This window comes from Streptomyces sp. NPDC051561 (genome assembly GCF_044454195.1).
Lineage (GTDB): Bacteria > Actinomycetota > Actinomycetes > Streptomycetales > Streptomycetaceae > Streptomyces.
This window is the reverse complement of sequence record NZ_JBITDM010000011.1, coordinates 229,429-273,604: the sequence shown is the minus strand read 5'-3', so window position 1 is coordinate 273,604 and position 44,176 is coordinate 229,429. Positions and strand designations below refer to the sequence as shown.

The 44,176-nt window shown below is 68.5% G+C and carries 34 protein-coding genes and 4 pseudogenes (1 of these 38 cut by a window edge); 21 read left to right on the top strand and 17 right to left on the bottom strand.

Annotated elements, in window-relative coordinates; translation table 11 throughout:
• Positions 1–484: 484 nt before the first annotated feature.
• Complete coding sequence (locus ACIA73_RS24730) at positions 485–1,090, bottom strand: hypothetical protein (RefSeq protein ID WP_399440844.1); 606 nt, start codon at positions 1,088–1,090, stop codon at positions 485–487.
• 8 nt (positions 1,091–1,098) lie between these two features.
• Complete coding sequence (locus tag ACIA73_RS24725; protein ID WP_399440858.1) at positions 1,099–5,100, bottom strand: polymorphic toxin-type HINT domain-containing protein; 4,002 nt, start codon at positions 5,098–5,100, stop codon at positions 1,099–1,101.
• 229 nt (positions 5,101–5,329) lie between these two features.
• Here ACIA73_RS24725 and ACIA73_RS24720 point away from each other — a divergent pair, with 229 nt between their 5' ends.
• Complete coding sequence (locus tag ACIA73_RS24720; RefSeq protein WP_399440843.1) at positions 5,330–5,941, top strand: hypothetical protein; 612 nt, start codon at positions 5,330–5,332, stop codon at positions 5,939–5,941.
• Positions 5,942–6,082: 141 nt separating this feature from the next.
• A complete protein-coding gene (locus tag ACIA73_RS24715) occupies positions 6,083–7,621 on the top strand; it encodes an FG-GAP-like repeat-containing protein (protein ID WP_399440842.1) in 1,539 nt (512 codons plus the stop codon).
• Between the two features lie 335 nt (positions 7,622–7,956).
• Here the strand turns inward: ACIA73_RS24715 and ACIA73_RS24710 are convergent, their stop codons facing one another.
• Positions 7,957–8,715, bottom strand: coding sequence for a transposase family protein (locus ACIA73_RS24710; protein ID WP_399440841.1), 759 nt, complete (start codon positions 8,713–8,715; stop codon positions 7,957–7,959).
• A gap of 299 nt (positions 8,716–9,014) precedes the next feature.
• On the opposite strand from ACIA73_RS24710, the gene ACIA73_RS24705 reads away from it, so the two are divergent.
• Positions 9,015–9,947, top strand: coding sequence for a transposase family protein (locus tag ACIA73_RS24705; protein WP_399440840.1), 933 nt, complete (start codon positions 9,015–9,017; stop codon positions 9,945–9,947).
• 118 nt (positions 9,948–10,065) lie between these two features.
• On the opposite strand, the gene ACIA73_RS24700 is transcribed toward ACIA73_RS24705, so the two are convergent.
• Together ACIA73_RS24700 and ACIA73_RS24695 are read right to left on the bottom strand one after the other, a co-directional pair.
• Positions 10,066–10,824 carry a transposase gene (locus tag ACIA73_RS24700; RefSeq protein WP_399440857.1) on the bottom strand — a complete coding sequence of 253 codons (759 nt, stop codon included), beginning with the start codon at positions 10,822–10,824 and terminating at the stop codon, positions 10,066–10,068.
• 66 nt (positions 10,825–10,890) lie between these two features.
• A pseudogene (locus tag ACIA73_RS24695) lies at positions 10,891–11,187 on the bottom strand (transposase domain-containing protein); the annotation flags it as partial.
• A gap of 68 nt (positions 11,188–11,255) precedes the next feature.
• On the opposite strand from ACIA73_RS24695, the pseudogene ACIA73_RS24690 reads away from it, so the two are divergent.
• Positions 11,256–11,519, top strand: a pseudogene (locus ACIA73_RS24690) (ISAzo13 family transposase); the annotation flags it as partial.
• Positions 11,520–12,329: 810 nt separating this feature from the next.
• On the opposite strand, the gene ACIA73_RS24685 reads toward ACIA73_RS24690, so the two are convergent.
• Positions 12,330–13,547 (bottom strand): acyltransferase family protein, encoded by a 1,218-nt coding sequence (locus ACIA73_RS24685; RefSeq protein ID WP_399440839.1) that lies wholly within the window; start codon positions 13,545–13,547, stop codon positions 12,330–12,332.
• Positions 13,548–14,094: 547 nt separating this feature from the next.
• Here ACIA73_RS24685 and ACIA73_RS24680 point away from each other — a divergent pair.
• A complete protein-coding gene (locus ACIA73_RS24680; RefSeq protein WP_399440838.1) occupies positions 14,095–14,523 on the top strand; it encodes a hypothetical protein in 429 nt (142 codons plus the stop codon).
• 177 nt (positions 14,524–14,700) lie between these two features.
• On the opposite strand, the pseudogene ACIA73_RS24675 reads toward ACIA73_RS24680, so the two are convergent.
• Positions 14,701–15,247, bottom strand: a pseudogene (locus tag ACIA73_RS24675) (ISL3 family transposase); the annotation flags it as partial.
• A gap of 110 nt (positions 15,248–15,357) precedes the next feature.
• Between ACIA73_RS24675 and ACIA73_RS24670 the strand changes: the two are divergent.
• The gene (locus tag ACIA73_RS24670; RefSeq protein ID WP_399440837.1) at positions 15,358–15,861 is read left to right on the top strand and encodes a hypothetical protein; all 504 of its coding nucleotides are present in this window, start codon (positions 15,358–15,360) and stop codon (positions 15,859–15,861) included.
• On the opposite strand, the gene ACIA73_RS24665 is transcribed toward ACIA73_RS24670, so the two are convergent.
• From ACIA73_RS24665 to ACIA73_RS24640, 6 genes and pseudogenes are all read right to left on the bottom strand, one after another.
• Complete coding sequence (locus tag ACIA73_RS24665; protein WP_399440856.1) at positions 15,803–16,390, bottom strand: IS5 family transposase; 588 nt, start codon at positions 16,388–16,390, stop codon at positions 15,803–15,805. The genes ACIA73_RS24670 and ACIA73_RS24665 overlap by 59 nt on opposite strands.
• 86 nt (positions 16,391–16,476) lie before the next feature.
• Positions 16,477–16,767: a hypothetical protein gene (locus tag ACIA73_RS24660; RefSeq protein ID WP_399440836.1), complete on the bottom strand. Its 291-nt coding sequence runs from the start codon at positions 16,765–16,767 to the stop codon at positions 16,477–16,479.
• 42 nt (positions 16,768–16,809) lie between these two features.
• Positions 16,810–17,934 (bottom strand): tyrosine-type recombinase/integrase, encoded by a 1,125-nt coding sequence (locus ACIA73_RS24655; RefSeq protein WP_399440835.1) that lies wholly within the window; start codon positions 17,932–17,934, stop codon positions 16,810–16,812.
• Positions 17,935–18,010: 76 nt separating this feature from the next.
• Complete coding sequence (locus ACIA73_RS24650; protein WP_399440834.1) at positions 18,011–18,856, bottom strand: IS5 family transposase; 846 nt, start codon at positions 18,854–18,856, stop codon at positions 18,011–18,013.
• Positions 18,857–19,100: 244 nt separating this feature from the next.
• A complete protein-coding gene (locus ACIA73_RS24645) occupies positions 19,101–19,499 on the bottom strand; it encodes a hypothetical protein (RefSeq protein WP_399440833.1) in 399 nt (132 codons plus the stop codon).
• Positions 19,496–20,351 (bottom strand): annotated as a pseudogene (locus ACIA73_RS24640) (IS5 family transposase). Before ACIA73_RS24640 ends, ACIA73_RS24645 begins: the two are co-directional and overlap by 4 nt.
• A 512-nt stretch (positions 20,352–20,863) precedes the next feature.
• Between ACIA73_RS24640 and ACIA73_RS24635 the strand changes: the two are divergent.
• The 12 genes from ACIA73_RS24635 to ACIA73_RS24580 all read left to right on the top strand — a co-directional run bounded on the left by ACIA73_RS24635 (position 20,864) and on the right by ACIA73_RS24580 (position 38,587).
• On the top strand, positions 20,864–21,505 hold the full coding sequence (locus ACIA73_RS24635) for a thymidine kinase (protein WP_399440832.1): 642 nt from the start codon (positions 20,864–20,866) through the stop codon (positions 21,503–21,505).
• A 347-nt stretch (positions 21,506–21,852) separates the two neighbouring features.
• Entirely contained in the window at positions 21,853–22,134 is a 282-nt protein-coding gene (locus ACIA73_RS24630) for a hypothetical protein (RefSeq protein WP_399440831.1), read from the top strand.
• Between the two features lie 9 nt (positions 22,135–22,143).
• Positions 22,144–23,922 (top strand): BTAD domain-containing putative transcriptional regulator, encoded by a 1,779-nt coding sequence (locus tag ACIA73_RS24625; RefSeq protein ID WP_399440830.1) that lies wholly within the window; start codon positions 22,144–22,146, stop codon positions 23,920–23,922.
• 5 nt (positions 23,923–23,927) lie between these two features.
• Entirely contained in the window at positions 23,928–26,273 is a 2,346-nt protein-coding gene (locus tag ACIA73_RS24620) for a TOMM precursor leader peptide-binding protein (protein ID WP_399440829.1), read from the top strand.
• Positions 26,260–28,221 carry a TOMM precursor leader peptide-binding protein gene (locus tag ACIA73_RS24615; protein WP_399440828.1) on the top strand — a complete coding sequence of 654 codons (1,962 nt, stop codon included), beginning with the start codon at positions 26,260–26,262 and terminating at the stop codon, positions 28,219–28,221. The genes ACIA73_RS24620 and ACIA73_RS24615 overlap by 14 nt, the downstream gene beginning before the upstream one ends.
• A gap of 44 nt (positions 28,222–28,265) precedes the next feature.
• Positions 28,266–29,846, top strand: a complete 1,581-nt coding sequence (locus ACIA73_RS24610; protein WP_399440827.1) for a nitroreductase family protein — start codon at positions 28,266–28,268, stop codon at positions 29,844–29,846.
• Between the two features lie 4 nt (positions 29,847–29,850).
• The gene (locus ACIA73_RS24605; RefSeq protein ID WP_399440826.1) at positions 29,851–32,562 is read left to right on the top strand and encodes a lantibiotic dehydratase; all 2,712 of its coding nucleotides are present in this window, start codon (positions 29,851–29,853) and stop codon (positions 32,560–32,562) included.
• Entirely contained in the window at positions 32,562–33,671 is a 1,110-nt protein-coding gene (locus ACIA73_RS24600; RefSeq protein ID WP_399440825.1) for a lantibiotic dehydratase C-terminal domain-containing protein, read from the top strand. Before ACIA73_RS24605 ends, ACIA73_RS24600 begins: the two co-directional genes overlap by 1 nt.
• Entirely contained in the window at positions 33,668–34,774 is a 1,107-nt protein-coding gene (locus ACIA73_RS24595; RefSeq protein ID WP_399440824.1) for a peptidase M50, read from the top strand. Before ACIA73_RS24600 ends, ACIA73_RS24595 begins: the two co-directional genes overlap by 4 nt.
• A gap of 23 nt (positions 34,775–34,797) precedes the next feature.
• Positions 34,798–35,730, top strand: a complete 933-nt coding sequence (locus tag ACIA73_RS24590) for an ABC transporter ATP-binding protein (RefSeq protein WP_399440823.1) — start codon at positions 34,798–34,800, stop codon at positions 35,728–35,730.
• 89 nt (positions 35,731–35,819) lie between these two features.
• Positions 35,820–36,575: an ABC transporter permease gene (locus ACIA73_RS24585; RefSeq protein WP_399440822.1), complete on the top strand. Its 756-nt coding sequence runs from the start codon at positions 35,820–35,822 to the stop codon at positions 36,573–36,575.
• Positions 36,572–38,587, top strand: coding sequence for a TOMM precursor leader peptide-binding protein (locus ACIA73_RS24580; protein ID WP_399440821.1), 2,016 nt, complete (start codon positions 36,572–36,574; stop codon positions 38,585–38,587). Before ACIA73_RS24585 ends, ACIA73_RS24580 begins: the two co-directional genes overlap by 4 nt.
• A gap of 233 nt (positions 38,588–38,820) precedes the next feature.
• Here the strand turns inward: ACIA73_RS24580 and ACIA73_RS24575 are convergent, their stop codons facing one another.
• Positions 38,821–38,997 (bottom strand): thiazolylpeptide-type bacteriocin, encoded by a 177-nt coding sequence (locus ACIA73_RS24575; protein ID WP_399440820.1) that lies wholly within the window; start codon positions 38,995–38,997, stop codon positions 38,821–38,823.
• Between the two features lie 222 nt (positions 38,998–39,219).
• Here ACIA73_RS24575 and ACIA73_RS24570 point away from each other — a divergent pair, with 222 nt between their 5' ends.
• Positions 39,220–40,470: an amidohydrolase gene (locus ACIA73_RS24570; protein ID WP_399440855.1), complete on the top strand. Its 1,251-nt coding sequence runs from the start codon at positions 39,220–39,222 to the stop codon at positions 40,468–40,470.
• Complete coding sequence (locus ACIA73_RS24565) at positions 40,467–40,763, top strand: hypothetical protein (RefSeq protein ID WP_399440819.1); 297 nt, start codon at positions 40,467–40,469, stop codon at positions 40,761–40,763. The genes ACIA73_RS24570 and ACIA73_RS24565 overlap by 4 nt, the downstream gene beginning before the upstream one ends.
• A gap of 64 nt (positions 40,764–40,827) precedes the next feature.
• Here the strand turns inward: ACIA73_RS24565 and ACIA73_RS24560 are convergent, their stop codons facing one another.
• Positions 40,828–41,826, bottom strand: a complete 999-nt coding sequence (locus ACIA73_RS24560; RefSeq protein WP_399440818.1) for a helix-turn-helix transcriptional regulator — start codon at positions 41,824–41,826, stop codon at positions 40,828–40,830.
• A 241-nt stretch (positions 41,827–42,067) separates the two neighbouring features.
• Positions 42,068–42,841 carry a VOC family protein gene (locus ACIA73_RS24555; protein WP_399440817.1) on the bottom strand — a complete coding sequence of 258 codons (774 nt, stop codon included), beginning with the start codon at positions 42,839–42,841 and terminating at the stop codon, positions 42,068–42,070.
• 218 nt (positions 42,842–43,059) lie between these two features.
• On the opposite strand from ACIA73_RS24555, the gene ACIA73_RS24550 reads away from it, so the two are divergent.
• On the top strand, positions 43,060–43,908 hold the full coding sequence (locus tag ACIA73_RS24550) for a sulfurtransferase (RefSeq protein WP_399440816.1): 849 nt from the start codon (positions 43,060–43,062) through the stop codon (positions 43,906–43,908).
• Between the two features lie 120 nt (positions 43,909–44,028).
• Here the strand turns inward: ACIA73_RS24550 and sepH are convergent, their stop codons facing one another.
• Positions 44,029–44,176, bottom strand: partial view of a septation protein SepH gene (gene sepH / locus ACIA73_RS24545; RefSeq protein WP_399440815.1) — the 3' portion only. The gene runs 980 nt beyond the window's last position; the window shows 148 of its 1,128 coding nt (coding positions 981–1,128); its start codon lies beyond the right edge, outside the window; its stop codon occupies positions 44,029–44,031.

Below are 44,176 nucleotides of genomic sequence, written 5' to 3'. Positions count from 1 at the left end.
GCCCGCCGCTACCTTCCCGTGGACAGCATGGACAAGGTCTATCCCCAGGACAAAGAACCGATCGACCCGGCTACACCACTACAAGGGACATGACCGCGAGCTGCGCGGGTGAGAGCCCAGGGCGTCCGTCGCGGGAGTACCAGGACCCGAAGCCCGCATCGGACCACAGTCCGTCGAGCCGGTCTCGCACCCACATCGCCGTGGTTCCCTGAGGGCTGCTGGCTCGCGCCACCCGCGCCGTTATCGGCGGAATCTGAGCTCCGGAAGAAGAATGCAGGGACATCGGACACCTCGACGGGAGCGGTGAGCAGAACCAGGCCCCTCCGAGCGTGCCCGGTGATCAGGTCACCCCGCCGAGGAACTCCAAGATCCCCGACAGAGTCGCTCAACGAGCCGCGGATTCCAGATGCCCCTACATTAACAAATGGAGCCCTCGCCGACGCTTGGCGAACGAGGGCCCCATTTCGCAGTTCAGTTAAGCGCTCTATCTACCCACGAGATGTTGCACCTTAGAGACTAGGAACTCCCCGTAGTAGAGTTCCGTGCCAATTCTTTCGAATGTTCTGTAGCGATTCTCAGAGATCGTGCTACCGCTGCACATGAGAGCGTGCAGGAGAATCCGAAATGCCAAATCCGGGGTACACAGGCGAGCGCATTCGGTGAGCCCCAATACGAGGTCGACACTGATTACATCGGTCATTTCTCTTATTTCATTCTGAATTTCTTCGGAATGATTAAACCCATGCTCTAGGTCCGCCTCCCTCAGGGAGGGGATACCTCCCTGGGGGAGCCATCTATCGCATTCCTGGATGATCATTTCCATCCAATCTCTACCGGATGGAAGGCGACGTCCAAAGAAATTTGGTACCTCCACGCCAGCTTCCCAGAGCTGTACGATGGATGTCTCTGATAGCTGGCTGGAAAGAAGATACGCATCGCGACGAAGCGAAACGACCTGCCTGGGGTCCAGATCTTCGTGCAGCACCGTTCTCAACGCTTCGGCCTCTGACTCGGCATAGTTGGACCAGTCGGCATGGAATGAGTTCATCAGCCATGTCAGACCGAAGTCATCTTCTGTGAATCGCCGCACGCTTCCACCTACCTGGGGTATGCCGTCAGTACAAAGTAGCCGCCTGGGTGGCCCCTTTTGCGCTGAAGAATCATTGTGTACTGGTTACTCGCCGGTGTGATCCTTCCATCGGCGTGAGCCACCCAGCCTAGGGGGTTTCTCGCACCGAAGGTTCCCTGAATCGGTAGCTGAGGGTCTGAACCCCTAAGCCAGTTCTTGATCCTTCTCACGTTGCCGGCGAGTGCGTAGTCAACCACTTGTTGGGCTGTTGGTGCATCATGGAAAACGCCGTTAGGCGCCCCCTTGCGAATTGCCAACCTGACGGCTTCCGCCTCATCGACGTCTACGTGCTCATCGAGAGTGTGAGCGATTCCTGGAAATCTCCCTGCGTCACCTGAAAGATCATTGCAGTTGTGAACCAGGATTGGGGTTGCGTTCGCCAGTACGTAATACGTATGGAGATCGCCGACACTGAAGTTGTAGGTCCGCGCATACTTGCCATACGCCTCGTTCTTCTGGACACGAACCTCTTCCCCTTCGTCTGTCTGGAGGGTCATCCCGGGGCGGAGATTGGAGGCCTCGATCCAGTCTTTCTGCTCCGGCGACCAGAAGGGGTGCTCATGGGTCGCAGTGAGCTTCGCACTTCCGCCCGGCGTCGTGATAGTCAACTCATTGAAGTGCTTATCATTTTGTGTAACCACGAGCTTCGTGACGCGACGTACAGCACTAACGCCCCTGGTGGGGTCGGTGGCTAGGACCTTATCACCGAGTTTTACTTCCTCGATGTTTTTCGTGGACCCGTCGCCCATAAGAACTTTCGTTCCCGCCAAGAAGCACTTTGTGCAGTCAACCCCTTTTCGCCTTTTTGCTTTGTCTATAAGCTTCTTCAGTCCCTTGCCGGCATACTTTGACAGTCTGCCCCATGGGGTGAGTCCAGCTGCGGCCAGTCCGCAATTGACTACGTCTGGGTTCTTGGCGCAGTCGAGTACACCGCCAATTCCGGAGCCTTCAAGGAACATTCCCCATCCGAGGCCGACTGCATCTCCAAAGGAAAAGCCATCGTCTTCTTCACCGGGGAGAATGTATGTGACCTTGTTGCATTCTTCTATGTTGGCTTGGCACCAACGTTCCTGCGCTGCCGACAGCGCATTACGATCCTGCTCGTCCTGCTCTTGGCGCTTCCGCAGGGCCTCCTCTTGCTCCGCTACAGCCTTTTCCAACGCAACCTGCTTGGCCCCCTGCGCTTCAAGTTCGGCAGCGTCGGCGTCCTTACCTGCCTGGATAGCTTTACTCCTGGCATTATCGGCCGCGATCCGAGCGTCCAAAGCGGACTTGCTCGCATACTCTGCGAAGAATTTTGCATCAGCCGCAGACTTATCTGCAGCTCGGGCAGCGATGTCAGCTGAATTTGCTGCGCTACGCGCATCTGCGGCGGACTTCCTAGCACGTTCGGCAGACGCCTCGGCGCTTCGGGCCGATGCATCGGCGTCCTGGGCAAACTTGCCGGCCAGGGTTGCAGACTTCGTTGCCTCAGCCGCCGCGTTACTGGCCTCGGCAGACGCGCCGACGGCTTCAGCTGCCACGCGTGCTGCCTGCCATGCATTCTTCTGCGCCGTTGCCGCGACTGAAGAGGTCTGGGCGATCAACTGCTGCATCTGGTTGGAATGTGTGGCAGCTAGCTGGTCCTGACGCTCGGCCATGTACTGGCCGGACTGGATGAAGCGGTGTGCTGCTTCCGGGGGGCCGGCAAGAGCTACCTTGGCCGCAGCCTCGACTTCAGGGCCCCCGGTGCTCGCCAGTGCAGTGCTGGCCAACCGTTCGTCAGCCGTTCGGGCGAGGAACTGACGGTTTGAGAGGAAGAGGGCAAGTGCTTTGGGAGAGTCGTCCTGAAGAGCGGCCATGGCCGCCTTCTTGACCTGCTCGCCACCGGTGCTCGCTACCTGGGTGACACGTAGGCGGTTGGGGACGGCGGCAGCCTCGTACTGACCATCGGTGTAGAACTTGTTGATCTCTTGAGGCGTGCTCTTCAATGCCCTTTGAGCAGCTATGCGAACTGCTTCATCGGGACTGGTGAGACTCAGCTTTTCCACGTTGTGTCGCACATCGTCCTGCGCTGCCGCCTTCCTGCCTGTGCGCAGGTACTGGACCACATCGTCGTCAGACCCGCTGAGAGCTGTGGCGGCAGCTTCCTTACTCCAGGAGCCGTGATTTGTCATGACCTTGAGTGCGTGCCGACGGCCCTTAACTGCCAATGCCTTGACGTCGACGTCCTGCTGGCCAGCCTGAGTTTCCAACTCGCTGGCTTCAGTATCGAGGGCTTGGTAGTCCTTCAGCGCATGGCCGACACCCACAGTGAAGTCGTCATGTGCGTTCTTAAGTTCTGTGGCCTCTTCGACCTTGTCGGCCGTGCGAGCAACAAGGTCCTCGGCCTCGGTTTCGCGGGCCACCTGATAGACCGCGTTGGCTGCCTTGACTGCGGCTGTTGCAATTTCCGCGGACTTCTTCGCGTTCGCAGCCTGCTTGGCTGCTTCCGCAGCGGCGCCAGCAGATTCGCCGGCATGCGCGATGGCGGCATCAGCGGCAATAGCGGCGTTTTTCGCATGCAGTGCTGCATCACCTGCAGCGTCGCGGGCTTCGAAGGCCGCCGCTGCCGCACGGTCGGCCAGATTGGCCGAAGCGTCGGCCGCTCGGTTCGCAGCGTTGGCGTGACGCCGTGTCTGTGCGGCGGCCTTGCGGGCCGCACCTGACTGCGCACCAGCCTCTACGGCGAGTCTGTCTGCCTCGTCGGCGGAATCTGCGGCGGAGAGAGCGTTTCCGGCTGCTCCCTTCGCGGCTCGGGCAGCGCGCCCGGCTTCTTCAGCGGCTCTGCCCGCGAAATCCGCAGCCACCTGCGAGTCACCTGCGTCTTTAGCAGCTTGGTGTGCCTTAACCGCCAGCTGTTTGGCTTCTGCAGCTAGACTGGCGTCCTTACCAACTCGGGCTGCTGCTTCGCTGGCAGCTGCCGCTGCATCTGAGGCGCCTGCCGCCGCGCTAGCCGCCTTGGCTGCTGCCGTAGCGGCTATGCGTGCCGCCTGGGTAGCCGCATTCGCGGCACTGATTGCTTGCCGGGCCGCGCTGGCCGCGGCCCTAGCCGATTCTGCTGCGCGGTTAGCCGCATTTGCTGCGCGCTTTGCATCCTTGCCTGCAGCTGCCGTCTCCTGGGCCGCTGTCTTGGCTGCTTCCTTGGCCATTTCGGAGGAAGTCACGGCTCGGCCGGAGGCAGCCGTGGCCAAGTCCGTGGCACGCTTGGCTTGCTGTCCTGCCTGTACTGCCTGTTTGGCCAGTTCCACGATGCTCATGCGCTCTTGGTCGCGAGCGCGGGCTACGTGCTGGCCGACGTCCAGGAACTCTCGGACGTCGGCAGGGGTGCCCTCCAGAGCCACCCTGCCGGCTGCTTTGAGGTTCGGGCCTCCAAGGCTCACGACCTGTACGGCCTGAACCCGGTGGTCCAATTCCTGTGCCAGGAACTGGCCTTCGTCGAGGAACTTGCGAATTTCGTCAGGCCCTGCGTTGAGGGCGGCAGCAGCCTGGGCCTTCACTCGGGGACCGCCGGTGCTGGCTACCTGCGTCGCTTGCAGCCGTTGATCCAGCTCCAATGGCGCTTCCCACCCTTCCATCAGGAAGAGCTGCAAGTCATCCGGAGTTCCGAGCAGAGCCTTCCTGGCGGCATCTCGGATCGTCGGGCCGCCCATGCTGGCCATCTGCACGGCGGCAAGACGGTCATCGTGGGCTTCCGTGAGGTCCCACTCAACGTCGAGGAACTTGCGAATGTCCTCATCTGAGCCCAGAAGTGCGGCCTCCGCGGCGGCTTTCACTGCTGGCCCGCTACGGGTCCACAGGTCCACCACCAGGCTGCGGTCAGAGAGGGGGCCGGACAGTGGGTCATCATCAAGCGCAGCAGCTGGGGTGGCGCTCAGCAGGCCAGCCAGCAGGGCAGCTGAAACTCCCCCCGCGAATATACGCCTGACCCGGTGCAGCGCCCTTGGAGCCATGTTCTGCGTCGGTGGAGAGGTAGAACTTGGGCTACGCAAACTACGGATCCTTCTCAAGGGAAACCTCATCTCACTAAGTACTGAGAACACGTAGGGGGAACGTAATGAAATGGTGCATCTAGGCATTTTTGGTAGACACCGGAAGGTGGCAACAATGCGGAAATGTCTATTTCGTGAACCCTGCCCACCTTGGTTCTTGCAGGTCAAGTGGGCTGCATGGCGGTTCGGCGTGACTCTACACGTCGATCACTTATGTGAAATTTATGGCAAGATTCAGTGCGTTACTTCATCGTTCGAGGGGAGAAGACTCATGGTTTCGTTTGCTCGCAAGGCGCTTATCGCCGGGTTTTCCAGCTGTGCTATTGGGCTGGCCGGGCTGACAACGTTTGCATTTGCACAAGAGGCTCCGACGTCAGAGGCGAAGCCTGTTCCTGTCGCGGCTGCGGAGGCGTCGATGCCGACTGCAGTGGAAGACTTCGCGTACCCCGATGCGGCTCAGGTCCTCACGGACCGCGGTATCACACTGAAGAAGGGCGACGGACATCTCACGCTCGTGGACTGCGCGGCAGCCCACGACATCCTGGTGGAATCCCTGGCAAACATCGCGGACGCCAAGTTTTGCTTCAAGGCCACCTCGACCAGCGGCTATTTGACGATGGAGGTGCCTGATGTCTTCGCCATCTATACCAAGACAGCACACTCCGTACGCGCCCAGCTGACAGCCGAGGGCGAAACGACCACCGTCAACGTTCCCAAGAACGACTGGGCTCAGGTCGGCGAGGGCGACAGCAGCACAGGAAACAAGCCCTCTGTACTCGTTGAGCTCCGCATCACCGGCTGATTGCCGCGCTGGCCGTAACTCGGCTCACTGGGCTGACGGCCCGGCAGACGACTTCGAATTGGACGCTCATGTGCGTCCCGCCCTGTTCATCCCAGATGTCACACCCTTGTGCCGTGACAGCCCGAATCTGCAAGGAAGAATGTGTACGGAATACGTAGTATCGCCAGCCGCATAGCTGGTGGCGTAGCAGTTGCCGTAGTCGGCGGCACGCTCGCCTGCACTTCGGCGACAGCCATGGAGGGCACGCCTGCTGGTGCAACAGCGTTCACCTTCGCCGCCCAGATCAATATCGGCGGCGGTCAGCAGGCGTGCACCGGTGCGCTCGTTGACCCGCAGTGGGTCATCACGGCCAGCACCTGTTTCGTCACCACCCCGGGCGGCGGCCTCGTGGATGGCAAGCCCTCCCTCAAGACCACGGTGCGGGTGGGTAGTTCGGACCTCGCCAGCAGTACTGTGCAGACCCGTGAGGTCAGTCACCTGGTGACGAGTGCGGACCGCAATGTGGTACTCGCCAAGCTCTCCACCCGGGTACAGGGCATCACCCCAGTGAAGCTCAGCTCCACCCCGCCGACGCCGGGCGAGACACTGCAGGCTGCCGGCTTCGGCCGCACTGCGACGAAGTGGGTGCCAGAAAACCTGCACACTGGCGACTTCACCGTGGACTACGCGGACGGCGTGGCGCTCGGCCTGAAGGGCGTCGGCAAGTCGGTGCTCTGCAAGGGCGACACCGGCGGTCCGACCTTCCGGGTCAAGGACGGCGCATCCGAGCTGGTGGGCGTGAACAGCCGCTCCTGGCAGGGCGGTTGCCTCGGAGCAGACAAGGCCGAGACACGCACCGACGCGGTTGCATCCCGTGCCGACGACCTCGGCGCATGGGTGAAGAAGACGACCTTCCGCGCCGACGGTGACCTCAACAACGACGGCAGCGCAGACCTGGCCGCCGTCTGGACCGACGGGTCCCTGCACGTATACAGCGGCGACAAGGCCAAGGGGCTGAGCGGAGTACGCACCCCGCAGCTCGGCGGTACGACCTGGCTGACCACAAAGCGGGTCGCCAAGGGAGACTTCACCGGTGACGGTGTCGCCGATCTGATGGCAGTCTGGACCGACGGCACCCTGCACCTCTACAAGGGTGACGGCGCCGGGAAGTTCCTGCCTGCCACGACCGTCTCCATGGGCGGCAGCACCTGGGGCACGGTGAAGAACCTGACCTCCGGCGACTTCACCGGTGACGGCATCGCCGACCTCATGTCGGTGTGGAATGACAACACTTTGCATTTGTACAAGGGCACGGGCAACGGCCAGCTCCAGGCTGCCACCTCGGTATGGGGCGGCGCCGGCTGGGGAGTGAAGGAAGGGGCCCTAACTGCCGGTGACTTCACCGGGGACGGCATTGCCGACCTTATGTCCATTTGGACCGACGGCACCCTCCACATGTACAAGGGCAACGGGGCTGGCGACGTCAACCCGAGCACCCCGGCTATGGGCGGCACCACCTGGCTCACCACTAAATTGGTGGCTGGAAGTGACTACACCGGCGACGGCATCGCCGATCTGATGGCCATCTGGAGCGACGGCACCATGCACATGTACAGGGGCAACGGTGCTGGCAACGTCCTGCCCGCCGTTGATGTTGCTGCCGGTGGCAGCACCTGGGGCACCATGAAGTTCATCGCCTGACGGCATTAACTGTGATGCGCCGCCGACCAGTTTCGGCGGCGCATCCGCGCAGGACAGGGGCAATTTGTATCCGGCCCGCACATCATGGCTGCTCAGCAGTACCGGCAGACCCTCCCCGGTGGCTCCGTACCCCTTTGGGAAGTGGCTCCAGAAGGTCCTCGGCCGCAGCGCCAACACCCAGGCCTGCGGCAAACGACGGAAGACGGTCAAGCCGGTGAACCCACCCCGGCTTCGGTAGACATCTCAGTTTGCGGTGATGACCTGGTGTTTTTCGAACCTAACGAGCTCGTGCACGGTTAGCGGTGAGACGTCGAAGGGCCGGGGGCCCTCGGTACTCACGTCTGCCGAGCCAGGATCAGGTCTGCGGTCTGTTGCTGGGACAGTAGGCCGGCGATGGCTTGGACGGTGTCGTCCATGTGCTCGCGGCGGCCGAGGTGGCGTGTCAGTGCCCGCCAGTTCTTCAGGTGGGCGATTCCGTGCTCGACCCTGATGCGTCGGGAGGAGTGTGCCTTTCGCTGGCGCTCGTGCATCTCCTCGTACCAGTCCGGGGCGTTCTTCTTGAACTTGCGGTGCGGTGGCGTCACGACGCGTCCGCCGGTCTGTGCTCCGAGTCCCTGGTAGCCGGCGTCGGCGAGGATCTCGACTGGTGGACCGTCGGCCAGGAGCTTGACCAGCCCTAACTCGCGGGCGTGGGTGATGTCCGCGCAGGTTCCGGGTCTGGTCGGGCTGCAGAACAGCAGCCGCCCGTCCCCGTCGGTGAACACCATGGCCTTCACGGCGTTCTGCTTGTTCTTGCCAGAGATGAATTTATCCCGGTCCTTGCGGCCGGCGGCCGGCCGTCGGACACGGATCTCGGTGCCGTCGATGATGCCAAGCTTCCCCGTCGCGCCGAGATGGTCAACGACCTCGGCCAGGGTTCGCAGCCGCACGTCAGGGCTGATGGTGCATCCTCGCTCGGCGAGCAATGGCCGCACCTCGCCGATCGCCCGGGTGACAGTCGACCGGTCCACGCCGAACCAGCAGGCCAGCACATCATGAGTCACCCCATGGCGAAGGTGCACCAGCGTGGCCAGGAGCCGGTCGACGAAGACCATGCGGTGCTTCGCACCGGCGCCCACGGCACGCTTCCGCGGCCGGGACGCAAGCCTGGCCCGGTGCCGTTCATGCCACAACGGTCCTACCTCAGCCACGAGTTCAGCGATCACAGCGGCTGACAGACCCGTGATCCTCCGGTCGCTGATGATCGCTGTGCGCGTCACGTTCCCCACCACGCAACCATGATCGACGATCCAGAGCTCGACGTCTCACCGCTAACCGTGCACGAGCTCGTAACGACCTCGTGCATGGTTGGCGGTGGCGCGTCGGTCCATGACCGTTGATCATGGTCTGTGTGGTGGGGAACCGGGCACGTGCAGCAGTCATCCGAAACCAGCGGATCACCGGGCTGACGCCTGACGTGATTGCCGAACTCATTGCCGAGATCGGCCCGTTGTGGCATGAGCGGCACCGGGACGGACTGATCTCGCGGCCCCGCCACCGGGCCGTGGGAGCGGGCGCGAAACACAAACTGGTCTTCATCGACCGGCTGTTGGCCACCTTGGTCAACCTCCGCCACGGTGCCACCCACGATGTGCTGGCCTGCTGGTTCGGCGTCGACCGCTCCACCATCACACGTGCAATCGGCGAAGTACGGCCCTTGCTTGCCGAGCGGGGCTGCACCGTTGCGCCCGATCTACGACTGCGCACCCTTGCCGAAGTCATCGACCACCTCGGCGCCGACGGACAGACCGGAATCATCGACGGCACCGAGATTCGGGTCCGGCGTCCAGCCGCCGGGAGCAAAGACCGGGACCAGTTCATCTCCGGCAAGAATAAGCAGAACGCCGTGAAGTCCATGGTCGTCACGGACGCAGTGGGACGGTTGCTGTTCTGCAGCCCGGCCGCACCGGGAAGCTGTGCGGACATCACTCATGCCCGGAAGTTGGGCCTGGTCAAGCTCTTGGCCGACGGTCCTGCCATGGAGATCCTGGCTGATGCCGGCTATCAGGGACTCGGCGCCCAGACCGGCGGGCGCGTGGTGACGCCGCCGCACCGCAAGTTCAAGAAGGACCCGCCCGAGTGGTACACGGAGATGCACGAGCGCCAGCGCAAAGCCCACTCCTCACGGCGCATCAGAGTGGAGCACGGCATCGGGCACCTGAAGAACTGGCGGGCCCTCGCCCGACACCACGGCCGCCGCGAGCACATGAGCGACATCATCCAAGCCGTCGCCGGACTCCTCTCGCAGCAACAGACCGCCACCCTGTCCACCGATCCGCGAATGTGAACACCGAGGGCGAACCAGCGGCTCTCGACGCGCCACCGCCAACCATGCACGAGGTCGTAAGGCTTGTCCCGCAATGATCTTCGGGTGATTGTCGGCTGGTCACGACGTGATGGCCGACCTATCTGGCGAGGTTGAGGTTGTGCAGGCGGGCGACGCCGAGCATGGCGTGATGAACGCCGTCACCCTTGAGACGGCAGTCGCGGAGGATCTTCCAGGTCTTCATGCGGGCGAAGGTGTGCTCGACGCGGGCGCGTACCTGCTTGTGGGAACGGTTGTGTTGCCGTTTCCAGTCGGGCAGTTCCTCGCCGGCCCGGCGGCGGTGCGGCATCACGAGTCCGGTGCCTGGATAGCCACCGTCGGCGATCGTCATGGTCTGGCCCATGATGGCTTTCGCTCCCGACTCCTCCCAAGCTCTGCAGTCGTTGCGGTTGCCCGGCAGAGGTCGGCCGACCACGACGACGCGGCGGGTGTCGGCATCGATGACAACTTGGTGGTTGGCGGAGTACCGGTAGTTCTTGGACTGCTCCGCGATCGCGTGGTCGCGGGTGGGCACCAGAGTGCCGTCCACGATGAGGACGGTGTTCTTCGCGAACCGCTGTCTGGGCCGAAGCGCGAGAAGCGGGCCGAGGTGGCCGATGATCCGGTCGGCCGCGGACTTCGAAATGCCGAACAGCGGGGCGAGCTGGCGCATCGTCAAGTTCGTGCACCAGTAAGCCGTCACGAGCAGCACCCGGTTCTCCAGTGACAGGCCCCACGGCCGGCCGCGCCGTACGGCCTCCGCACCCTCGCGCCGCAGCGCGGCCACCAACCTGCCGAAGGAGTGCGGGCTCAGCCCAGTGAAGGGAGTTGTCCAGGACGGCTCCGCCGCTACCCGCATCCCTCGCCAGTAAGCCCTGTACAGGCCGCTCGGAGCAACTGGCCCCGCCAGCTGGCGGAACAGCGCCTCCAGGGGCGGGGCACCCAGGCGCTGCCGGGCCCGGGTGAAAGAGGACTTGTTCGGGATCGCCTCGGACATCCCCTCGATCGCCCCGACCAGGTCCTCCGCGACGTCGTCATAAGAGTCCTGTTGGAAGAGTGCCAACGCGAGGGTGTAGTAGACGGTGAACCGCGCCGGGAGCGCCCCCGGCCGCTGGTCCCTCCGGCCGCAGTCGGCCAGCACTCGATCGACCAGGTCGGATGTCACCCACTCGGTGAGCACACTCAGTCGCACGTCATCGGACAGCCCGATCCACGGATGCATGCCCAGCATTGTCGTACTGCCCAACCGGCGGTGGAACGATAAGTGCTGCTATCAAGCAAGGGCATTGGCCCGGCACCTCGAAGTGGAACAAGATCGAGCACCGGCTGTTCTCCCACATCACCATGAACTGGCGAGGCAGACCCCTGACCAGCCACGAAGTCATGATCCAAACCATTGCCGCAACCACCAGCCGTACCGGCCTCACCGTCCAGGCCGAACTCGACAGCGGCGAGTATCCCACCGGCATCCGCATCAGCGACGACGAGATCGCCGCCCTGCCCATCACCCGCCATCGCTTCCACGGCGACTGGAACTACACCCTCCGCCCCCAGCCGATGGACGCGGCGACCACCGGCAGCACACCGGACGAGGCACTGGCGGACCGACCCTCGCACCTCACACGGTATGCACTCCAGAACCCGGAACTGACCGGAATGACCCGCCAGCAACTCAGCGACGTCATCGACGCGTTGTCTCCAGAGATGGACGTTCAGCGTAAGCAAGTACTCCGTGCGCGCCGAGGCCACGAGCGCCTGGTTGCCCCTGGGGCTGGCGCCAAAGCCAAGCTCACCTCAGCTGACCGGGTCCTGGCCACCGTGCTCCACCTGCGAAAACTCGCACCTATGCATCTTCTGGGCCAGCTCTTCAACACCACCGCCATGACCATCAGTCGCGCAGCGAAAGACGTCCGCCCGCTCCTGGAAGCCCATGGTGTTCACCTCGCCGCCTCAACGGCCCGTTTCCACACACCGGAAGACGTCGCCAGGTTCCTCGACACTAACGAAACCAAGATCAAACCGGCGTGTTGATTCCCGGCAAGCCCTAAGTCCCGTCGTGCCGTACGGCACGACGGGATGCTCTGCCCACTGCCGACGGGGGGGCAGTGCCCGAAGGGGAGGGGATCTGTCATGTCGCTCAAGGACATCAACTGGGTTGTCGCTGACGTCAAGTGGCGCCGGGTCTGTGATGCCCGAGGAGTACCGCTATCGAGCCGGACGACCGCTCCGCACGCCCGCTGACCCCGCCTGGTGGGGGACGCGGTACCTCCGCTGATCCCACCCCCACCCCCGCCCGCGGGCCGGCGTCAGTGGTGGCAGCTCTGCAGTCGAGAGCTGAAGCGGTTTCCGCGCAGGGGAGAGGTGTTACGAGGTCGCGTTCTCGTGGTGCGTGTGTCCAGAAGCGGGTGGCGGTGCGGAGGGCTGTGGTTGGGGGATGGTGGCCGCGATCGGCGGCAACACGGACGGTGTGCTGACAGGCTTGGTGAGTTTGCGGCGTTTTCCGCCGGCCGGGGTGTTCTTCCTTATGTCGTTGACCCCCTGCTTGAGGACCTTCTGGAACCACTTCCCGAATGGCTTCTCGATGAAGCGGTGGATGCCCCAAGCGGTGGCGAGCATCAGCAGGATCACGCCGGCGACCAGCGGCAGCGCCGGTACCCGGTTGCGGAAGTGGTGGATAATTGTCAGCCCGATGTGCATGTGGATCAGATACAGCGGATAGGTCAGCGCTCCCGCGCTCGAGAGCCACTTCCACTGCACCCTGTCGAAGTACCCAAGCGCGATGGCACCGACGAAGAGAAACCCAGCCAGGAGGACGGCCCGGGCGGGCCAGGTCGGCAGAGCCGCGGCCGCCGCTTTGCCGAGGTTGGCGGCCATCCTCTCGTCCACATACCGCTGGGCCAGGAGGAACTGCATCCCAAGCAGCGCCCAGAGCACCGGGTTGGGCCCGTAGCGGCGCATGAGGAAGAAGACGATGCCGGCGATGAAGAACGGGGCGTAGCGCTGCATCGTGAACGCGGTGAGGAAACCGCTGTCGAGCGTGGGGGCGAGCGCGGCGAGCACCGTCCACACCCCGCAGAACACCATCAGGTTGCGGTAGGTGACGCCGAACAGCATCACTACGCCGATCAGTACGTAGAACTTCAGCTCGACGAAGAGTGTCCAGTAGGCGTGGTCGACGTCCGGGGTTCCGTTCCCGGCCTGCAGCATCGTCATGTTGACGATGACGTCGTCCCACCCCTTTATCCGGAAAACCTCCGGCCATGTCTTCACCACCAGTGCGGTCAACGGCACCGCGACCCAGTAAGCAGGAAAGATCCGGCTCACCCGGGAGACCGCGAAGTCCCCCACGGTGCGCCCCCAGATGCTCATCGAGATGACGAACCCGCTGACCAGGAAGAAGATTTCCACCCCCAGCCAGCCGAACTGAGTGAACTGGTGCAAGGTCGGGAAGATCGTGTCCGTCTTGTGGCCCCAGGCCCGGGACAACGCCGTGTAGTGGTACAGCACCACCGCCAAGGCCACGCAGATCCGCAGCCCGTCCAGCGCGGGCAGCCTACTGTTCACCGTACGGCGCTCATTCATGGGGAAACCTTCACCGCGCCCCGGCAGAGCGCCGGGCGCTTCAAGAGAGAACGCCCGCGGGCTGAACCTGTAAAGAACCTGTGTCCGGATTATGTACTCGCCTGCCCGCGTAGGGCCAGCAAAATGAGGCGCAACCCCCTGCAAAGTGACACTGATCACAACAGTAATCGCAGGTCAGAGGAATATAGCGAAGCATTTCAGGACAGCGGCGCCTTGTTCTCGCGGATGGCTGAAGAAGATTGAGGGAGCGTTGACAATTGTCAGCGATCCAGAGCATCGCGGTGTCCCGCAGTCAACGCGCCCCGGCCGCCGACCCAGCAGGATCTCCAGCCCCCCTGTGCGCGGTGATCGTCTCCACGACCTAGGCGGCCTTGCTCATGTTCTTCGCCCAGTCCCCAGCAGTCTGGATGCGAAGGCAGTCACGGCCTCACTCGGTTGTCATCCAATACCGCAGCGACGTCATCGACGGACGCCTCGCCGCAAACGGACTCACCCTCACGACACCACGCCCGAAACCTCAGTAGCGGGCCGTGGCATGATTTACATCATGGTCAAGGGGTGGAGGGCCGCCGCGACGTTGACGTTCGCGGCCGTGTCCATATCAGGGGTGTCAGGGTGCGGCGGGCAAGCAGACGCCAGCACGAAGAAGCCGACTCAAACGGTCCAGCAGGCATGGGGCATCTTCGAAGCCGATCTCGACGAGCTCGAGACTGTCGGCTGCCCGCCCGACTGCGGGCCGGAGCTGGACGAAGTCGCCGAGAATGCCCGGGCACTCCGCAAGGCGATGACCGCGGATACGGCGAGGGCCTCGATGGTGGAACTGGAGGGGGCCTCGTTCTGGTCGGAGGCCTACGGGTACCTCGACAGCATCGAGGACGGCCACGCGTGGGGGGAAGCGAAGGTATACCACCCGATGGTCTTTGGGCCGGCCCGCGAGCTCAAGCGGTGGATGGCGGCCCACCCCCTCAATGCCTGACACTGACGCAGACCTGGGGTGAGCACCTTTCTGGGAAAGATCATCGAGCTGAACGAGCAGTTCATTCGAGGTTGCTGTGCCAGGGTTGAGCCCGATGGTCGGTCGCCGCGCCGGTCTGGGGCACGGTGGTGACCACCACCTTGAGAACGACCGGGTTCAGCCGGCGGGTGGGACGTTTTACCGCGTGATTCGCTGCGTCCTGGTGTTGACGCTCTCGTGGGGCCGTTGCTGTGGGAGTGTGAACGCGGCGTTCACGGCGGCGAGGTCGCGCTCCAAACCTTGTGTGAAGGCATGCAGGTGCGGCAGATCGACTGTGCGGACCTGGGTGATCCAGAGGTCGAGAGCGTCGGTATTCTCCGGCTGAGGCTCCAGGAGCCGAGGGAAGGCTCGGACAGAGAACGCTAGTTGAGACCTTTCGAGGCAGGCCGCGGTGAGGCGGTCCAGCAGCTGCTGTTGTTCGGCCTTGAGGTTGTCGGGTCTGGCTAACTGCATCCTGGCGAGCCTGCGAGCGGAGATGTGGCTGCGGTCGGCGTCCGCGCGGCCCTGGTTGATGTTCTTGTGCAGGAGACTGAGACAGCCGGTGAACCCTCGGCCTTTGATCTCTTCGAAGAGGTGCAAGATAGGGACGGCAGGGTCCTCGGCGCGGCTTTTGCGCAGATGCTCTCGGTATGGAAAGACTGGCACGGTATTTGGGGACGCGCAGCGTCCGTTCGGGCCGATTAGAGGCTGTTGTCTTTCCGTACTTAATCCCTGCGTTTCTGCTGGTCAGGTGTAGTCCGCTGGTTTCCGTGGCAGGCAGGGCACGTCGTGTTGATGCGGGCGTGGAGGTGCGGGATGCCGTCGGTGATCGGGCTGCTGGAAGAGCGTGAACGAGTCGCTTCTCAGCGGGTGGAGGTCCTGCGGGAGGAGGCGGACCGGGTTCTGGCGGAGTTGCGGGAGGCCGAGCGGGACTGGGAGAGGTTCGTCGTCGCGCGGGAGACCGTGGTCGAGGTCCTGGCCGGTCCGGGCGGGGAGGAGAAAGCTGAGGAGGTGGTGGCCGTGAACACGGCGTCGTCGCACGGGAGTTCGATGCTGCGGTCGGTGGTGTCGTGGAGGGAAGGGCTCGAAGCGTCGGTGCTGCCGCCGGAGTATCAGCGGCTGGTGACGGTGCTGGCCGCTGAGGGAAAGGTCCTGGCCTGCAAGGAGTTGGCGTCCCGTCTCGGGGTGGACACTGCGGTGAAGACGAAGGTGGAGGGGGTGCGGTCCAGGGCGAGGCGGCTGGCGGGCCGGGGCTGGCTGGTCAGGCAGCCGTCCGGGCACTTCGCCCTCGCGCCGGGCCTGCGAGACGGCGGATCATGAGCATCGTCATCGACCACCGGATCATGGCCTCGCCGCTGTCGGGCCGGCGCTCGTAGTCCCGGACGAGGCGGCGTGAGCGAAGCAGCCAGGCGAAAGAGCGTTCCACGCACCAGCGGCGGGGCAGAACAACGAAGCCGCTGGTGTCGCCGGAGCGCTTGATCACCGTGAGGACCAGGTGCAGGACGGCCAGTGCCCAGGTGATCAGGGTGCCGGTGTAGCCGCCGTCGGCCCATACCTTCGTGATCGTGGGGAAACGGCCGGCCAGCGCGGGCAGCATGTTGGTGGCCGCCTGCCGGTCGGTGACGTCGCCTGCGCTCACGTGGATCATCAGCAGCAGTCCGAGGGTGTCGCAGATCAGATGCCGACGCCTGCCGTTGATCTTCTTGCCGCCGTCGTAGCCCCGGCTTGAGGCGCCGACCACCGCGTCGGCCTTCACCGACTGCGAGTCGATGACGGCCGCGGTGGGTTCCGGATCCCGGCCTGCTGCCTCGCGGACCTTCCCGCGCAGCCGGTCGTGGAGCTCGGCGATCAGGCCGTGCTCCCGCCAGCGGCGGAAGAAGGCGTAGACACGGTCCCAGGGCGTTCTGTGGAATCAGATTCGTCAAGCCCAGCAGGTCAGTGAGCGTGGTCAGCGAGGCTGTCGAACAGCGGCAGAGACAGGAACTCCGTCCAGGGCCAGGGAGGTGTGTCTGGTGCTCGACGCCAGGTGAGATGAACCTGAGCGAAACGAGGCGAATCCCCTTCGATGCCGAACAGCACCTCGTCACATTGGTCACAGCGAGCAAGAGCATTGACGTGTGTGCCGAAAAGCGGATGTCCTTCGGCGACTTCGAGGCGAAGCTGCGCTTCCAACATCATCTTGGCCTTGGGAGTAGTGACCAGAGCCCATGGATTTGGCAAGGTCACGGTCTCGTCCTCAAAGAGTTGTTGTCGCTGGCTTCCATGGCCTCAGCATGGCCCACCGTCCTGGCAGGTCCGGCTGCGGGTGGCCAGATCAATGATCGGCAGCAACGTTGGGGTGGGGGGAACGCCGATCTGCCGTGGTGTCGACCCAGCCGGAGTCGGGACGTCGGTGAGTCGTTCGAGGAGCTGATCGAGGGCGGCCTGGCCGTCGTCGACGGCGCGTTCGTCATCGGTGAGCGGGATGCTGGCCAGCATCTTCTGCAGGTTCTCCTTCGCCTCCAGTAGTTGGCCCTTGCTGGAGTCCTTCGGCGTGTAGAAGTCGCAGCGTGCGCAGGCCATCCGGTGCTGGCACTGTTCGAAGAAGGTGTAGGTGCAGTGCCCGTGCCCCAGGTCGTAGTACTGCCAGGGCTCACCCGCCGCGGCAGCACCGGAGGTGATGGCGTCTCGGTCGACGAGCACTTCGATGGTGCGGACGTTGCGGGCGAAGTATCCGGCGTCGTTGTAGGCCCTGGCCAGGGTGTTCGGGGTGAGCTTCGCGTAGTGCGTGGTGGCTTCGGGCGTTCGGTGTCCGAGCCATTCCTGCAGTTCGAAGAGCGTCATGGGCTCCTTGGCGTTGTAGAGCTGGCTGGCGATGGTGGAGCGTGCTCGGTGGCTGGTGATGTTGCCGCGGACGTCGGCGGTGGGGACGTCGGCCTTGCGGCAGAGCATCGGGATGATCGCTGTGTTGATGTAGTGCTTGGCGACCCGGCGGGCCCGGTGGGCGAACAGGAAGTCGGCGTACTCATTGGTCTTGCGGTCGAGCATCTGCGGCTGCGGCTGCGTCGGCCTGACGGTCTGCCATGCCTCGATGGCTTGGCCCAAGAGCGGATCGACGGGCTTGGTGAACGCGGTGCCGGTCTTGTGCGTCGGCACGTCCAGCAGGCAGACGGCGTCGCGGACGAGGACCTCGCCGGAATCTCCGGGAATGGGCAGGCCGTCGTGCTGCCAGCGGATGCACCCCACCCGGAACCGGGCGATCTCGTCGCTGCGTTGACCGGCGAACAGCCAGGTCAGGGTGATGGCCCGGATCAGCTCGACCGGATAGGTGCGGCCATCCGCGGTCGGCAGATCGACGAGTTCGACATTCAGGCCCGCCCAGAGCAACTTGGCCCAGATGTCATCGGCGATCACCCTCGGGTCCGGCCCCATCAGGGCGCGAACGCTTCGCGGGGTTCTCAGAGGACGTTCTGGTTGAAAACTGGATAGTTCATGGGTTGTGCCATGTTATGGGTGTTTCACCGGTTGCTCGTTTCGCGAGGGTTGAGATCATCGCGAGGCGGATCATGCTCTCGGAGTGTGCGGGTTTGGTCTCGTAGTCGCGGGCGAGGCGGCGGTGCATCATGATCCACCCGAAACTCCGCTCCACGACCCAGCGCCTGGGGATCACCGAGAAGCCTTTAACGTGCTCGTTTCGTGGGACTACGTCGACGTCGATGCCGAGGGCGGCGCCGTGCTCGATGGCCTTGGTCTTGTAGCCGGTGTCGACCCATGCCTTGGTGATCGTGGGGTGGTCGGTGGCGAGTTGGTTGAGGAGTTGCTTGCCGGCCTCGTTGTCGGAGACGCTGGCGGCGGTCACGATGACCAGCAGTAACAGGCCGAGCGTGTCGACGACGATGCTGCGTTTGCGGCCCACGATCTTCTTCCCGGCATCCGTGCCCTGGGTGTCGATGGGCACGCTGGTCGCGGTCTTGACGCTCTGCGCATCGATCACGCAGGCGGTGGGCTCGGCGGTGCGTCCTGCCTGTTCACGGACCATCCGGTGCAGGTGAACGCCGAGTTTCTCGATGGTGCCGTCCGCGCTCCAGGTGCTGAAGTAGCCGAACACGGTGGTGTGCGGCGGGAAGTCGTGCGGCAGGTAGCGCCAGGGGGCGCCGGTCCGGTTGAGGAAGAGGATCGCGTTCATGACTTCTCGCAGGTCAGTGAGCTTGCCTCCGAGGTGGAGCGAGGTTTTCTGGCGCTCGGCCCGCCAGGCCGTCAAGGTCGGCTCCATCAACGCCCAGCGGGCGTCGGAGAGATCGCTCAGGTACGGTGCACGCTGCTGCGAAGAGGTCATGAGAACTACTCATGCACGGGTTCCCGACCGGGCATATCGCTCGATCGAGCGCGGCAAAAGCCACTTTCAGCAGGATCTTCAAACCGGACAGGAGCTATCGGCTGCAACTCGGGTGAAACGCCAGGCCACGCCTGCCGAAGCTGTGGTCGCAAATCGCCCGTTCTGCCTGTATGTAGCCATTCCAGGCACGACAGAACTACCTCAAACCATCACGTAAATGACGCGAACGCCCTTTCAGTGGACGTTAAGTCCGTTTCTGGTAGCGGCCTCGTCCGGGTTGGGTGAGGAAGCCTTGGCGGGTGAGGCGTCCGAGGCGGGCGCGGGTGACGTTCACGGATGCCTCGTCGGTGGGCATGTCGAGGAGTTCGTGCAGCTCACGGGCTCTGAATGCCTGTCCGGGGTGCTCGTTGAAGGCGTTCACGATGGCCTGGTAGGCAGTGCTCGTCTCGGTGGTTTCGGGTTCGTCCTGGGCCGGTGCGAGTTCTGCGATCACCTTCCGGGCGATGGCCAGGTCGGCGAGTCGCGCTTCGGTCTCGGCCAGACTGGCGGTCAAGTGCGATATCTGAGCGCGAAGTTCACCGGCCCGGGTGGTGGTCTCCTCGTGCTGGGCCTGGAAGCTGGCCAGGAGTTCGGTGATGTTCACACGGCCAGCTTGAGAGTGTCGCGCCAGGCCGGGCTCGGTGTGGTGAGACGGCGGGTCATGTTCGCGATGGAGGCCCGGTAGACGCGCGAGGTGGAGGTGTCGGGGCGGTGGTCGTACTCGCGGGCCAGGCGGCGGTGCAGCATCAGCGTGCCGTTGACCTGCTCCACGATCCACCGCTTGGGCTGGGGGACGAAGACTTTGCCCTGGTCGTCGGGGTTGCGGCGGACGACCTCGACATTGATGTCCAACAATGCGCCATGGATGACGACTTGATCCTTGAAGCCCTGGTCCACCAGGGCCTTCTCCAGCCGGTTCCCGCACCGCTCGGCGGCCTGGTCCAGCAGGGCCGTGCCGGCGGCGTTGTCGTGGGCGGAGGCCGCCAGCACGACGACACCGATGATCAGCCCCCAGGACGTCCACGGCCAGCCCCCGCTTGCGGCCCGAGACCTTCTTGTTGGCGTCCAGCCCCGTCGTGGTCCTGGGGACACCGGCAGCCGCGCGGACGGACTGGGTGTCGATGATCACGAGGGACGGGTCCTCTAACCGCCGGGCTCTCTCCCGCACCTGGCAGCGCAGGAGTTCCTGAATCCGCTGGTCAAGACCGTCCTCGCGCCACAGGCTGAAGTAGTAGAACACCGCCGACCAGGCCGGTAGATCGTGTGGCAGGTAGCGCCACTGGCAGCCCGTCCGGTTCTGATAGAAGATCGCGTTCACGACTTCCCGCAGGTCGCAGGAGCCCGGGGCGCCTGTCGCCGAACGGGCCACCCGGTCCTGTTTCCAGGCCGTGATCATCGGTTCGGTCAACGCCCACTGCTCGTCCGACAAGTCGCTGAGATAGGGCTCTCTCTTCATGCCCCGCATCTCAGCATGGACATGCCCAGTCGGCGGCCCGCACGGCGATCATTACCTCTATCGAGCGATCACGAACCGAGGAAGATCGGACTTAACGTCCACTGAGGCCCTCGGGTCCGCTCATGCTGAGCGCGATCCGCCACTGCTTGGCGGCTTCAGGGTTCATACCCTCCTCGCCGGTGCCGCCTATCGCGTTGAGTACCCCGCGTGGGGCAGTGAACCGTTCCCGTCGAACGAAGTCGCGTGATCCCCAACTCTGTTGGGATCCGCCGTCGTGCAGAGCCATTCCGCTCCTCGTGGCACGTGAGCCAGCTCTGTACTGAGCTGGCTCGCTTGGACCTTGCTTACGTATGGAGTCATCGAACCGGCACAAGTGCGCCCGGTCGTGGAAGTTTTTCGAGATCCTTTTGGTGGCAAGTTTTGTTCAGGCCAAGCACCGGAACGGTTCACCCGTTGGCCCGCGTCGGTGAGACCCATCGGGCAAACCGGCGGGGGTCCCACGTCTTGGTGGAGTGGAGCTACCCAGAAATGGCGAATGCCCCAGCAAAAGGACGTTGGCGCTCCAGATCGTCCACAACCGCTCCGCTCGCGGCCTTCAAGGGCTGATCTTCACTCGCGACGACCGGGCGGGCGAGGGCAAGCTGTCGTCGCGGCTGGGGCTGGCGACCGACGCGGTGGAGGCGGCGCCGGGGATGGACCTCTACGGGTATGTCGTGGAGCAGCTGTCGGGGGGCAGCCGGGTGGACTACGTGATCGCGGACGAGGCGCAGTTCCTGGCGCCGGAGCAGATCGACCAGCTGGCCCGGGTGGTGGACGACCTGGAGCTGGACGTTTTCGCGTTCGGGATCACCTCCGACTTCCGCACCCGGCTCTTCCCCGGCTCGCAGCGGCTGGTCGAGCTGGCGGACCGGCTGGAGACGCTCCAGGTCGAGGCCATGTGCTGGTGCGGGGCACGGGCAACTCACAACGCCCGTACGGTCGGTGGCGAGATGGTCGTGGAGGGTGAGCAGGTCGTGGTGGGGGATGTGGACCGGCCCGCGGTCGAGGTCGGCTACGAGGTACTGTGCCGGCGCCACCACCGCAGGCGGATGACGAGCGCCTCGGCGCAGGCGGGCGTGTTGTCGCCGGACGTGCTGCCGGTGGCTTCGGGCTGAGGCCTGCTTCAGGCCGAGTGCAGCTTCGGGCCGAGGCCTGCTTCAAGCCGGGCGTAGCTTCGGGTCGAGGCCTGCTTCAGGCCGAGTGCAGCTTCGGGCCGAGTGCTGTTTTGGGCTGAGTCCTTCCACGGGCTCAGCCCTTCTTTCGGTGTCGCACAGAGGGTCCCCGGTCGCAGGAGCGCACGAGTGATCCCGTGCGTCTCCAGGGCGATTGGCACATAGCTGAAGGCCCCCGTCAGGATCCTGTCACCGCTCCGCCCGTTCTGCTTCGTTCCCCCTGGCATCGTCGTTCTCGCCGGACACCACCGTCCCGGCGGACCAGCCAGCTCAGAGTTTCAGGGGGAACGATGAACGCCATCACGAAGTCGAGGAAGCCCGCCGGCCGGAGAAGTGCCGCCGTGGTACTGGCACTTGCTCTCGGTCTCACCGTGGCCTCCGCCGGAAGCGCGGCGGCCACGCCGTCCGCATCCGCCGCCGTGTCCGCTTCCGCTCAGGGCCACGCCGCCACCGCCGGGGTCCCGAACCAGGTGATCGAGAGGCTGTGTGCCGGCTGGGAAGCGGTGGCCGAGGCGCTGCCGGTGCCCGCCGCTCCCGCGAAGCTGTGCAAACTGGTCAACGGCTGGGACTAGGCAGCGGTGATGGGATTTCAGCTCCTCGGACCGCTGAGCATCACCGACGGCCCCGACGCCGTCGTCCTTCCCCCGTCCAAGCCGACCAGCCTGCTGGCCGCCCTGCTGCTGCACGCGAACGGTGTGGTCTCGGCCGACCACCTCCTGGAGGTCATCTGGGGGGAGGAGCAGCCGGTCACCGCGAAGGCGGCGCTCCAGACCTGTGTGATGCGACTGCGCCGGCTGTTCGCCAAGCACGGGGTCACCGACACTCCCATCGAGGCGGTGCCCGGCGGTTACCGGATCGTCGCGGGCCCGCGCACCCTTGACCTGATCGGCTTCCGCGAGCAGGTCAGGCGTGCGGCCGGACCCGAGTACGACGCCGAGGCGCAGCTCTACATGCTGCGCGACGCACTCTCGCTGTGGCGGGGCTCGCTGCTGGCCAACGTCCGCTCGGACGTACTGCACCGGGACGCGGTGCCCCGGCTGGCGGAGGAACGGCTGCGCACCGTGGAGCGCGTCTGCGACCTCCAACTCGCGCTGGGCCGCTGCGCGGACGCGCTGGCCGAGCTGTGGAGCGTCACCCGTGCGCACCCCGGCTACGAGCGGTTCCACGAGCAACTGATCGAGGCGCTCTACCGGTTGGGGCGGCAGGCCGAGGCACTGGCCGAGTACCGGCGGATCAAGGAGTACCTCCTCGACGAGCTGGGCGTGGACCCGTCCCCGGCGCTGCGCAGGCTGGAGCTGGCCATCCTCAGGGGCGACGACCTGGGGCCCCCGAACGGCGAGGGACAGCACGGGGTACGGGCGGGGAACCGGACGACCTCCGCCGTCGTAAGGGAGAAGTCGTCCCTGGTGGTGGAGGTGCCCATGGTGCCGTCCTTCACCGGCCGGGCGGGCGAGGTGTCCGCCATGGTGGCCCGGCTCACCGGGCCGCGCGACGAGGCGGTCACCGTCCTGGTGTCCGGGGCACCCGGAATCGGCAAGTCCGCGCTCGCCCACCACGTCGCCCATCTGGTGCAGGGCAGCTTCCCGGCCGGGCGGCTGCTGGTGCGGATGGCCGACGCGTACGGGGTGCCGCGCAGCGGGGCGGAGGCGGCCGCGGAGGTGGCGGCCGTGCTGCGCGAACGGGGGGCCGACGGACGGTCGTTGCTGCTCCTGGACGATGTGGTCGACGCCGAGCAGGTACGTCCGCTGCTGCCGGTCGGCCAGGGCGGCGCCGCCATCGTCACCAGCCGGATGGGGCTCGCGGAGCTGATCGCCACCCATGGGGGATGGGTGCACCGGCTCTCGGTCTTCGACCCCGACGAGTCCTACCAACTACTGCTCTCCGTACTCGGGCCGGAACGGGTGGAGAGCGAACCGGAGGCCGCGCGGAGGCTGGCCGAGCTCTGCGGTCACTTCCCGCTGGCGCTGCGCATCATGACGGCCAGGCTGCTGACCAGGCCCGCCCTGCTGCTGTCGGACGGGGCCGACTGGCTGGCAGGTGACCCGCTCGCCCGGCTGTCGCTGACCGGTTCGCCGGGGATGTCCGTCGACCGGATGCTCGACGGCGCGCTCGGCCGGCTCGACCCGAGGCTGGCCGACGCGTTCGTCCGCACGGGCACGCTGCCCCACCACGCCTTCCACGCCGAGGACGGCGCATCCCGGCTGGGGGTCGGTCCCGCGGAGGCGGACGACGTCCTGGAACGGCTGGTGGACGCCGGATTCCTGGAGGAGGGGCCGCCGGGCCCGTACCGGATCCACGACCTGCTGCGCAGATACGCACGACGCAACACCGAACGCAACCGACCCACAGAGAAGGTGTGACGAAGATGGCCGACAAGGCTGCAACGCTGGACGGGGCCACCACGGCCGAGGGCACCGCGACCGCGGACACCGCAGACACCGCGGACACCGCGCGTACGGCAGAATCCGCGAGCACCGCAGACGCCGCACGCGAGGTGTTCGACGCGCTGGCCGGCACGCGGCCGCGGATCCGGCGGGACGTGCTGTTCACCGAGACCCCGGGCGGGGTGCTCTTCCACAACGCCGACGGCGGCTTCCATCTGACCGGCCGTACCGCGTACCGCTTCGCCTCCCTCGTGGTCCCCCACCTGACCGGACTGCACACCCTCGGCGAGCTGTGCGCCGGCTTCGGCCCGGCCCAGCGGGCCATGGCCACCGAGCTGGTCAAGACGCTGTACGACCGTTCCTTCGCCCGGGACATACCCGAGGCGGACGCCCTCGCACAGGACGTCACCGGTCCCGAAGCGGCCGTGCACCGCACCTTCGCCGCGCAGCTTGCCTACGTCGACCACTACGCGGACGGCGCCGCCGAGCGGTTCGGCCGGTTCAGGAACACCGCGGTGGCGGTGCTCGGCGGTGACGAGGTCGCCCGCTGGTGTGCGCTCAGCCTGGTGCGCAACGGCTGTGCCCGGATCGGTGTCGGCGCCGCCTTCCGCGACGTGGGAGAGGAAGCCGCCGCACTGACGGAGGGCGGCGGTCCGGTCCAGCTCGACCAGGTCGCCGCCGACGCGGACTGGGCGGCGCTCGCCGAGTACGACGTCGTGGTCGTCACCGGGGCCGCGGCCGGTCCCCGCACACACCGGCTGCTTGCCGCCGGTGTCCCCGAGGGCCGCACCCTGATCCCCGCCTGGACCTTCGGTGACCGCGCCGTCACCGGCCCGCTGGCCACCGCCGTCTCCACCGGGTGCTGGTCCTGCGCCGTGCTGCGACTGGGCGGGAACGTCGACGCGGGAGCGGCCGCGGAGCTGTGGAGCGAGGTCGCCGCGGCTGCCGTGGCGACCGAACCGGCGGACGGCGGCCCGCTGTCGGGCCCGGTCGCCGCGATGTCCGGGAACCTGCTCGGCTACGAGGTCTTCCGTCTCACCACCGGCGCCCTGCCCGCCGAGACCGAGGGACAGGTCCTCGTCCAGGACCTGCGGTCGCTCGACGTCGTCGCGGAGCCGGTTCAGGCGCACCCGCGCTGCGGCCGCTGCGCCACCCTGACCGGAGAGGACAGGCCCGGACAGACCGTCCCCGCCTCGCCGGCCCTGCCCGAGACCCCGACCGTGGAGACCGCCCGTGAGGCCGAGGCACTGGTCGAGGACCTGAACCGGATCAGCACCGCGCTGGTGCGCCCGTACACCGGGATCTTCAGCCGTTACGACGACGAGGAGCTCACCCAGACCCCGCTGAAGATCAGCAGGGTGGAGGTGGCACTGGGCCACGGCGTCAGCCGGAAGATCGCCGCCTACGACGTGCACCACCTGGCGGGCGCCCGGATGCGGGCCCTGTACGCGGCGGCCGAGACCTACGTCGAGAAGGTGGTCCCGCTCACCGCCGAGGCCCTCCCGCAGGGGGCGCTCCCACTGCTGGGCCCGGACGCCCTGACCACGGGCGCCGGCTCCACCGCGGCCGTCACCGCCTGGGTCACCGCGACCTCGCTGCTGACCAAGGAACCGGTCGGTGTCCCGGCGGCCGCGGTACGCCCCTTCGGCCCGTACAACCGCGACCGGCTGCACCTGGCGACCACCGCCGGTGCGGGCGCCGGCGCCACGGCCCAGGAGGCGGCCGGGCGCGGCCTGCTCTCGGTGCTCGGGCACGACGCCCTGCTCAGGGCGGTACGGGGAACGACCTCCGTGGCCCCCGTCGCCCCGGACGGGAACGACCCCGAGCTGGTCTTCCTGACCAAGTCGGCGGGCAACCTGGGCATCGAGGCCGAACTGCTGGACCTGGGCGAGGAGGAGCGCTCCTCGGCGTCCGTGGTCCTCGCCCGCGAGACCGGCGACGGCGGTACGGGGCGCTGGGCGGTCGGCGCGGGCCTGACCCGCCGGGCGGCGGCCTGTGCGGCGCTGCGCGATCTGCTGGGCCAGGTGCAGTTGGCGGCGGAGGCCGGGACGGACGACGCCCACAACGCCGTCGACCAGGGGCTGCCGCTCGTCGGTGAGCTGGCCGCCGGAACGATCGCCGTGACCGCGGACGCGGTGGCCGCCGACGGGAACACCACCACGCTCGACGCCGTACTGGACCGGCTGCGCACGGCCGGACGGGACGTGCTGTACGTCGCGACCACCCCCGCCGACCTCCCGGCGGGCGGCATCAGCACGGCGCGGATCCTGCTCACCCGGGACGCGACCACCGAGGTCACCGAAGGCGGCACCGATGCCCGTCGCTGACCTCGCCCCCGCCGCCGCGGACCCCGCCCCCTGGGAGCACTCCGCCCGCGACCTCCAGGACCGCATCCACCGCACCCTGGCCGCCCACCACACCCCCGCCGGCCTGGACGTCGCCCCGCTGGGCGTCCAGGACGCCTTCCGCCCTGACCGCCGGGCGGCCGCCGGGGCCACCACCTCCGTCCCCGTCCGCTTCTACGGCCGGCAAGCGGTCGTCGGCCCCTTCCCCGGCACCGGCGCCGAACAGCCCCCCTGCGCGATCTGCCTGGAACGCCGCTGGCAGGCCGTCCGGTCCGTCGCCCTGCGCGAGGCCCTGGAGCTCGGCTCCGGCACCCGCACCGCCGGGGAGTCGCCGTACGTCACCCCCTTCGCCGCCGACGCCCTCGCCGGGCTGATCGCCGCCCGCCTCACCGGCCCCCAGCCCGACGGCGACGCCTTCCCCGCCGTACACCTGGTGGACCTCCACACCCTCCAGGTCCGCCACTACCCACTGGTCCCCGACCCGGAGTGCCCCGGCTGCGGCAGCACCGAACAGGACACCGCCGAGGGTGCGGTGCTCGATCTGCGGCCCGCGCCCAAGCTCCGCCCCGGCAGCTTCCGGGTCCGCGACATCGGCGACTACGAACTGCCCGTCGAGCCGTACGCCAACCCGGTCTGCGGCTCCCTCGGGGCCTCCGTGGTCCAGGACGTCTCGTCGACGTCCACCTCCGCGACCATCGGCTGCTTCTCGATGCGCTCCGGTGCATACCTGAGGGAGACCTTCTGGGGCGGCCACGCCGACACCTTCGCCCACAGCGTGCGGATCGGCGTACTGGAAGGCCTCGAAAGGTATGCGGGGATGCGGGCCCGGGCCAAGCGGGCCGGGGTGTCCGACTCCCTGGAGGGCCTGCGCGCCAAGGGCCGGGCGGCCCTCGACCCGCGGGTGTGCGGGCTGTACTCGCCGGAGTTCCACCGCGCCAACCCCCGTGTCACCCCCTTCACCGCCGACCGCGAGATCCCCTGGGTGTGGGGCTACTCGCTGCGCGACCGCTCGCCGGTCCTGGTCCCGGAAGTGCTCACGTACTACCACGCACCCGGCCTGGAGAACCGCTTCGTGCAGGAGTCCTCCAACGGCTGCGCATCGGGCGGAAGCCTGGAGGAGGCCGTCTACTTCGGTCTGATGGAGGTCGTCGAACGCGACGCCTTCCTGCTGTCCTGGTACGGAATGCAGGCGCTCCCCGAGATCGACCCGCGCACCAGCGCCCGCCGCGAGACCCGGGAGATGGTCGACCGGCTGGAGATGTACGGCTACGAGGCCCGCTTCTTCGACACCCGGATCAGCTTCCCGGTCCCCGTCGTCACGGGTGTGGCGGTACGTCCCGACGGCGGCCCCGGACGGATGTGCTTCGGCGCGGGCGCCGGCCTGGACCCCGAGGCCGCACTGGCCGGCGCGCTCTGCGAGATCGCCACCGACGCCGTCAACCTCCAGGGGCGCACCGAGCGCGACGAGGAGCGGCTGCGCGCGATGGCGTCCGACTTCCACAAGGTCGAGGCACTGCACGATCACCCGCTGTCCTACGGCATCCCGGAGATGGGGGACCACGCCCACTTCCTGATCGGCGCCCCGGGCACGCCCCGGCCGCCCAAGCGGTCCCTCGCCGAGCTGTACGGGAACGGTTCGGTGCTGCCCGTCTCCGACGACCTCCGTGACGACCTCGACGCCTGTGTCGGCGCGGTGACCGACGCCGGCTTCGACGTGATCGTCGTCGACCAGACCATGCCCGAGCAGCGACGACTGGGGCTCACCACGGTCAGCGTCCTGGTGCCCGGCCTGCTGCCGATCGACTTCGGCTGGACCCGGCAGCGCGCCCTGGGAATGCCCCGGCTGCGCACCGCACTGCGCGAGGCCGGCCTGCGCGAAAGGGACCTGGAACCCGCGGACTTCAACCCGGCGCCCCACCCCTTCCCATGACCCCGACCGCGCCCCCGCCCGTGACCACGACCAAGGAGTTCCCCATGGGGTACGCCCATGACTACGCAGCTGCGATCATGCAGCGCGGCCGGGTCCCGATGGCCCCCGCCGACTACGTGCCCAACTGGGCCGACAGCCCGCGCAAGACCAAGTTCTACCCCGGCGCCGACAGCATGCCGCTGCCGGACACCGACTATCCGGCCGACGCGAGCCTCGACCGGGGACTGGCCGAAGTCCCGGACGGTGGCGGCGAGTTCGACCTGGACGCACTGTCCGGAATGCTGCGCGACTCCTACGGGCTGACCGGCCGCCGCCTCGGCGTCCAGGCCAACACCGACCTGAGCGCACTGCCCTTCTACCCGCTCGCCAACTGGTCCCGCGGCACCGCCTCCGGCGGCGGCCTCTACCCGGTCAGCGTCTACTGGGTGTCCGGGCCGAGCGGCCCCGCGGTGCCCGGCGTGCACTACTACTCGACCCGCCACCACGCCCTGCAACGCCTGCTCACCGGCGATGTCTCGGGCGAGGTCCGCGAGGCACTGGGCGAGGGCGCGCCGGGGCCGGACACCGACCAGTACCTGGTCCTCGGCATCAAGTACTGGCAGAACGCCTTCAAGTACAACAGCTTCTCCTTCCACGCGGTGAGCATGGACGTCGGCACGATCCTGCAGACCTGGCGGATGTGGGCGGCGGCCCGCGGTCTGTCCGTGGAGCCCGCGATGTGGTTCGACGAGGAGCGCCTGGCCCGGCTGCTCGGAGTGCCCGTCGAGGACGAGGGCGTCTTCGCCGTGGTCCCGCTGCGCTGGGCGGGCGCCACCGCCCGCCCGGCACCCGCCGGGGAAGCGCCGGTCGCCGTACGCCGCAAGGACGTCGAGCGGTCCCGTACGGTGCTGACCTTCGAAGCGGTACGCAAGATGCAGGCCGCGACCGCACGGGGAGCCACCGAACGCCCGGACCCCGCCGCGCTGGCCCCGGCAGGCGCGCTGCCCGCCCGCCCCGACCGGACCGAGACCGTGCTGCCCGACGCGGCACCGATGGACATCGACGTCCGCGGCGCGCTGCGCGGCCGGCGCAGCAGCTTCGGCCGCTTCGAGTCCCAAAAGCCGGTCACCAAGGCGCAGTTGGCGGCCTGTCTGGCCGCCGCGTCGGCCGGTTCGATGCTCGGCGGTGACACCGGCGGGGTGCGGCTCGCGAAGCTCTACGCCTTCGTCAACCACGTCGAGGGGCTGGCCCCCGGCAGCTACGAGTACGACCCCGGGGCGCGCAGCCTGCGCCTGGTGAAGGAGGAACGGCCGGGCGCCTTCCTCCAGAAGAACTACTTCCTGTCCAACTACAACCTGGAACAGGCCGGCGCCGTCCTGGTGCCCACCGTCCGCACCACCGCCGTCCTGGACGCCGTCGGCGACCGCGGCTACCGCCTGGTCAACGCCACCGTGGGGGCCCTCTCCCAGGCGGTGTACACCGCGGCGGGTGCGGTGCGGCTCGGCTGCGGGGTCGCGCTGGGCTTCGACAACATCTCCTTCATCGAGGAACTCGGCCTGGACGAGACGGGCGAGGCCCCGCTGCTGATCATGCTGATCGGCAATGAGCGGCCCGCCCCGGCCGACTTCCGGTACGAGATCGCCTGAGCCGATGACCACCGAAACGGGGACAACAACGATGCCGTTCATGCTCAGGGTGGCCGGGCTGCCCATCGACAGCGTGCGCGAACTGCGGTGTCCGGACAGCCGGCGCTGGGCCGACGAGGTCCTCACCGAGGCCGAAGGACTGCGCGCCCTGGGCGAGCGGGTCGGCGACCTGCTGCACGGCCTGGTCGGCGACAACGAGGACGAAGCGGTGCGGCGCGCACTGCTCAAGCTGCGCCGGGAGGTGTTCAACGACCGCCCGCCGCGCGACGCTCCGGCCGCCGTCGCCCTGACCACCGGACTCGACCCGGCGGCCGGGCGCGCCCTCGCCGAGTGGCTGGCGGGCCATCGCGACCTGGCGGACCGCAAGGAGGAGGGCGCCGGCCTGCTCGCCGCCGAGACCGGCCGCAGCCGTCGCGCACTGTGCGAGCTGGCCGGTCAGGACCGGCTGCGCAAGGGGCTGCTGCTCGCCTCGCCCGCGCTGGACGCGCAGCTCGCGGCGTACCTGAGCAGGACCGAAGCCGCCCCGGAGGCCAGGCCGGACAAGAAGCAGCGCAAGATCGAGCGCTCGCTGATGTCCTATCTCTACCGGACGGTCTGCAAGACCAGCCCGTTCTCCACCTTCACCGGGGTCGCCCTCGGCGAGTTCGACGACGGTTCGCTGCACACCCGCGTCGACGAGGAGTGGACCAGCCACCCCCGGCTCAATGTGGTCGCCCTCGGGCGGCTCGCCGAGACGGTGATCGCCGACCCGGTCCGCCGTGCCGACCTGCCGGTGGCACCGGCCTCGGGATGGGGGCGCGACGACGACCGGGTGCGCTATGTACGGCGCTGGGTCACCGCGGGCGACGACGACACCGCCGTCACCTTCGACGCGGTGAAGGACCGGCTGTTCTTCCTGCGACGCAGCGGCACCCTGGAACGGCTGCTCGCCCTCTTCGAGGAGCGCGGAAGCCTGCGGTACGGGGAACTGGCCGGCTGGCTGGCAGCCGACCAGGACGCCGGGGCCGAAGACGTCGAGCGCTACCTCCAAGCCCTGCTCGACCTGGGCATGGTGCAGGTCCCGTGCCTGCGCACCGAGGTGCACGACACCGACCCGCTGCGCGCCTTCCAGACCTCACTGCTCGCCGTGGACCGGCCGTGGGCCGACACTCTGGCCGCCCGCCTGGAAGGGCCGCTCTCCTGCATCGACCGGTTCGCGGACGCACCCCCCGCCGAGCGCGTCGCCCTGCTCGCCGAACTGCGCGACGGACTGCGCGACATCCAGCAGGAGCTGGGCGCCGAACGCGGCCGGGTCCCGCAGACGGTGCTGTACGAGGACGCCGCCGCCGGCCGCTCCACCACCCTCGGCGCCAAGGCCTGGGCCGACCTCGCCGAGGAGCCGCTGCGCGCGGTCGAGAGCATCCTGCCCGCCTTCGACCTGACGCTGCCGCAGCGGATCATCTTCAAGGGGTTCTTCCTGGCCCGCCACGGCCGCGGCGGCCGCTGCGACGACCTGCTCAAACTGGTCCACGACTTCCACGAGGACTTCTTCGACCAGTACATGTCGTTCACCGCGGCGCACACCTCCTTCGGCCCCGACGGCCAGTACGTGCCCGAGGTGAACTGGCTGGGACTGCCCGAGCTCAAGGCCCTGGACACCGCCAGGCTCGCCTTCGTCGAGCGGATGCGGGCCCTGTGGGACCGGGCGCAGTCCGGTGACGGCGCCGACGAGATCACCGTCGACGACTCCTTCGTCGCCGATGTCGCGGGCGAACTGGCGGACATCGCACCCCACTTCGCGCCGATGAGCCACCACCTCCAGCTCGCCGACCGCGCCGTGGACCCCCTCGTCGTCCTCAACCGCTCCTACGGCGGGCTGTCCTTCCCGTTCAGCCGCTTCACCCACTGCTTCGACGGGCTCGCCGGGCAACTGCTCGACCGGGCCGCCGGCACGGGGCCGGGCGACGCGGTGTTCGCCGAGGTCACCGGCGGCCCGGTGACCAGCAACCTCAATCTGCACGGAAGGCTCACCGAGTACGAGATCGTCTGCCCGGGGGAGAGCGGCACCCTCGACGCGGAGCACCGCATCGGCCTGGACGACCTCGCCCTCGTACACGACGAGGCCACCGACCGGCTGATGCTGCGCTCGACCCGGCTCGGTCGCGAGGTCATCCCGGTCTACCTCGGCTACCTGGTGCCGCTGGCACTGCCCGAACTGCCCCGCACCCTGCTGCTGCTCTCCCCGACCTCGATGGCACCGCTCAACGTCTGGGGCGGCATCCCGGAGAGCGCGCCGGTGGACGGCATGACCCGGCGCCCCCGGGTGCGTCACGGCAGCCTCGTACTGAGCCGTCGCAGCTGGAGCGTGGCCGCCACCGAACTGCCGCTCCAGACACCGGCCGGCGGCTCGGACGCGGACTGGTTCCTGGGCTGGCACCGCTTCCGGCGCACCCACCGGCTGCCCGACCGGGTCTTCGCGACCGTCTCGGACAGCGGGGCACGCGGTGCGACCGGCGCCAAGCCGCAGTACCTGGACTTCGACAGCCCGCTGTCGCTGGCCGCCTTCGAAGCGCTGATCAAGAGCCCGCAGGCACGCGTCGTCCTCAGGGAGATGCTGCCCGACGAGGACGGACTGCACGTCACCTCCGACCGGGGGCGGCACGTGGCGGAACTGGCCGTGGAAACCGCGCCCGCACCCACCACCGCAACACCTCCCACCGGAAAGGGAATCGCCTGATGACCGCCACCACCACGGCCACCGCCCCTGCCACCACCACGGCCACCGCCCCTGACACCACCTCCGACACCACCTCCGACACCACCAAGGCCACCACCACGGGCACCTGGCAGGCCACCCACATCTTCTACGCCGCCAACCCCCGCCCCTTCCTCCTCCAGTGCGTCCGCCCGCTGGTCGCCCGACTGGCCGCGGAAGGCCTCCTGTCGAACTACTTCTTCATCAACTACTGGCTGGAGGGCCCGCACGTCCGCCTCCGCCTCCAGCCCGCCTCGCCCGGCGCCGGGATCGAGGTACGCCGCCGCAGCGAAGAGGCCATCGACGCCTTCCTCGCCGAGCGCCCCGCCCTGTACGAGGTCGACTCCGGCTTCCTCAACGACTTCTACAACACCCTCTTCGAGATCGAGTTCCCCGGCGGCGAACGCGCCCCCTACCTCGACGACCAGGGCCGGATGAACCTGCGCCGCAACAACTCGCGCAGCGAGGAGCCCTACGAGCCCGAGTACGGCAAGTACGGCGGTCCGGCCGGCATCGAGCTGGCCGAGTGGCACTTCCGGCACTCCAGCGATCTGGTCATCGATGCCCTGGCCACCAAGAACCTCCACCTGCGCACGGTCCTGCTGGGCACCTCGGCCCAGCTGATGATGGTGATGTCCGGCGTCTTCCTCCCCGGCGACGCCGAACTCGCCGGATACCTCGACAACTACTACGAGTTCTGGCACCAGGCCTTCCCCGGCACCGGCTTCATCGGCACCGAGGAGTACGACCGCAACTTCGCCGAACTGGCCCCCGGCCTGGCCTCCCGGTTCGCCTCGATCCGCGCCGCCGTGGCCGCGGGCGAGCCGGGCCGGCTGCCCGCCTTCCTCGCCGGCTGGGCCGAGCACTGCGTCGAACTGCGCGCCCGCGCCCACAAGCTGGCGGTCGACGGCGACCTGGTGTTCCGCTCCTGGGACGGCGAGCGTGACGAGCAGGTCACCGACCCGGCCGTCGCGCTGCCGCTGCTGCTCTCCCCGTACATGCACATGACCAACAACCGGCTGCATGTGACCATCCGCGACGAGGCGTACCTCTCCCACGTACTGGGCCGCTGCCTGCGGGAGTTCGGATGACGGCGGCCGCCGCGCTGACGGCGTACCGCCCGGAACTCAAGGCCGGGGTGCTGGTCAGCGACCCGCTGCTGCACGGCACCGGGACCGTGCATCTGATCAAGGACACCGGCAGCGGCCAGTCCTGCAAGGTCGGCGTCAAGGAGCACTTCCTGATCTCCCGGATGGACGGACGCCGCAGCCTGGCCGAGATCGGGGACGACTACGCCGGCCGGTACGGACGCAGGCTCGCCGACGCCAACTGGCAGCCGCTGCTCGCCATGCTGGGCACCCGGGGGCTGCTGGTGGGTTCCCCGGACGCGGACCGTGCGCCGGTGCCCGCCGAGCCCGGGCGCACCCTGCTGCGCGGCAGCATCCGGCTGTTCGCCGACGCGGACACGGCCACCGGCCGGCTGCACCGTGCGGTGGGCTTCCTGCTGGCCCCCGGGTGGATGGTGCCGCTGCTTGCGGCGGTCGTCGCCATGGAGGTGATGCTCGCCCTGCATGCCGGTGAACTAGCCCTCGCCACCTGGGAGTTGTTCCAGCATCCGGTGCTGCTGATGGCGGTCGGCTGTCTGCTCTGGTTCAGCACCGCCCTGCACGAGCTCGCCCACGGGGTGGTCGCCGCCCACTACGGGGGCCGGGTCGCCGAGATCGGGCTGCGCTGGCGGCTGCCGGTGGTGATCATGTACTGCACGGTCGACAACTTCCTCTACCTGCGCACCCGTTGGCACCGCATCGCCACCGCCCTAGCGGGCGCCGTGATGAACCTCCTCTTCCTGTTGCCGTTCTGCGCCCTGTGGCTGTGGGCGCCGCTGGACCCGGCCACCCACGACGCCCTGGCCGGACTGCTCTTCCTCGGCAGCGTGCACGCGCTGACCATGCTGGTCCCGCTGCCCCCGCTCGACGGCTACAAGATCGCCGGCCAGCTGGCCGGCGCGACCGAACTGGCCGCCTCCAGCCACGCCTATCTGCGCCTCGCCGTGCGCCGCGACCCGGCGGTAGCCGCCTACCCGCGCCGCGCCCGCACCGCCTACACCGCTTACGGACTGGGCTCACTGCTCGTCCTGGGCATCCTCGCCGCGGCCGTCGCCGCGGTGATCCACCACCTGCTGACGTCGGCGTGAGCCACGTGACCAAGGAGAACCCCATGCGCCCCACCGCACCGGCCACGCCGGAAGGCCCCGCCCTCGTCCTCGACTCCGTGCACAAGCGCTACGGCCACATCCAGGCCGTGGACGGCATCTCGCTGACCGTGCCGCGCGGCGAGTTCTTCGGTCTGCTCGGCCCCAACGGCGCGGGCAAGACCACCCTCGTCGAGATCATGGAGGGGCAGCGCCGCGCGGACTCCGGCACCGTCTCGGTTCTCGGCCGGAGCCCCTGGCCGCGCAATGTGGAGCTGCTGCCGCGCATCGGGCTGCAGACCCAGGCCTCGGCCTTCTTCGTACGTCTCACCGCCCGCGAGCACCTCCACACGGTCGCCGCCCTCTACAACGCCGACCGGGAAGCGGGTGAACGCGCCCTCGCCTCCGTCGGCCTCACCGAGCAGGGCGCCGTCCGCGTCGAGGACCTCTCCGGCGGCCAGCGCCAGCGCCTCGCCATCGCCGCCGCCCTGGTCCACGACCCGGAGCTGATCTTCCTGGACGAGCCGACCGCCGCCCTCGACCCGCAGGCCCGCCGTTCGCTGTGGCAGGTACTGCGCGACCTCAAGGGCGCCGGCCGCACCATCGTCTACACCACCCACCACCTCGACGAGGCCGAGGCGCTCTGCGACCGGGTCGCCATCGTGATGAACGGGCGGATCCGTGCCCTGGACACCCCGGCCCGGCTGGTCGCGGAAGGCAGCCCCACCACCCAACTGCTGGTGCCCGCCGGACGGTTGACCCTGGCGGCCGCCCAGGCCATCCCCGGCGTGCTCGCCGCCACCCAGGAGGCCGACATCCTCGTGCTGGACACCCTCGACCCGGGTCCGGTACTGGCCGCGGTGGACGCCGTCACCGGACTCCAGGGCGTCCGCACCAGGACCGCCAGCCTCGAAGACGTCTACCTCGAACTCACCGCGGGCGCCGCGTCCCCGGTCTAGCCCCGCCCGGGGACGGGCGCCTGCCCGCGCCCGCACCCCTGCCCCTCCGGTGAACCGGACCCACAACGAATTCGGAGAAACACCTCCCCATGAGTGCATACGCAGCGTTGAGCGGGGCCGGCTACAAGGCCTACACCCGCGACAAGACCACCCTCTTCTTCACCTTCGCCTTCCCGCTGCTCTTCCTGGTCGTCTTCGGGCTGATCTTCTCCGGTCAGTCCGTGGAGCAGAGCGGGAAGCCGTACATCAACTACATCGCCCCCGGCGTGCTCTCCTGGGGCATCGCCAACGCCGCCGTCTTCGGCGTCGGGTTCGTCCTGATGCAGTGGCGCCGCGACGACGTGCTGCGGCTCATCCGGATGACCCCGGCCCGGCTGTCGTCCGTCCTGGCCTCCCGCTATGTGCTCGCCATCGGCATCGGGCTCGTCCAGGCGCTGCTGTTCGTCGCGGTGGCCGTACTGCCGTGGTTCGGGCTGAGCCTCTCCGGCAGCTGGCCGCTGGCGGTGCCGGTACTGGTCCTGGGCATCACCGCCTTCCTGGCCGTCGGCGTCATCGTCGGCTCGTTCGCCAGGACCCCGGAGGCGGTGGCAGCCGTCGCCAACTGCCTGATGATCCCCATGGCGTTCCTGTCCGGATCCTTCTTCCCGCTGGACGCGATGCCGGGCTGGATGCAGTCGCTGGCCCAGGCGCTGCCGCTGTACTACCTCAACGACGGGGTCTCCGCCGCCCTCACCGGGAGCGGCACCGGCGCCGACATCGCCCTCGGCTGCGGTGTGCTCGCCGCCGTCGCGGTCGTCATCGGCGCCATCGCCCTGAAGACCTTCCGCTGGAGCGACAAGTCATGACGACGACCACCGGGGCCACCCCGTCCGCCGCGCAGCGGAGCGCGGCGGGCGCGCCCGCCAGGACCGGCGAGCCGCTGGAGGCCGCCCGCGCCCTGCTCCAGTACGAACTCACCGCACGGCACCGGGAGCCGGGCCCCCTCGCGGACCTCCCCGAACCCCTCGTCGTGCCCCTCGGCGGAGCCGACACCCTCGGCTTCGGCCACCTCGACCCCTACGCCGCGATCCGCCCCGCGGCCAATGTGCAGCTCACCTCGCGGGCGGTCCTGATCGGCCCCTGGGGCGGCGACCACACGGCCGCCGGCGCCTGCGGCCAGTGCCTGGCCATGCGCTGGCAGCGACTGCGCAGCCGCTCGGAGCGCGAAGCGCTGGAACTCGGATACGAGCCGCACGGCGCGTCCGCCTGGCCGGTGTTCACGGCCTACGCGGTGGACGCCGTCTGGGCGGCGTACCGGGCGATGATCCCCGGCGGCCGCCCCGCACCCGACACGGCCACCGCGGCCGACCGCGACCTGCCCCAGGTCACCCGGGTCGACCTCGGCACCCTGGCCACCGCCACCTTCCCGCTTCTGCCCGAACCCCTCTGCCCGTCCTGCGTGCGGGAACGTCCCGACACCGAGGAGAGCGCCCGGATGGTGCTCGGGTCCGCCCCCAAGGCGGACCCGGACGGCTACCGGCTGCGCTCCCTCGGCTCGTACCCCCTGCCGAGGACCGCGCTCGCCAACCCGGTCTGCGGCGCGCTCGGCTCCGACACCTGGATCAACCCCGCCTCCACCACCACCGCGCCGGTGGCCGGCACCCACTTCGTCCGCGGGTACGCCGGCCTCAACGACGTCACCTGGAGCGGGCAGGCCAACAGCTACGGCACCAGCCGCACCCTGGCCTTCCTGGAGGGGCTCGAACGGTACGCGGGCACCCACCGCAGACGAGGTACCTCGCCCGTCACCGCCTCGTACCACCAACTGCTCGCCGACGGACAGCACGCGCTGAACCCCGCCGACTGCGGTTTCTACGCCCCCGAGACGTACCGGAACGACCCGCTGGTCAGCCCCTTCGACCCCGACCGGGAGATCCCCTGGGTCTGGGGCCACTCGCTCCGCGACGAACGCCCCGTCCTGGTCCCGGCCCGTCTCGCGCACTACAGCGCGGGCGTCGACGCCGACAACTTCGTCTTCGAGTGCTCCAACGGCTGCGCCACCGGCGGCAGTCTGGAGGAGGCGGTCTTCTACGGGCTGCTGGAACTGGTCGAGCGGGACGCCTTCCTGCTCGCCTGGTACGGCCGCGCCCGCCTCGCCGAGATCGACCTCACCACCTGCCGGGCCCCCGCCGTCCGCTCCATGCTCGACCGGGCCGCCCTGCACGGCTACGACGTGCACGCCTTCGACACCAGGATGGACCTGGCCGTCCCCGTCGTCACCGCCCTGGCGGTCCGGCGCGACGGCGGCTACGGCACGCTCTCCTTCAGCGCCGCCGCCGGCTTCGACCCGGAGGGCACCGTCGAGGCGGCCCTCTCCGAGGTCCTCACCTACATCCCGCACCTGCCCTACCAGGTCGCCGACCGGCGCACCGAACTGGAGTCGATGGCGCAGGACTTCACCAAGGTGCTGCACCTCAAGGACCACGCCCAGCTCTACGGGCTGCCCTCCATGGTGGAGCACGCCCGCGAGTACCTGGAGCCGGTGGCGGTCCGCTCGCTGACGGACACCTTCCGGGACTGGGAGGATTTGCGGCCGCGCACCGGTGACCTGATGGACGATCTGGCGTTGCTGCGCGACCAGTTGGCGGGGGCGGGACACGATGTGATCACTGTCGACCAGACGACCCCCGAGCAACACCGGATGGGGCTGCACACGGTCAGCACCACCGTCCCCGGACTGCTGCCGCTCGACTTCGGCTGGACCCGGCAGCGGGCACTGCTGATGCCCCGGCTGCGGACGGCCCTGCGGGCCTCCGGGCGGCGTACCGACGATCTGCGGGAGGACGAGATCAAGGTCGTTCCGCACCCCTTCCCGTGACCGCACGGCCCCGTACGCGGCTGTTGCCCGGAGCACCTCGTGCTCCGGGCAACAGCCGCGTACGCAGGAGTCCCGGGCGTGTGTGGCCTGGGTGCGCGTGTCCTGGTCCCGGGCATGCGCGTCCGTTGCTTCTTCCGCTGTTTTCTCCGTGCCGTGGCCGGCACGCCCGGCAGCCCCCTCCTGTGGCGGGATGTCCCGCCCAGGAAGGGGCTGCCGATCGGGCTGCGGCCGGATCAGGCGCTGCAGGAGGTGGTGCTGGTGGTGCTGGAGCAGGTGGAGGTCGAGGAGGAGGACGTCGAACCGGCGAGGACGACCTCGACCGCGTCCGAGTAGTCCGAGATCTCAAAGGTCTCCGACTCCAGCTCCAGGATGTCGTTGGCGAGGCCGGCGAGCTCGGTCTTGGGGGCCATGGTGTTCTCCTTCGGTCACCGGGGCCCGCCGGTTTCTCCGGCGGTGCTCCCTTGCGATGTCTCCATTCCAGCGGCAGTCGCTGTCAGATCGGCCCCCACGGCACTGTCAGTCCGCTGTCACCCGGCGACAGCGGCCCGACATCGCCCCGGGCGCCCCGTGTCACACGCTCGCGAGCGGAACCGTCGAAGAGCACAGAACCGAGAGGAGAGGTGGTGAAGCAGATGACCCGTACGACCCCGGACGTCCCAAGAGACCTTCTCCAGCCCGCACTTGAGCTCTACCTCGACCTGCACACCCACCCCGAGCTGTCCGGCCACGAGCACCGCACCGCCGACCGCTTCGCCGCCTGGCTCACTCGCCACGGCTGCACCGTCACCCGGGGCGTCGGCGGCGGCCAGGGAGTGGTGGGCGTGCTGCGCAACGGAGCGGGTCCCACCGTCATGCTCCGGGCCGAACTGGACGCACTCCCCGTTCAGGAGCACACCGGACTGCCGTACGCCAGCACCGTGCCCGGCGTGATGCACGCCTGCGGCCACGATCTGCACCTGGCCGCGGCCGCCGGAGCGCTCGCCCTGCTGGCCCGCACCCGCGCCACCTGGCAGGGCACCCTCGTCGTCGTCGGCCAGCCGGCCGAGGAGACCCTGGAGGGCGCCAGGGCGATGGTCGGGGACGGACTGTACGAGCGTTTCGGCACCCCGGCCCTGGTACTCGCCCAGCACGCCGCCCCGCTGCCCGCGGGCACCGTCGCGCACCCGGGCCCCGGCCCGCTGATGTCCGCCAGCACCGCGCTGGACGTGGTCATCCACGGGCGCGGCGGCCACGGCGGCACCCCACAGCTGACCGTCGACCCGGTGCTCGCCGCCGCCAGCGCGGTGGTGCGGCTCCAGTCGATCGTCTCCCGCGAGACCGCCCCCGCCGAACAGGTGGTCCTCACCGTCGGCGCCCTGCGGGCCGGTGACCGCGGCAATGTGATCCCCGGCCGGGCCGAACTCTGCCTCTCCGTAAGGGCCTTCACGGATACGGCGCTGGACCGGGTGAGCGCGGCGGTGGAGCGGATCGTACGGGGCGAGTGCGCGGCCTCCGGCTGCCCGCGGGAACCCGAGTTCACCGTCACCTCGCGCTCGCCCGTCCTGACCCCCGACGCGGCTGCCACGGCCGCCCTGCGGCGCGCGCACCAGGAGGTGTTGGGCATCCACCGGGTAGGCATCGCGCCCCCGCTGACCGCCACCGAGGACTTCCCCTGGTTCGGCACCGGGGGAGTCCCCCTCGCCTACTGGCTGCTCGGCGTGACCGGCGCCGCCCAGTGGCGGACCGCGCGGAACACCGGCGCCCCGGTGCCGGCCAACCACGCACCCGATTTCGCCCCCGACGTGCGCACGGCCCTGCCGACCGGCATCACGGCGATGGCCGCCGCCGCCCGCAGCGCCCTCGCCACACCGGCGGCCCCGAGTGATGCGGAGACCACGGCATGACCACCCCCGACGGCACTTCCCGCCGCGAGAACAGCCCCCGCCACGACGAAACCACCCGCTACGTCGAGGTCGCCGCGGTCCGCCGCGACGGCACCGCCCCGGCCGGCCCGACCACGGCGATCCGCCTGATGGGGCTGCTGCCGACCCACTGGACGTGCACCGCCGAGGTCGGCGCCGACCGGGTCCGGCTGCGGATCGCGCAGGGCGCGACGGCCGACCGTGCCGAGATACGCCGCACGGTGTCCACCGTCTTCGTGGACACCGCCCTGCGCGGCTGGGCCCAGGAGGCATGACGGGCCCGCGACGGCACGGACGAAGCGGCCCGTGGCGGTACGTGTGCGGGCGGTCCAACCCGCCCTAGATCCAGCCCCGTTCACGCGCCAGCAGTGCCGCCTGTGCCCGGCTGCTCGCACCCAGGGTCTGGAGGAGTTCGGCGACGTAACGCCGGTAGGTCCGCACGGACACCTCCAGTTCGCGCGCCCCCGACTCGTCCTTGCCGACGGTGCACATCGAGACCAGCACCAGCCGCTCCCGCTCGGAGAGACCGGAACCCGGGGCGCCGCTCACTCCGCTCATGGCCTGGGAGAGGTCCTCGGCCGCGTCCCAGATCTTCTCGAAGAGGGCGATGATGTTGGTGACGAGGCCGCTCTTGTGGGCCAACAGGGCGCCGCGCGCGGTGTTCTGCGGATCCAGCGGCACCAACGCGGTGCTGCGGTCGTACACCAGCATCCGCTCGGTGGTCTCGCCGGTGACCCGGATCTCCGCCCCGTGCGTGGTCAGCTCCCGCAGGTAGGCGGCGGTTGCGGCGTCCTCCAGGGCGCCCCGGACCACGACGTTGCGGATGCGTACGCCGCGCCGCAGGCAGCGCAGGTCCAGCGGACGGGACCGGGCGATGTTCTCGGGTGACAGCCGCGGATAGGTCTCCACCGCCAGGATCTCGTCCCGGGCGAAGAAGGCCAGGTCGTCGATCCGGTTGCGGATGTCCGCCAGCCCCTCCAACTGCTCGATGCCCGCGGACGTCCGGGGCTGCGCGACCTGCTCCGCCCGCAGCCCGTCCACCACGTGCCGCGACCGGGTGACACGTTGCAGTTCCTGGTGCAGTTCGAGCAGCCGGATGTCGGTGAGCCGGGCCAGCGCCATCTCGGGATCGGCCGGCAGGACCGAGCCGTCCGCCTGCGCCGGATGCAGCAGTTCGAGTTCCCTGAGCCGGTCGAGACACCGCTGGGCCTCGTCGGCGCCGGTGTGCAGGAGCAGGTGCACATCCTCGGCGGGAGTGCCCGGGTTCCGTAGAAAATGCCGGTAGAACTCTTCTTCCAGAGCGGAAACTCCGAATACGGACATCTCGTTGTCAGCCAAGTCTGCCCTGTCCCCTCCGGGTGGTGCCCGGTGGCGGTGCCAGGTCCCGCGCCACCGAGAGGGTCACGGCGGAACTGGACGATCGCGCGTTCCCCTGATTTCTACAACAGCGTAGATGTGCGTGTCCAGAAAAGAATGTGCCCGGCCGCCGACCTTCGACGGCCGTTCACCCACCGTCCAGGGCGGCCTCACTCCTCCACCGGCCCGGGGCTGCCCAGACCGCCCCGGGCCGGGGGCGGCCTCACCCCCCGGACGCCACGACGGTGAACACCGCCCCCTCCGGGTCCGACACCACCGCATGTCTGCCGTTCGCGCCCTCGCGCGGCGGCTGCAGCACATGGCCGCCGAGTTCGGTGACCAGTCGCGCGGATGCGTCGGTGTCCCGGACCTCGAAGTACGTCATCCAGTGCGCACCCCGGTTACGGGGGAGCGCATGGCCCACCCCGTGCAGCGAGGCCACCGGCTTCCGGTCGAGCAGCAGTGTGGTGAAGTCGAAGTCGGCGGAGACCACGGCTTCCGCGTCGTACCCGAAGACCGCCTGGTAGAACTTCACGATGCCGGAGGTCTCGCGGGTCACCAGCTCGTTCCAGACGGGGGTGCCGGGCGCCCCCGCAGTGGCGGCGCCCAGGTGCGCGGCCGCCTCCCAGAGGCCGAAGACCGCGCCCGAGGGGTCGGAGGCGATCGCCAACCGGCCCGCCGCGCCCGCCTCCAGCGGCCCCACGGCGACGGTGCCGCCGTGACTGATGACGGCCTGTGCGGTGGCTCCGGCGTCGTCGGTGGCCAGGTAGGGCGTCCAGGCGGTGGGCAGGTGCCGGTCGGGCGGCAGCTGGCCGATACCGGCCACCTCCCGGCCGTCCAGCAGGGCCCTTACGTACGGGCCGAGTTGCTCGGGTCCCGGCCGGAACTCCCAGCCGAACAGCGCTTGGTAGAAATCCTGGGTGGTGGACAGCTGATGCACCATCAGGCTCACCCAGCAGGGGGTGCCGGGCACATGCCGGGCGGCAGCCTCGGTCATTGTCGATTCTCCTCGGACCATTCGTGGTGGCCGTACAGGATGACGGGGCGTGCACGCCGTTGTGCGGTACGGATTCGTGCCCCGTGCAGATGCTTGCACCACCCGGCGCGCGGCGCGCCCCGGCCGCGCCGCGCGTCCCGTTTCGAGCTCGTTACGAGTGCGTCCGGCGGCGGTGCCGGTGAGGCGGGCGGCGAGGGTGGGCCACGCACTGCGCGAGGATGGCACGCATGAACTCCCCCATCATCTCCGCAGCGGAACTGGCGAGCGAGTCGACCGGCCCCAGGCCCCCCGTACTGCTCGACGTCCGCTGGCAGCTCGGCGGGCCGAACCTCCGCCCCGAGTACGAGGCCGGGCACCTGCCCGGCGCGGTCTTCGTCGATCTGGACAAGGAACTCGCAGGTCCGCCGGGTGCGGGCGGCCGGCATCCGCTGCCGGACCCCGAGGTCTTCGGCGCCGTGATGCGCCGGGCCGGCGTCTCGGCGGGGACGCCGGTGGTGGTGTACGACGGCGGGATCGGCTGGGCGGCGGCCCGCGCCTGGTGGCTGCTGCGCCGGGCCGGGCACGGGGACGTACGGGTCCTGGACGGCGGACTCGCGGCCTGGGAGGGGGAGCTGTCGACAGAGGTGCCGAGCCCGGCCGAGGGCGATTTTCGGCCAGTTGCGTCAGGGGCGGACGGCGTACGGCTGCTGGACGCGGACGGCGCGGCGGAGCTGGCCCGCAAGGGGCTGCTGCTGGACGCCAGGGCCGCCGAGCGCTACCGGGGCGACGTCGAGCCCATCGACCGGGTCGGCGGCCACATCCCCGGTGCCGTATCCGCTCCGACCAGCGAGAACACGGCCGCGGACGGCCGCTTCAGGACGGCCGGCGAGCTGTCCGCGCGCTTCGGTGCGCTGGGGGCGGCGGACACCGGCGAGGTCGGCGTGTACTGCGGCTCCGGGGTCTCCGGGGCACACCAGGTGCTGGCCCTGGAGATCGCGGGCATCCCCGCCGCGCTGTACGCGGGCTCGTGGTCCGAGTGGTCCTCCGACGAGTCCCGCCCGGTGGCCACGGGTCCGGACCCGCAGTAGCCGCAGCGACAACGAGGGGCCCGTACGCCTGGCGTACGGGCCCCTCACCACGACGACGTATCGCCGTCCACTCCTGCTGACCTGACCTGACCTGCCCTGGCTGGGAGAGAGGTCCCGCTGCTAGTCCTGCTTCTTCCTGCGCGTGCCGAAGACGATCTCGTCCCAGCTGGGCACGGCGGCCCGGCGGCCAGGACGCACCCCGTCCGCCTCGGCCTGGCGGTCGGTGGTGCCGACCAGACGGTCCCGGTGCCCGGCCACCGCACGCGGC

Excerpts from the sequence above, each read along its gene's own strand:
- ACIA73_RS24680 (WP_399440838.1), top strand. The coding sequence starts at position 14,095 with ATGGTCAAGGGGTGGAGGGCCGCCGCGACGTTGACGTTCGCGGCCGTG.
- ACIA73_RS24615 (WP_399440828.1), top strand. The coding sequence starts at position 26,260 with ATGCCCGTCGCTGACCTCGCCCCCGCCGCCGCGGACCCCGCCCCCTGG.
- ACIA73_RS24590 (WP_399440823.1), top strand. The coding sequence starts at position 34,798 with ATGCGCCCCACCGCACCGGCCACGCCGGAAGGCCCCGCCCTCGTCCTC.
- ACIA73_RS24585 (WP_399440822.1), top strand. The coding sequence starts at position 35,820 with ATGAGTGCATACGCAGCGTTGAGCGGGGCCGGCTACAAGGCCTACACC.
- ACIA73_RS24710 (WP_399440841.1), bottom strand. The coding sequence starts at position 8,715 with ATGGTCTTCGTCGACCGGCTCCTGGCCACGCTGGTGCACCTTCGCCAT.
- ACIA73_RS24600 (WP_399440825.1), top strand. The coding sequence starts at position 32,562 with ATGACCGCCACCACCACGGCCACCGCCCCTGCCACCACCACGGCCACC.
- ACIA73_RS24700 (WP_399440857.1), bottom strand. The coding sequence starts at position 10,824 with ATGCGGGTAGCGGCGGAGCCGTCCTGGACAACTCCCTTCACTGGGCTG.
- ACIA73_RS24605 (WP_399440826.1), top strand. The coding sequence starts at position 29,851 with ATGACCACCGAAACGGGGACAACAACGATGCCGTTCATGCTCAGGGTG.
- ACIA73_RS24725 (WP_399440858.1), bottom strand. The coding sequence starts at position 5,100 with ATGGCTCCAAGGGCGCTGCACCGGGTCAGGCGTATATTCGCGGGGGGA.
- ACIA73_RS24620 (WP_399440829.1), top strand. The coding sequence starts at position 23,928 with ATGGCCGACAAGGCTGCAACGCTGGACGGGGCCACCACGGCCGAGGGC.
- ACIA73_RS24670 (WP_399440837.1), top strand. The coding sequence starts at position 15,358 with ATGCCGTCGGTGATCGGGCTGCTGGAAGAGCGTGAACGAGTCGCTTCT.
- ACIA73_RS24610 (WP_399440827.1), top strand. The coding sequence starts at position 28,266 with ATGGGGTACGCCCATGACTACGCAGCTGCGATCATGCAGCGCGGCCGG.
- ACIA73_RS24575 (WP_399440820.1), bottom strand. The coding sequence starts at position 38,997 with ATGGCCCCCAAGACCGAGCTCGCCGGCCTCGCCAACGACATCCTGGAG.
- ACIA73_RS24580 (WP_399440821.1), top strand. The coding sequence starts at position 36,572 with ATGACGACGACCACCGGGGCCACCCCGTCCGCCGCGCAGCGGAGCGCG.
- ACIA73_RS24650 (WP_399440834.1), bottom strand. The coding sequence starts at position 18,856 with ATGACCTCTTCGCAGCAGCGTGCACCGTACCTGAGCGATCTCTCCGAC.
- ACIA73_RS24685 (WP_399440839.1), bottom strand. The coding sequence starts at position 13,547 with ATGAATGAGCGCCGTACGGTGAACAGTAGGCTGCCCGCGCTGGACGGG.
- ACIA73_RS24595 (WP_399440824.1), top strand. The coding sequence starts at position 33,668 with ATGACGGCGGCCGCCGCGCTGACGGCGTACCGCCCGGAACTCAAGGCC.
- ACIA73_RS24570 (WP_399440855.1), top strand. The coding sequence starts at position 39,220 with ATGACCCGTACGACCCCGGACGTCCCAAGAGACCTTCTCCAGCCCGCA.
- ACIA73_RS24555 (WP_399440817.1), bottom strand. The coding sequence starts at position 42,841 with ATGACCGAGGCTGCCGCCCGGCATGTGCCCGGCACCCCCTGCTGGGTG.
- ACIA73_RS24630 (WP_399440831.1), top strand. The coding sequence starts at position 21,853 with ATGAACGCCATCACGAAGTCGAGGAAGCCCGCCGGCCGGAGAAGTGCC.
- ACIA73_RS24550 (WP_399440816.1), top strand. The coding sequence starts at position 43,060 with ATGGCACGCATGAACTCCCCCATCATCTCCGCAGCGGAACTGGCGAGC.
- ACIA73_RS24625 (WP_399440830.1), top strand. The coding sequence starts at position 22,144 with ATGGGATTTCAGCTCCTCGGACCGCTGAGCATCACCGACGGCCCCGAC.
- ACIA73_RS24565 (WP_399440819.1), top strand. The coding sequence starts at position 40,467 with ATGACCACCCCCGACGGCACTTCCCGCCGCGAGAACAGCCCCCGCCAC.